The organism is Saccharothrix luteola, from assembly GCF_020859565.1.
GTDB lineage: Bacteria > Actinomycetota > Actinomycetes > Mycobacteriales > Pseudonocardiaceae > Actinosynnema > Actinosynnema luteola.
The window spans coordinates 146,533-202,869 of record NZ_JAJHUO010000003.1; the positions used below are offsets into that span (position 1 = coordinate 146,533).

Annotated in this window: 54 protein-coding genes (2 of these 54 cut by a window edge); 34 read left to right on the top strand and 20 right to left on the bottom strand. The window is 71.1% G+C overall.

Going from position 1 to position 56,337, the window contains the following annotated elements; genetic code table 11:
* On the top strand, positions 1–1,622 hold the 3' portion of the coding sequence (locus tag LNK82_RS04050; RefSeq protein ID WP_230565557.1) for a polynucleotide kinase-phosphatase. Its footprint begins 868 nt before the window's first position; only the last 1,622 of its 2,490 coding nucleotides appear in the window; its start codon lies off the left edge, out of view; the stop codon is at positions 1,620–1,622.
* A gap of 4 nt (positions 1,623–1,626) precedes the next feature.
* Here the strand turns inward: LNK82_RS04050 and LNK82_RS04055 are convergent, their stop codons facing one another.
* On the bottom strand, positions 1,627–2,256 hold the full coding sequence (locus LNK82_RS04055) for a hypothetical protein (RefSeq protein WP_230565558.1): 630 nt from the start codon (positions 2,254–2,256) through the stop codon (positions 1,627–1,629).
* 58 nt (positions 2,257–2,314) lie between these two features.
* A complete protein-coding gene (locus tag LNK82_RS04060) occupies positions 2,315–4,564 on the bottom strand; it encodes an NHL repeat-containing protein (protein ID WP_230565559.1) in 2,250 nt (749 codons plus the stop codon).
* 423 nt (positions 4,565–4,987) lie between these two features.
* On the opposite strand from LNK82_RS04060, the gene LNK82_RS04065 reads away from it, so the two are divergent.
* Genes LNK82_RS04065 through LNK82_RS04080 form a run of 4 tightly spaced genes read left to right on the top strand, consistent with a single transcriptional unit; the run spans position 4,988 to position 8,852 of the window.
* Positions 4,988–6,118: an ABC transporter substrate-binding protein gene (locus LNK82_RS04065; RefSeq protein ID WP_230565560.1), complete on the top strand. Its 1,131-nt coding sequence runs from the start codon at positions 4,988–4,990 to the stop codon at positions 6,116–6,118.
* A 3-nt stretch (positions 6,119–6,121) separates the two neighbouring features.
* The gene (locus LNK82_RS04070; RefSeq protein ID WP_230565561.1) at positions 6,122–7,033 is read left to right on the top strand and encodes an ABC transporter permease; all 912 of its coding nucleotides are present in this window, start codon (positions 6,122–6,124) and stop codon (positions 7,031–7,033) included.
* Positions 7,021–7,806, top strand: coding sequence for an ABC transporter permease (locus tag LNK82_RS04075; RefSeq protein ID WP_230565562.1), 786 nt, complete (start codon positions 7,021–7,023; stop codon positions 7,804–7,806). The genes LNK82_RS04070 and LNK82_RS04075 overlap by 13 nt, the downstream gene beginning before the upstream one ends.
* A gap of 2 nt (positions 7,807–7,808) precedes the next feature.
* On the top strand, positions 7,809–8,852 hold the full coding sequence (locus tag LNK82_RS04080) for an ABC transporter ATP-binding protein (protein WP_230565563.1): 1,044 nt from the start codon (positions 7,809–7,811) through the stop codon (positions 8,850–8,852).
* Positions 8,853–8,858: 6 nt separating this feature from the next.
* On the opposite strand, the gene LNK82_RS04085 is transcribed toward LNK82_RS04080, so the two are convergent.
* Together LNK82_RS04085 and LNK82_RS04090 are read right to left on the bottom strand one after the other, a co-directional pair.
* Entirely contained in the window at positions 8,859–9,473 is a 615-nt protein-coding gene (locus tag LNK82_RS04085; RefSeq protein WP_230565564.1) for a hypothetical protein, read from the bottom strand.
* Between the two features lie 221 nt (positions 9,474–9,694).
* Entirely contained in the window at positions 9,695–11,125 is a 1,431-nt protein-coding gene (locus tag LNK82_RS04090) for an LVIVD repeat-containing protein (protein ID WP_268995782.1), read from the bottom strand.
* 223 nt (positions 11,126–11,348) lie between these two features.
* Here LNK82_RS04090 and LNK82_RS04095 point away from each other — a divergent pair, with 223 nt between their 5' ends.
* Positions 11,349–11,972: a DUF305 domain-containing protein gene (locus LNK82_RS04095; protein ID WP_230565566.1), complete on the top strand. Its 624-nt coding sequence runs from the start codon at positions 11,349–11,351 to the stop codon at positions 11,970–11,972.
* Positions 11,973–11,978: 6 nt separating this feature from the next.
* On the opposite strand, the gene LNK82_RS04100 is transcribed toward LNK82_RS04095, so the two are convergent.
* Entirely contained in the window at positions 11,979–12,293 is a 315-nt protein-coding gene (locus tag LNK82_RS04100) for an antibiotic biosynthesis monooxygenase family protein (protein WP_230565567.1), read from the bottom strand.
* Between the two features lie 81 nt (positions 12,294–12,374).
* On the opposite strand from LNK82_RS04100, the gene LNK82_RS04105 reads away from it, so the two are divergent.
* From LNK82_RS04105 to LNK82_RS04125, 5 genes are all read left to right on the top strand, one after another.
* A complete protein-coding gene (locus LNK82_RS04105) occupies positions 12,375–12,956 on the top strand; it encodes a TetR/AcrR family transcriptional regulator (protein ID WP_230565568.1) in 582 nt (193 codons plus the stop codon).
* A 202-nt stretch (positions 12,957–13,158) separates the two neighbouring features.
* Entirely contained in the window at positions 13,159–14,067 is a 909-nt protein-coding gene (locus LNK82_RS04110; protein WP_230565569.1) for an ABC transporter ATP-binding protein, read from the top strand.
* 4 nt (positions 14,068–14,071) lie between these two features.
* On the top strand, positions 14,072–14,797 hold the full coding sequence (locus tag LNK82_RS04115; RefSeq protein ID WP_230565570.1) for an ABC transporter permease: 726 nt from the start codon (positions 14,072–14,074) through the stop codon (positions 14,795–14,797).
* A gap of 11 nt (positions 14,798–14,808) precedes the next feature.
* The gene (locus LNK82_RS04120) at positions 14,809–16,005 is read left to right on the top strand and encodes a sensor histidine kinase (protein ID WP_230565571.1); all 1,197 of its coding nucleotides are present in this window, start codon (positions 14,809–14,811) and stop codon (positions 16,003–16,005) included.
* Positions 16,002–16,619, top strand: coding sequence for a response regulator (locus tag LNK82_RS04125; protein WP_230565572.1), 618 nt, complete (start codon positions 16,002–16,004; stop codon positions 16,617–16,619). Before LNK82_RS04120 ends, LNK82_RS04125 begins: the two co-directional genes overlap by 4 nt.
* Here LNK82_RS04125 and LNK82_RS04130 read toward each other — a convergent pair.
* The 7 genes from LNK82_RS04130 to LNK82_RS04160 all read right to left on the bottom strand — a co-directional run bounded on the left by LNK82_RS04130 (position 16,592) and on the right by LNK82_RS04160 (position 24,439).
* A complete protein-coding gene (locus LNK82_RS04130) occupies positions 16,592–16,987 on the bottom strand; it encodes an allophanate hydrolase-related protein (RefSeq protein ID WP_230565573.1) in 396 nt (131 codons plus the stop codon). The genes LNK82_RS04125 and LNK82_RS04130 overlap by 28 nt on opposite strands.
* A gap of 363 nt (positions 16,988–17,350) precedes the next feature.
* The gene (locus LNK82_RS04135; RefSeq protein WP_230565574.1) at positions 17,351–18,775 is read right to left on the bottom strand and encodes an NCS2 family permease; all 1,425 of its coding nucleotides are present in this window, start codon (positions 18,773–18,775) and stop codon (positions 17,351–17,353) included.
* A 150-nt stretch (positions 18,776–18,925) separates the two neighbouring features.
* A complete protein-coding gene (locus LNK82_RS04140) occupies positions 18,926–19,408 on the bottom strand; it encodes a nucleoside deaminase (protein WP_230565575.1) in 483 nt (160 codons plus the stop codon).
* 81 nt (positions 19,409–19,489) lie between these two features.
* Complete coding sequence (locus LNK82_RS04145) at positions 19,490–21,715, bottom strand: molybdopterin cofactor-binding domain-containing protein (protein WP_230565576.1); 2,226 nt, start codon at positions 21,713–21,715, stop codon at positions 19,490–19,492.
* Positions 21,712–23,067: an 8-oxoguanine deaminase gene (locus LNK82_RS04150; RefSeq protein WP_230565577.1), complete on the bottom strand. Its 1,356-nt coding sequence runs from the start codon at positions 23,065–23,067 to the stop codon at positions 21,712–21,714. The genes LNK82_RS04145 and LNK82_RS04150 overlap by 4 nt, the downstream gene beginning before the upstream one ends.
* Positions 23,064–23,549, bottom strand: coding sequence for a (2Fe-2S)-binding protein (locus LNK82_RS04155; protein WP_230565578.1), 486 nt, complete (start codon positions 23,547–23,549; stop codon positions 23,064–23,066). The genes LNK82_RS04150 and LNK82_RS04155 overlap by 4 nt, the downstream gene beginning before the upstream one ends.
* Positions 23,550–23,551: 2 nt before the next feature.
* Positions 23,552–24,439 (bottom strand): FAD binding domain-containing protein, encoded by an 888-nt coding sequence (locus LNK82_RS04160; RefSeq protein WP_230565579.1) that lies wholly within the window; start codon positions 24,437–24,439, stop codon positions 23,552–23,554.
* 175 nt (positions 24,440–24,614) lie between these two features.
* Here LNK82_RS04160 and LNK82_RS04165 point away from each other — a divergent pair, with 175 nt between their 5' ends.
* Positions 24,615–26,093 (top strand): PucR family transcriptional regulator, encoded by a 1,479-nt coding sequence (locus tag LNK82_RS04165; protein WP_230565580.1) that lies wholly within the window; start codon positions 24,615–24,617, stop codon positions 26,091–26,093.
* 64 nt (positions 26,094–26,157) lie between these two features.
* Here the strand turns inward: LNK82_RS04165 and LNK82_RS04170 are convergent, their stop codons facing one another.
* Both LNK82_RS04170 and LNK82_RS04175 read right to left on the bottom strand, forming a co-directional pair.
* Entirely contained in the window at positions 26,158–26,511 is a 354-nt protein-coding gene (locus tag LNK82_RS04170; protein WP_230565581.1) for an Imm1 family immunity protein, read from the bottom strand.
* Positions 26,512–26,513: 2 nt separating this feature from the next.
* Entirely contained in the window at positions 26,514–27,926 is a 1,413-nt protein-coding gene (locus LNK82_RS04175) for a DUF1996 domain-containing protein (RefSeq protein ID WP_230565582.1), read from the bottom strand.
* Between the two features lie 282 nt (positions 27,927–28,208).
* Here LNK82_RS04175 and LNK82_RS04180 point away from each other — a divergent pair, with 282 nt between their 5' ends.
* From LNK82_RS04180 to LNK82_RS04200, 5 genes are all read left to right on the top strand, one after another.
* Complete coding sequence (locus LNK82_RS04180; protein WP_230565583.1) at positions 28,209–29,138, top strand: SMP-30/gluconolactonase/LRE family protein; 930 nt, start codon at positions 28,209–28,211, stop codon at positions 29,136–29,138.
* A 211-nt stretch (positions 29,139–29,349) separates the two neighbouring features.
* Positions 29,350–31,770 (top strand): sensor histidine kinase, encoded by a 2,421-nt coding sequence (locus LNK82_RS04185; RefSeq protein ID WP_230565584.1) that lies wholly within the window; start codon positions 29,350–29,352, stop codon positions 31,768–31,770.
* A gap of 41 nt (positions 31,771–31,811) precedes the next feature.
* On the top strand, positions 31,812–32,249 hold the full coding sequence (locus tag LNK82_RS04190) for a roadblock/LC7 domain-containing protein (protein WP_230565585.1): 438 nt from the start codon (positions 31,812–31,814) through the stop codon (positions 32,247–32,249).
* Positions 32,249–32,620 (top strand): DUF742 domain-containing protein, encoded by a 372-nt coding sequence (locus LNK82_RS04195; RefSeq protein ID WP_230565586.1) that lies wholly within the window; start codon positions 32,249–32,251, stop codon positions 32,618–32,620. The genes LNK82_RS04190 and LNK82_RS04195 overlap by 1 nt, the downstream gene beginning before the upstream one ends.
* On the top strand, positions 32,601–33,194 hold the full coding sequence (locus tag LNK82_RS04200; RefSeq protein ID WP_123747241.1) for a GTP-binding protein: 594 nt from the start codon (positions 32,601–32,603) through the stop codon (positions 33,192–33,194). Before LNK82_RS04195 ends, LNK82_RS04200 begins: the two co-directional genes overlap by 20 nt.
* Before the next feature lie 42 nt (positions 33,195–33,236).
* Here the strand turns inward: LNK82_RS04200 and LNK82_RS04205 are convergent, their stop codons facing one another.
* The 3 genes from LNK82_RS04205 to LNK82_RS04215 form a co-directional block, all read right to left on the bottom strand.
* A complete protein-coding gene (locus tag LNK82_RS04205; RefSeq protein ID WP_230565587.1) occupies positions 33,237–34,604 on the bottom strand; it encodes a tryptophanase in 1,368 nt (455 codons plus the stop codon).
* A 9-nt stretch (positions 34,605–34,613) separates the two neighbouring features.
* Positions 34,614–35,612, bottom strand: coding sequence for a tryptophan dimethylallyltransferase family protein (locus tag LNK82_RS04210; protein WP_230565588.1), 999 nt, complete (start codon positions 35,610–35,612; stop codon positions 34,614–34,616).
* A gap of 537 nt (positions 35,613–36,149) precedes the next feature.
* Entirely contained in the window at positions 36,150–37,013 is an 864-nt protein-coding gene (locus LNK82_RS04215; RefSeq protein ID WP_230565589.1) for a 3-hydroxybutyryl-CoA dehydrogenase, read from the bottom strand.
* A 118-nt stretch (positions 37,014–37,131) separates the two neighbouring features.
* Here LNK82_RS04215 and LNK82_RS04220 point away from each other — a divergent pair, with 118 nt between their 5' ends.
* Complete coding sequence (locus tag LNK82_RS04220) at positions 37,132–38,151, top strand: serine hydrolase domain-containing protein (RefSeq protein WP_230565590.1); 1,020 nt, start codon at positions 37,132–37,134, stop codon at positions 38,149–38,151.
* 188 nt (positions 38,152–38,339) lie between these two features.
* On the opposite strand, the gene LNK82_RS04225 is transcribed toward LNK82_RS04220, so the two are convergent.
* Together LNK82_RS04225 and eat are read right to left on the bottom strand one after the other, a co-directional pair.
* Positions 38,340–38,801 (bottom strand): CAP domain-containing protein, encoded by a 462-nt coding sequence (locus LNK82_RS04225; protein ID WP_230565591.1) that lies wholly within the window; start codon positions 38,799–38,801, stop codon positions 38,340–38,342.
* 94 nt (positions 38,802–38,895) lie between these two features.
* A complete protein-coding gene (gene eat / locus LNK82_RS04230) occupies positions 38,896–40,311 on the bottom strand; it encodes an ethanolamine permease (RefSeq protein WP_230565592.1) in 1,416 nt (471 codons plus the stop codon).
* A 178-nt stretch (positions 40,312–40,489) separates the two neighbouring features.
* On the opposite strand from eat, the gene LNK82_RS04235 reads away from it, so the two are divergent.
* The 5 genes from LNK82_RS04235 to LNK82_RS04255 are packed head-to-tail and all read left to right on the top strand — an operon-like array spanning position 40,490 to position 45,368.
* Positions 40,490–41,830 (top strand): glutamine synthetase family protein, encoded by a 1,341-nt coding sequence (locus LNK82_RS04235; protein WP_230565593.1) that lies wholly within the window; start codon positions 40,490–40,492, stop codon positions 41,828–41,830.
* Positions 41,811–42,536 carry a gamma-glutamyl-gamma-aminobutyrate hydrolase family protein gene (locus LNK82_RS04240; RefSeq protein WP_230565594.1) on the top strand — a complete coding sequence of 242 codons (726 nt, stop codon included), beginning with the start codon at positions 41,811–41,813 and terminating at the stop codon, positions 42,534–42,536. Before LNK82_RS04235 ends, LNK82_RS04240 begins: the two co-directional genes overlap by 20 nt.
* Positions 42,533–43,891: an aldehyde dehydrogenase family protein gene (locus LNK82_RS04245; protein ID WP_230565595.1), complete on the top strand. Its 1,359-nt coding sequence runs from the start codon at positions 42,533–42,535 to the stop codon at positions 43,889–43,891. The genes LNK82_RS04240 and LNK82_RS04245 overlap by 4 nt, the downstream gene beginning before the upstream one ends.
* 11 nt (positions 43,892–43,902) lie before the next feature.
* Positions 43,903–44,670, top strand: a complete 768-nt coding sequence (locus LNK82_RS04250; RefSeq protein ID WP_230565596.1) for a 3-oxoacyl-ACP reductase — start codon at positions 43,903–43,905, stop codon at positions 44,668–44,670.
* Positions 44,670–45,368, top strand: coding sequence for a FadR/GntR family transcriptional regulator (locus LNK82_RS04255; protein WP_230565597.1), 699 nt, complete (start codon positions 44,670–44,672; stop codon positions 45,366–45,368). Before LNK82_RS04250 ends, LNK82_RS04255 begins: the two co-directional genes overlap by 1 nt.
* Positions 45,369–45,383: 15 nt before the next feature.
* On the opposite strand, the gene LNK82_RS04260 is transcribed toward LNK82_RS04255, so the two are convergent.
* Positions 45,384–45,977 carry a hypothetical protein gene (locus LNK82_RS04260; protein ID WP_230565598.1) on the bottom strand — a complete coding sequence of 198 codons (594 nt, stop codon included), beginning with the start codon at positions 45,975–45,977 and terminating at the stop codon, positions 45,384–45,386.
* A 148-nt stretch (positions 45,978–46,125) separates the two neighbouring features.
* On the opposite strand from LNK82_RS04260, the gene LNK82_RS04265 reads away from it, so the two are divergent.
* The 11 genes from LNK82_RS04265 to LNK82_RS04315 form a co-directional block, all read left to right on the top strand.
* Complete coding sequence (locus LNK82_RS04265; protein WP_230565599.1) at positions 46,126–46,338, top strand: helix-turn-helix domain-containing protein; 213 nt, start codon at positions 46,126–46,128, stop codon at positions 46,336–46,338.
* A 3-nt stretch (positions 46,339–46,341) separates the two neighbouring features.
* Complete coding sequence (locus LNK82_RS46580) at positions 46,342–47,154, top strand: Clp protease N-terminal domain-containing protein (protein ID WP_308257156.1); 813 nt, start codon at positions 46,342–46,344, stop codon at positions 47,152–47,154.
* Positions 47,155–47,275: 121 nt separating this feature from the next.
* The gene (thrS, locus tag LNK82_RS04275) at positions 47,276–49,324 is read left to right on the top strand and encodes a threonine--tRNA ligase (RefSeq protein WP_230565600.1); all 2,049 of its coding nucleotides are present in this window, start codon (positions 47,276–47,278) and stop codon (positions 49,322–49,324) included.
* Entirely contained in the window at positions 49,321–49,869 is a 549-nt protein-coding gene (locus LNK82_RS04280) for an HIT family protein (RefSeq protein WP_230565601.1), read from the top strand. The genes thrS and LNK82_RS04280 overlap by 4 nt, the downstream gene beginning before the upstream one ends.
* A gap of 149 nt (positions 49,870–50,018) precedes the next feature.
* Positions 50,019–50,822: an alpha/beta fold hydrolase gene (locus LNK82_RS04285; protein ID WP_230565602.1), complete on the top strand. Its 804-nt coding sequence runs from the start codon at positions 50,019–50,021 to the stop codon at positions 50,820–50,822.
* Positions 50,823–51,051: 229 nt separating this feature from the next.
* Positions 51,052–52,563, top strand: coding sequence for an amino acid adenylation domain-containing protein (locus LNK82_RS04290; protein WP_230565603.1), 1,512 nt, complete (start codon positions 51,052–51,054; stop codon positions 52,561–52,563).
* Positions 52,560–53,777, top strand: coding sequence for an FNR domain-containing protein (locus LNK82_RS04295; protein ID WP_230565604.1), 1,218 nt, complete (start codon positions 52,560–52,562; stop codon positions 53,775–53,777). The genes LNK82_RS04290 and LNK82_RS04295 overlap by 4 nt, the downstream gene beginning before the upstream one ends.
* A 9-nt stretch (positions 53,778–53,786) precedes the next feature.
* The gene (locus LNK82_RS04300) at positions 53,787–54,611 is read left to right on the top strand and encodes an enoyl-CoA hydratase-related protein (protein WP_230565605.1); all 825 of its coding nucleotides are present in this window, start codon (positions 53,787–53,789) and stop codon (positions 54,609–54,611) included.
* Between the two features lie 15 nt (positions 54,612–54,626).
* Positions 54,627–55,136 carry a sigma-70 family RNA polymerase sigma factor gene (locus LNK82_RS04305; RefSeq protein ID WP_230565824.1) on the top strand — a complete coding sequence of 170 codons (510 nt, stop codon included), beginning with the start codon at positions 54,627–54,629 and terminating at the stop codon, positions 55,134–55,136.
* 414 nt (positions 55,137–55,550) lie between these two features.
* On the top strand, positions 55,551–55,856 hold the full coding sequence (locus tag LNK82_RS04310; RefSeq protein ID WP_230565606.1) for a hypothetical protein: 306 nt from the start codon (positions 55,551–55,553) through the stop codon (positions 55,854–55,856).
* A gap of 208 nt (positions 55,857–56,064) precedes the next feature.
* A protein-coding gene (locus LNK82_RS04315; RefSeq protein WP_230565607.1) for a helix-turn-helix domain-containing protein crosses the window boundary here: on the top strand, positions 56,065–56,337 show its start. Its footprint extends 567 nt past the window's final position; only the first 273 of its 840 coding nucleotides appear in the window; it begins with the start codon at positions 56,065–56,067; its stop codon lies beyond the right edge, outside the window.

Sequence of the window (56,337 nt, forward strand, 5' to 3'; positions counted from 1 at the left end):
AGCCGGAGGAGTTCCGCGAGCGTGCCGTGCGGTTCTGCGACGGCCTGATCGCGCACTACGTGCTCGACGGCGGCGACCTGGTGATCGCGCACGCGGGACTGCCGGAGAAGTTCCACGGCCGCGCGTCGGCCCGGGTGCGCAGCTTCGCGCTCTACGGCGACACGACCGGTGAGACCGACGAGTACGGCCTGCCGGTGCGCTACCCGTGGGCGACGGAGTACCGGGGCAAGGCGACCGTGCTCTACGGGCACACGCCGATGCCGGAGGTCGAGTGGGTCAACAACACCATGTGCCTGGACACGGGTGTGGTGTTCGGCGGCAGGCTGACCGCGTTGCGCTACCCGGAGCGCGAAGTCGTGGCGGTCGACGCGCACGAGGTCTGGTACGAGCCGGTGCGACCGCTCGTCGTGCCGGAGGAGGAACGCGAGCCGGACGTGCTCGCGCTGTCCGACGTCACCGGCCGCCGGTTCGTCGAGACGGCCCACCGGGGCCGGATCGGGGTGCGGCCGGAGCAGGCCGCGTCGGCGTTGGAGGTGATGAGCCGGTTCGCGATCGACCCGCGCTCGTTGCTGTACCTGCCGCCGACGATGGCGCCGACGGCCACCTCGCAGCGGCCGGACGTGCTGGAGCACCCCGAGGACGCCTTCGCGGAGTACCGGAGCGCGGGCGTGCGCGAGGTGATCTGCGAGGAGAAGCACATGGGGTCGCGCGCGGTGGTCCTGGTGCGCAGGGACGGCGGCGGCGTGATCCACACGCGGACCGGTCGCGCGTTCTTCGACCCGCCGTTGGGCGACGAACTGCTGGCACGCGTGCGCGAGGAGGTGACGAGGGCCGGGTTGTGGGACGAGTTCGACACCGACTGGCTGCTGCTCGACGCCGAGCTGCTGCCGTGGAACGCCAAGGCGGCAGGGCTGATCAAGGAGCAGTACGCCTCGGTCGGCGCGGCGGCCACGGGTGCTCTCGGCGTGGCGGTGGACGTGCTCGGGCGGACCGCCGCACGGGGCGTCGACGTCGGCGACCTGCTGGCGCGCACGGAGAGCAGGCTGGCGAACGCCACCGGCTACCGCGACGCCTACCTGCGGTACGTGCGGCCGACCGACGGCCTGGCCGGCGTCACCATCGCGCCGTTCCAGCTGCTCGCCGCGCGCGGCCGGACGTTCCACGACCGCGACCACCGGTGGCACCTGGACGTGCTCGGCCGGCTGGCGGGCGAGGTGTTCACCCGCACCCGGCACCTGGTGGTCGACACCGCGGACGAGGAGCAGGTCGCCGCCGGCATCCGCTGGTGGGAGGACCTGACCGCGGCCGGTGGCGAGGGCATGGTCGTCAAGCCGCTGGCGAACCTCGTGCGCGGCGACCGCGGCCTGGTGCAGCCGGGCGTGAAGGTGCGCGGGCGCGAGTACCTGCGGATCATCTACGGCCCGGACTACACCGAGCCGGAGAACCTGGAGCGCCTGCGCAAGCGCGGTCTCGGCGCGAAGCGGTCGCTGGCGATCCGCGAGTACGCGCTCGGCCTGGAGGCGTTGGAGCGCGTCGTCCGCGACGAGCCGCTCTGGCGGGTGCACGAGTGCGTGTTCGCCGTGCTCGCCCTGGAGTCGGAGCCGGTCGACCCCCGGCTCTGAGACGTCACGGGGCGCTGGGCAGCCGTCCGCGGCCGCCCGGCGCCCGGGTCCTCAGCCTCACCGCGCGCACGATCGGGTAGCCGGTCGCGACCAGCAGCGACAGCGCCGGAAGGGGCACGCCGAGCAGGCTCTGGCCGAGGGCGTAGTCGGCCGCGGGCACGGCGAGGCACAGCGCGAAACCCCACGGCGGCGCGGTCTGCGGCTTCTTCGGCGCCGCCCACGGCGTCCGCTTGAACGGCTTGGCCACCGACAGCCACACCTGCACCGCCAAGGCCGACGCCATCAGCAGCGAGCCGACGCGGAGGAGCGGTTCCGAACCGCCAGGGTGCAGGTTCGGGCTGAGCACGAAGATGCCCGCGTACAGCTGGCTGAGCGTGATCGCGAACTTGACGAGCACCCACCAGTGCCGGAAGTAGCCCCACGCCGTGAGGCCGGACAGCATCAGCCCGCTGAACGCCGACGTGGTGGCCATGAACTGGAGCACCTGCACGTCGAGCAGCAGCGCCACCTCGAACGCCGGCCGCCGGTCGGGCACGGCCAACGCGTGGTTCACCACCACGAACAACGCCAGCGCCATCATCATCCAGCCCGTGGACGACACGACGTGCGCCCAGACCAGCAACTTCCTGCTCATGACCAACCCCTACTAGTAGCCGCACTACATATAGTACGGCTACTAGTAGGGTGGTGGCTCAGACCCGGCAGGGGCTGCCGCCGGGCTCGCCCGGCAACGCCTCCACGTTGGCCTTCGCCTCACCGAGCACCACGTCGGTCAGCAGGGTGTCCAGTGCGAACGCCCGCTGCACCACGCTGGTCGACGTGGTCGTGGTGCTGTTGAGCTGCAACGAGCCGATGACCAGCGGGATCGTCAGCGGCGCGCTGCCCACGGCGATCTGGACCCCGTTGATCCGCAGGCTCGCGATCTGCGACGAGCCGGCGAACTGCGGGTTCAGGTTCGCGTCGCACGTCACCGACGCGGTCGCCTGGATCACGCCCACCTCGATGTTCACCAGCAGGCTGCTGATCCGCGTGTACTCGACCCGGGCGTCGGACACCGCGCCGTCACCGGGAGCCGGCGGCAGGGCGAGCAGGTCGTCCGGTGTCTGCTCGGTGCTCGCGGTCAACGCGTTCGCCCGCACGGTGAGGATGCCCGCGGACAGGTTGACGTTGGCCACGTTCTCGTAGTCGTCCACGCACGGCACGTCCGGCGGGTTGGCCCGCGCCACCACGATCCCGGCCAGGTTCAGCGCGGTCGCCTGGCAGGAGAACACGCCGGTCCGCTCGGAGGTCTTGATCCGCAGGTCCGACAGCACCGGCGTGTCGCCGGACGGGCTCGCGGTCAACGTCGCCCGCACCTCGATGTAGCGGCCCACGCGGGCGAACTCGACCCCGTTGGCCACCGGCGTGAACGTCTCGCCGGCGAGTCCTGCCTCGGTGTCGGACGTGCGCGCCTCGACCGTGATCGAGGTGCCCGCCGGCACGCTGCCCTGGGCCTCGGTGTTCCAGGTGACGGTGCCCCAGGTCTGCCCCGCGACGCCGCCGTCCTGCACCACCGACCACGTGCCCACCGGCGCGGTGATCTCGCCGAGCACCGACCCGGTCATGTCGCTGTAGTTGTACGGCCCGGCGCCCGCGCCGAGGTCGACAGTCAGGTCGACCGCGCCGACGGTGAACCCGCCGCCACCGGCCGGACCGGCGTCCGGGTCGATGCGCTGGGCGTTGTTGGAGTTGATGTTGGTGACCCACACCTTGCCGTTGGTGTCGACCGCGACGCCGGTGGGGCCGTTGCCGCCGGGCAGGACCACGTTGCCGACGAACGTGCCGTCGGTGCGCAGGTGGCCGACCGTGTTCGTGCCGTTGTCGAGCGCGTGGGCGACCCAGACGTTGCCGTCCATGTCGACCGCGACGCCCTGCGCGCGGTTGTGGCCGTGCGGGAAGGTGCCGAGGACGTTGCCCGCGGCGTCCATCTTGACCGTGTGGCCGGAGTTGACCCCGGTGTGCCAGATCTCGCCGGTCTGCGGGTCCATGCCGAGGCCGTAGTCGCCGTGCGAGGTGTCCAGGCAGGCGCCCGAGCCGCTGCCCGGCTCGTAGCGCAGCAGGTTGGCGCCGTACCGCGCCGACCACAGCGTGCCCGCCTGGTCGACCAGACCGCCGTAACCGCCGCAGCCGAAGCTGACGGGCGCGGTCAGCGGCGAGCCGTCCACCCCGGAGATCTTCTGGTGCTGCATGTTCGAGCCGCCGGTCCACAGGTTGTTGTCGGCGTCGACGGCCACCGTGCGGGTGTTCGTGCCCGCGACCCGGCTGTAGGTGATCAGGCACTCGTCGGCCGCCGTGGTGACACCGCCGTTGGCGTCCGCGCCACCGGCGTTGGTCCACGGCCGGATGTCGCCGAGACCGCGCGACGTGGCGTAAAGGCCGTCGAGGTCGCGGTCGACGCAGGTGTTGTAGCCGAACGGCCCCTTCAGGTAGTCGCCGGCGGGGTTGGGCGTGCCGTCGGCGTTCGTCCGGGTGCCGCCCCGGATGACGCCGACCCGGGTGACCGACCCGCGGCCACCGCCCTGCTCGTTGCGGTTGGACAGCCAGGTGTTGCCGAGCTTGTCCACGGTGGTGCGGGAGGGGTTGCGCCCCTGGCCGTCCGGCGCCGAGAGCCACTCGCCGACGATCTCGCCGGTGTTGACGTCGATGCGGACCATCGTGCCGCGCGCCGAGGCGGCGACGTTGACGTAGGGGAAGAACACGCTCTGGCGGTTGAGCTGGAGCTGGTTGTTGTTCGGGGCGTCGTGGTTGACGTCCTGGAGCACGCCCTGGTCGAAGTCCGCGTCCAACGTGTAGAGCACGTCTTCGCCGGGGACCGGGGCGGCGGACGCCGACGGCGGGCCGACGAGGGGGAGGAGCAGCGCGCCGACGGCGGCCAGCACCAGGGATCTTCGCGGGTGAAGCATGGATCTGCCCTTCTTCGGGGTTCGGCAGTTGTTCGGGCATTTCCGTCACGTGACAACCGGGTGTCGAGGGTCGATCGGAACGCGTTACCGGACCGGGAAATGTGAGTAGACAATTAGGCAAAAATAGGGGTGGACATTCACACTCTTCCGAGTGCAGAACGTCCGAATGGCCCAAAGAGACGATTCGCACGGTGACTGTTGACGTTGTCCGCTACGCCGTAAGGTTGAACCTTTCGGCTGATCCGGGCCGATCCGGTCGGTGTCGTCGTTAACCGTTCGGACACCCCCGGACCACCCGGAATTCGCTCACCCGGTCGACCGGGTCTCACTCGCTTGACAAGTGCGCGCGAGTTCCCGAATCCTCCGCAGGGCACGTTTTGGTCGTCCGCGAAAAAACCCTTGTCACCCGAGGAAGGTTCGCCCGTGAACCACACCCGAGTCCTGCGGTCGGTAGGCGTCGGCGTCACCGCGCTGGCGTTGGTCGCGGCCTGCGGCACGCCGCCGCCCAAGGACGGCGCCGCGAGCGGCACCCCCGCGGCGACCGCGAAGTCCGCCGCCGAGTTCGGCGGGTTCGACAAGCTCGTCGAGGCCGCCAAGGAGGAGGGCAGGCTCAACGTCATCGCGCTGCCGCCGGACTGGGCCAACTACGGCGAGATGATCAAGGCGTTCGAGGCGGAGTACGGCATCGAGGTCGACTCGGCGCAGCCCGACGCGTCCAGCCAGGACGAGATCAACGCCGCCAAGCAGCTCAAGGGCGGCGACCGCGCGCCGGACGTGTTCGACCTCGGCCTGACCGTGGCGCTCGCCAACAAGGACTTGTTCGCGCCCTACCAGGTGCGGACGTGGGCCGACATCGCCGACGAGCTGAAGGAGCCGTCCGGGCTCTACTACGGCGACTACGGCGGCTTCATGTCCATCGGCTACGACGCCGCCAAGGTGCCCGCGCCGACCTCGGTCAAGGACCTGCTCAAGCCCGAGTACCAGGGCAAGGTCGCGCTCAACGGCGACCCGACGCAGGCGGGCGCCGCGTTCTCCGGCGTGGTGATGGCCGCGCTGGGCAACGGCGGCTCGGCCGACGACATCGCGCCCGGCGTGGAGTTCTTCGCCCAGCTCAAGGCCGCGGGCAACTTCCTGCCGGTCGACCCGTCGCCCGCGACCATCGAGTCCGGGCAGACGCCCGTCGTGATCGACTGGGACTACACCAACGCCGCGCAGACCGCGAAGCTCGCGGGCAAGGTCGACTGGAAGGTCGTCGTCCCGGCGGACGCGCAGGTCGGCGGCTACTACAACCAGGCGATCAACAAAGACGCGCCGCACCCGGCCGCCGCGCGCCTGTGGCAGGAGTTCCTGTACTCCGACAAGGGCCAGAACATCTTCCTCAAGGGCCTGTCGCGGCCCGTGCGGATGGACGCGATGGCCAAGTCCGGCACGGTCGACGCGGACGCGGCGGCGAAGCTGCCGGAGACGTCCGGCGCGCAGGTGTTCCTCACCCAGGAGCAGTCGGACAAGGCCAAGCAGGTGCTGGCCTCGACGTGGGCGCAGGCGGTGGGCTGACCGGTGGTCGCACCCGTCACGACCGGGGCCGGGGGAGCCGATCGGGGCTCTCCCGGCCCCGGACCCGGTCGGAGCCGGCTGGCGTGGCTCGTCGTGGTGCCGTTCCTGGCCTACGTCGGCACGTTCCTGGTGTACCCGACCGCGCTGGTGCTGGCCGGGGCGTTCCAGGACGCGGACGGCGGGTTCACGGTGGCCAACCTGGCCGACCTGACCCGCGGCGTGTACCTGCAGGCGTTCCTGCGCAGCGTGGAGCTGTCCGCGATCACCGCCCTGCTCGGCGCGGTGTTCGGCGCGCTGCTGTCGTGGGCCGTGGCGGTCGGCGAGCCGGAAGGCCCGCTGCGCCGCGTGGTGGTGGCCGGCGCGGGTGTGCTCGCCCAGTTCGGCGGCGTGCCGCTGGCGTTCGCGTTCCTGGCCACGATCGGCTTCCAGGGCTTCGTCACGCGGTTCCTGCGCGAGTCGTTCGGCGTGGACCTGTTCGCCGGCGGCGCGTGGCTGTTCGAGCTGCCCGGCCTGACCCTGGTCTACACGTTCTTCCAGATCCCGCTGATGGTCATCGTGTTCCTGCCCGCGCTGGACGGCCTGCGCCCGCAGTGGCGCGAGGCGGTGGCCGGCCTCGGCGGCTCGTCGTGGACCTACTGGCGGCACGTCGGCGGCCCGATCCTGCTGCCCGCGTTCCTCGGCGCGTTGCTGTTGCTGTTCGCCAACGCGTTCTCCGCCTACGCCACGGCGGCGGCGCTGGTGTCGCAGGGCAGCCCGATCGTGCCGCTGCAGATCCGCGGCTTCCTCACCGGCGAGGTGCTGCTGGGCCAGGAGAACCTGGGCAAGGCGCTGGGCCTGGGCATGGTCGTGGTGGTCGGCGTGGCGATGGGCCTGTACGCGTTGTTGCAGCGGAGGTTCTCGCGATGGCAGCGGTGACCCGGCGCGGTGTCGCGCGGTCCGCGATCCTGGTGGTCCTCGGGGCCTTCCTCCTGCTGCCGCTGGTCGCGATGGCGGAGTTCTCCACCCGCGGCGCGAACGGCACGCGCAGCCTCGCGTCGTGGGCGGCGATCGTGGACGACCCGGACCTGGTCGAGGCGATCGGAGTGTCGGTGCAGCTCGCGGTGGCCAGTTCGCTGGTCGTGCTGGTGCTGCTGGTGCCGACGATGACGTGGATCAGGCTGCGGCTGCCCGCGCTGCGCCGGCTGGTGGAGTTCCTGTGCCTGCTGCCCGTGGCGATCCCGGCGATCGTGCTGGTGGTGGGCATGGCGCCGCTGTACGCGTGGGTGAACTACTTCCTCGGCGACTCGCCGTTGACGCTGACGTTCGCCTACGCGGTGCTGGTGCTGCCGTTCGCCTACCGGGCGATCGACTCGGGCCTGTCCGCGATCGACCTGAAGACGCTGGCGGAAGCGGCACGCGGCCTCGGCGCGTCCTGGGGCACGGTGCTGCTGCGGGTCGTGGTGCCCAACATCCGCACCGCGCTGCTCGGTGCGTCGCTGCTGTCGGTGGCGTTGGTGCTCGGCGAGTTCACCATCGCGTCGCTGCTGAACTTCGACACCTTGCAGGTGCGGGTCAACCTGCTCGGCAAGCGCGACGCGGGTGTGTCGATCGCGGTGTCGCTGCTGAGCCTGCTGTTCGCGTTCGCGCTGTTGTTCCTGCTCTCGTTCGTCGGCAGGCGACGGCGGGGCGCCGCCGTCGAGGAAGGCTGATCATGGGGTACCTGCGACTGGACGGGCTGCGCAAGTCGTTCGGCGGCCAGAGCGCGCTCGACGGGCTCGACCTGGAACTCGCCGAGGGCGAGCTGGTCAGCCTGCTCGGGCCGAGCGGCTGCGGCAAGACGACCGCGCTGCGCATCGTCGCCGGGTTCGAGACGGCCGACTCGGGCACGGTCCTGGTGGACGGCCGCGACATCACCCGCGTGCCCGCGAACAAGCGGGACATGGGCATGGTGTTCCAGTCCTACAGCCTGTTCCCGAACATGACCGTGACGCAGAACGTGGCGTTCGGCCCGCGGCTGCGCAAGGCGCCGGACCGGGCGGGACGGGTCGCCGAGCTGCTGGAGCTGGTCGGGCTCGCCCACCTGGGCGGGCGGTACCCGCACCAGCTGTCCGGTGGCCAGCAGCAACGCGTGGCGCTGGCCCGTGCGCTGGCGATCCGGCCGAGGGTGCTGCTGCTGGACGAGCCGCTGTCCGCGCTGGACGCCAAGGTGCGGGTGAACCTGCGTGACGAGATCCGGCGCATCCAGACCGAGCTGGGCACGACCACCTTGTTCGTCACGCACGACCAGGAGGAGGCGTTGGCCGTCTCCGACCGGGTGGGCGTGATGTCGGAGGGCAGGCTGGAGCAGCTCGACACGCCGGCGGTCGTGTACCGGGAGCCCGCGTCGGCGTTCGTGGCGCGGTTCGTCGGCGTGACCAACGCGGTGCACGGCGTCGCCGAGGCGGGTGGCGTGCGGCTGGGCGCGTTCCGGCTGGCCACCGAGGCGGTCGGCGGGCTGACCGGCGAGGTCGAGGTGATCGTGCGGCCGGAGGACATCGGCATCGCGCCCCACGGCGGCCAGGCCGACGGCGCGTTGACCGGCAGCGTGCTCACGCAGAGCTTCCTCGGGCCGGTGACGAGGCTGTCCGTGCGGCTCGACGGCGGCGACCAGGTCGTGCGGGTCGACCAGCCGTCCAGCCGCGCGGCCGACTTCCCGCCCGGCACGACCGTCGCGCTCGACCTCGGGGCCGGCAGGCTGATGGTGGTCGCGGCGTGACGGGCGCTACGGGCGGCGCAATTTCGTCAACCTGAGCCGTTCGTCGTCGGACAAGGCCGAATCGGTCAGGACGCGCACCCCGCGGGCGCCGATCGGCTGACCGTTCACGGAAGTCACCCAATTGGTCGGTACGTCGGTGAACAAGGTGACTTCCGGCGTGTCGGTGAAATGGCCGTAACCCAGCACCGTCGACCGGCTCACGCTCGGACCGTTGAGCACCACGTAATCCTGGTCCGCCAGGGTCGGGTCGGCGGCCCACGGCACCTCGTCGCCGAGCGTCCAGCCGCCGACGCCGCCGTAGCGCAGCAGGAACGTGCGGGCGTGGTGGATGGTGACCACGTAGTGGTGCTCGCGGTCCGGGTCGACGGGCACCGGCGTCCGCGTGAAGTTGAGGCCGTAGGGCACGCCGGTCGCGCGCACGGTGCGGGAGAACGCCGCCAGGTCGCCGCCGCCGGTGCTGATCGCCCGCGACAGCGCCGACCACGCGCCGGTGGCCGTCTGGTTCGGCAGGCGAGCACCCGGCCACGGGTCGCGAATGGTCATGCCGCCCCAGATGAGGCGCACGGCAGGGGCCGGCCAGACATTGTCGCGCTCACCCCGGTAGAGGGTCATGTCCGGCATGGGAAATACTCCTCGCGAGGAATTCGTGAAGAGGAATCGGTTTCGATCCTACGCGGAGCGGGGCCGAACGCGGACGAATTCACCGGCAAGGAGTATCGGGCCTCGGGAATGAGGTGTGTTAAAAGGGCGTATATGCAGGGTGCGCATCACCGGGTGAGCGAAGGGCCCGCCGCGGGTGCGCGGCGGGCCCTCCTGGTGTCACGACGGTCGGACCGTCCGGGCTAGCGCGGGAACAGGTCCCGGTACGCCCCCTGCGTCTGCACGTTCAACTCGCCGACCCGGACGAGCTTCGCCGTCGCCGTCCGCGGGTCGCGGATGTCGAGCACGTCGAGGCCCTTGGCCATGTCGTTCGAGAAGATGTAGCCGTTGTAGTAGTACGCCGACCACGAGCCGCCGCCCGCGCCGTTGGGCAGCGGACCGCGCTCGAACCAGCCGATCTCCTTGGGGTTGCGGGAGTCGGTGAAGTCCCAGACCGAGATGCCGCCCTGGTACCACGCCTGGACCATGATGTCGCGGCCCTGGACGGGGATCAGCGAACCGTTGTGCGCCACGCAGTTCTCCGTGTCGCCCTGGGTCCGGGAGATCTTGTAGTACGAGCGGAACTCCAGCTCGCGACCGTCACCACGACCGGTGATGTCGTAGATGCCGTCCGCGCCGCGGGTCGGGCCGATCTTCTCGTTGCAGGTCGGCGCGCCGCCGCCACCGAGCTCGTCGGTGAAGACGACCTTGGTGCCCTCGTTGTTGAAGGTGGCCGAGTGCCAGAACGCGAAGTTCACGTTGTCCTGGACGCGGCTGATCTCGCGGGGCTTCTCCCGGTCGGAGATGTCCCACAGCACGCCGTCACCCATGCAGGCGCCGGCCGCGAGGTCCTTCGACGGGTAGACGGTGATGTCGTGGCAGCCCGAGGTGGCGCGGACGTAGCCCTCCTCGATCGTGCCGTCACGGCCGGGGTTGCCGCCGTCCGGGAACAGCACGGTCTCCGACAGCACGGAGGCCGACGCCGGGTCCTTCAGCGGCACCTTGACGATGCTGATCAGGTCGTGCGGCGTCTTGCAGTCGGGGAAGGTGTCGTTGGGGCCGTACGACGAGACGTACAGGTAGGCGTTCTTGCCCTTCTTGTCCGGCACCAGCGTGTGCGTGTGCGAACCGCACTTGGTCTCGACCGCGGCGACGTACTTCGGGTTCTTCTTGTCGCTGATGTCGAAGATCTTGATGCCCTCCCACGCGTCCTTGTTGGTCGCGGAGAGCGGCGTGCTGGCGCAGGAGTTGTCGCTGCGCGACGAGTCGGTGGACAGGAAGAGCAGGTTGTCCTTGACCGAGATGTCGTTCTGCGAGCCCGGGCACCACACCGTGCTCGTGATGGACGGCTTGCGCGGGTTGCGCACGTCGTAGATCACGAAGCCGTCGTAGTTGCCGCTGAACGCGTAGCCGTTCTGGAACGCCAGGTCGGACCACGTGGACGAGGCGGTGAACGGCGCCGGCTTCGGCAGGTTCGCCAGGTGCTTGAAGTTGCGGCTGTTGCGGATCTCGTCGACGCCGGGGATGCCGGCGGCCGGCTGCTCCTGGCTCGACAGCTGGGTCTCGGACAGTCCGGCCAGGTCGGCGTCGTCCGGCGCGGCGGTCGCCTGAGGCGCCCAGGCCACGACCGACAGGCTCAGCGCGAACGCCCCCAAGACCGCGGCCGGCGTTCTGCGTCGGCGGGCCAAATCGCGTACTTCCACTTCAGGTTCCCCTTCCAACCCACTGCAGGGCCCGCAGTATCACCCCTTCGCATGGCTAAGGACCAGACCCGATCGTCGGAAAGTTTCTCCGCTTCCGACCGGTGGAACGGCCGGGTACGTTGACGGCCGACCGGAGGTTCTAGGGGGTAGCGGGATGCGGATGGTGTTCGTCGCGGTGTTGGTGGCCGTCCTCGCGGGCTGTACGTCCCAGGCGGACGACCAGCCTCCGATCATTGCGCCGCAGGGGCCGGGCGAGCAAGCGAAAACCCTGGCGCCGGAGGATTTCGGCACGGATCGGTGGGTCGCGCCGAGCGAGGCGGACCTGAAGTACGTCGCCGGCATGATCGTCCACCACAGGCAGGCGCTGGAGATGACCGCGCTGGCGCCGGAACGCGCGCAGCACGAGACGGTGCGCGGCTTGGCGTCGCGGATCCACGACACGCAGGGCCCGGAGATCGCGGCGATGGAGCAGTGGCAGCGGCAGTACGCGGAGAACGCGCCCGCGCACGGCCACCGCGCCGAGCTGCCGGAGGTCGACCACGGCTCGATGCCCGGCATGGCCACCGACGAGCAGATGGCCGCCCTGAAGGCCGCCCGCGGCGCGGACTTCGACCGGCTCTTCCTCCAGCTGATGATCGCCCACCACGAGGGCGCCGTGCGGATGGCGGTCGAGGTGCTGTCCTCGGGCAGCGACGTGCGGGTCGAGGAGATGGCCAACGACGTCTCGGTCTCCCAGACCGACGAGATCGAGCGGATGAAGGCGATCACGATCCCGTGACCGCGATCAGGGGCTGAGCAGCAGGTCTTCCGACGGTTGGAAGGTCTCCACCGCGTTGCCCGTCACGTGGCGGGCGATGCCGGCGTTGCGCCGGTGGGCTGCCTTGAAGGAGTCCGACGCGACCCAGGCGTGGAAGTCGTCCTCGGTGTCGAACTCGTTGACCGACACGTACGGCTGGTCGGGGCGGGTGGGGCGCAGCAGCGTGCTGCGACGCAGGCCGGGCACACCGGGCAGGTGCTCGCGCATGGTGCTCCGGAAGTGCGACTCGAACTCCTCGGCGCGTTCGGCGGGGACGAACAAGCGGTTGGTCGCGATGAACACCCGACACCTCCGTGGTTCCCGACGCAGTGTAGGGAACTATTCCAACGGCGCGTAGGTAAGGCAAGGGCTAGGATCGGGCGAGTGCCCAGGATCAGCGCCGACACGCTCGCGGAGCACCGCGCGAACCGGCTGCGGGACCTGCTGGACGCGGGGCGCGACATCGTGGCCTCGGAGGGCGCGGACGCGCTGACCCTCGCGTCGCTGGCCCGTCGCGTCGGTCTGTCGCGGCCGAGCCTGTACGAGTACTTCCGCTCCCGCGAGGAGCTGGTCGCCGCGATCGTGTCCGACGAGCTGCCCGAGTGGGGCCGCAGGCTGGCCGAGGCGGTGCGCTCGGTCGACGGCGTCGAGGCCAAGGTCGAGGCCTACCTCCGCACCGAGCTGGAGATCATCGCCGACGGCAGCCACAGCGCCGTCGTCGCCCTCTCCGCGCACGCGCTGCCCGACGCCGCCCGCACCGCGATCCGCGCCGAGCACGACAAGCTCCTCGCCCCGTTGGTGGACGTCCTCACCGACGCCGGCGTCCCCTCACCGGCCCTGCGCGCCGTCCTGATCCACGGCGCGGCCGAGGCCGCCGCCCGCACCCTCCGCCCGGGCGACACCCCGCACAACACCACCGTCGTCACCGCCCTGACCACTCAAATCCTCCACGGCCTCCACCCCTGACCTCGCGCGTGTCCTACCTCCAGACCGCGCGAGTCCTACGTTCCGACCGCGAGAGTCCTACGTTCGGAACCCCTGAGTTCAACGCTCAGGTCCACCCCGAGGGCGGATCAGGGTGGTCTACGGGAAGATCAACCGATCGGTTGATGCCAGGTGTGGCCCGCCGTGTGATCCGGCCGAACGCCCGGTCGACGACGCTCGTGGCATGGCAATCATCGAGGTGGTCGACCTCGTCAAGACCTACGACCGGAAGGTCGCGGTGGACGGTGTCTCGTTCTCCGTCGACGAGGGGGAGATCTTCGGGATCCTCGGCCCGAACGGGGCCGGGAAGACCACGACCGTCGAGTGCGTGGAGGGCCTGCGCTCGCCGGACGGCGGCACGATCCGGGTCGACGGGCTTGACCCGCGACGTGACTGGGCGGAGCTGCGCACCCGGCTCGGCGTCCAGCTCCAGCAGAGCGAGCTGCCCGACCGCATCCGGGTCGGCGAGGCCCTGGACCTGTACGCGTCGTTCTACCGCGACCCGGCCGACTGGCGCGAGCTGCTGGCACGCCTGGGCCTGGCCGATCGCGCCAAGACCGAGTACCGCAAGCTCTCCGGCGGCCAGAAGCAGCGCGTCTCCATCGCGTTGGCGCTGATCGGCAAGCCCAAGGTCGCCGTGCTGGACGAGCTCACCACGGGCCTCGACCCGCAGGCGCGCCGCGACACGTGGAGCCTGGTCGAGCAGGTCCGCGACGCCGGCGTCACGGTCGTCCTGGTCACCCATTTCATGGAAGAGGCCGAGCGGCTGTGCGACCGGATCGCCGTGATCGACGCGGGCAAGCTGGTCGCGGTCGACAGCCCCGCCGGCCTCGTGTCCCGCGTGGACGGTGAGCAGCGGGTCCGGTTCCGGCCGACCGCGCCGCTGGACGTGGCGCTGCTCGAAGAGCTGCCCGAGGTCTCGAACGTCGAGCAGCGCGGTCCGCAGCTCGTCGTGACCGGCACGGGCAACCTGCTGCACGCCGTCACGTCCGTCCTCGCCCGCAACCAGATCGTCGCCGCCGACCTGCGCATCGAGCAGGCCGGCCTGGACGACGCCTTCATCCGCCTCACCGGCCGCGCGCTCACGGAGTAGCACAATGCTGAAGATCGTCAACACCGAGTGGAAGCTGTTCCTGCGCGAGTCGAGCATGGTCGTGTTCGCCGTCCTCTTCCCGACCATCCTGCTGCTGGTGCTCGGCGCGATCCCCGCGTTGCGCACCCCCGACCCGTACTTCGGCGACCAGCGGTTCATCGACGCCTTCATGTCGTCGCTGGTCGTGACCACGCTGGCGTTCCTGGGCCTCAACAAGCTGCCCGCCACGGTCGCCACCTACCGCGAGAAGGGCGTGCTGCGCCGCTTCTCCACCACCCCGGTCCACCCCGCGCGCCTGCTGGTGGCGCAGGTGCTCGTCAACCTGATCGCGGGCGTGATCTCGGTCGTGCTGCTCATGGCCGTGTCCCGGGTGGTGTTCGACATCGACCTGCCGCACCACCCGCTCTGGTTCCTGGTGACGTTCCTGCTGGGCATGCTGTCGCTGTCGGCCATCGGTCTGCTGGTCGCGGCCTGGGCGCCGAACGCGAGGTCCGCCGGCGGGTGGGCGACCGTCGTGTTCATGCTGGTCATGTTCTTCGGCGGGGTGTACCTGCCCCGGTTCCTGCTGCCGGACTTCCTCAACGCCATCGGCGCGTACCTGCCGCCGGGCGTCGAGGCGTTGCAGCAGTCGTGGCTGGGCGTCGCACCTGACCCGGTCCACCTCGGCGTGCTGGCGCTGGTCACGGTGGCAGCGGGTACCGTCGCCGCGAAGTCGTTCCGCTGGGAGTAGGGGTGCGCGCGATGGACGTGCTGGACACGTGGGAACGGCGGCTGAACGTCGCCGGGCACGCCATCCCGTACTTCGTGCTGGTGCTGACGACCGTCATGTACCTGGTGGTCGGGACGGACACCGGACCGACCACGGCGGTCAACGTGGGCATCGCGGCGGCGACCGGCCTGTGGATGCTGTGGTGGTACACCCTGCACCCGGGCTGGCGCTCCCGGACCGGCCTGATGGCGCTGTTCTTCGTCGGGATCCTGGTCTCGTACGCGTTGCTGGGGCTGCGCGACCCGATGTTCGGGTTCTTCTCCTTCGCCGGGTACATCTACGCCATCGACGTGCTGCCCGGCCGGTGGAAGCTCGTCGGGGTGTCGGCCACCGGTGTCCTCGCGGCGACGTCGCTGTACGGGGGCTTGCCGCCGGCGGAGCTCGGGGCCATCGTGGTGTACCTGATCATCGTCGTGTTCATCGTGATCATCGCCTGCACGTTCACCACGTTCGGCCACATCACCTCTGAGCAGTCCCGGCGCCGCAAGGAGATGGTCGCCGAGATGGCGGCGATGATGAAGGAGAACGCCGGCCTGCACGCCCAGTTGCTGATCCAGGCGCACGAGGCCGGCGTGCTGGACGAGCGGCAGCGGCTGGCGCGGGAGATCCACGACACGCTCGCCCAGGGCTTCGCCGGCATCATCACGCAGCTCCAGGCGGACGAGGACCCGCCGCGGCACGTCGAGACGGCGTTGCGGCTGGCGCGGGAGAACCTGGCCGAGGCCCGTCGCTCGGTGCACGCCCTGCGCCCGCCCGCGCTGGTGGACGCGAACCTGCCGGACGCGCTGGCCGAGGTCGCGGCGGGGTGGACGGACCAGACCGGTGTGGCGGCGTCGATCAGCACGACGGGCGCGGCGCGGCCCCTGCACCCCGAGGTGGAGGTGACGTTGCTGCGTGCCGCGCAGGAGGCGTTGTCGAACGTCGCCAAGCACGCGCGCGCGTCACGGGTCGGGTTGACGTTGTCGTACATGGAGGACGTGGTGACGTTGGACGTGCGGGACGACGGCGCGGGGTTCGACCCGGAGGTGAAGACCGACGGGTTCGGGCTGGTCGGCATGCGCCAGCGGGTGTCACGCCTGGCCGGCGCGCTGGTCGTGGAGTCCGAGCCGGGCGGCGGCACGGCGGTGTCCGCGTCGGTGCCCGCGATCCCCGCCGAGGTGGCGCCGTGATCCGCGTGGTGATCGTGGACGACCACCCCGTCGTGCGCGACGGGCTGCGCGGGATGCTCGCGAGCGCCGGTGACGTGGACGTGGTGGGCGAGGCGGCGGACGGCGCGGAGGCGGTCACCGTCGTGCGCGCGCTGCGGCCGGACGTCGTGCTGATGGACCTGCGGATGCCCGGGGTGGACGGCGTCACGGCCATCGAGCGGCTGCGCGGCTGCCCGACCAGGGTGTTGGTGCTGACGACGTACGACACGGACAGCGACGTGCTGCCCGCGATCAAGGCCGGTGCCACGGGGTACCTCCTGAAGGACACCCCACGTGACGAGCTGTTCCGGGCGGTGCGCTCGGCGGCCAGGGGAGAAGCGGTGCTGTCGCCGTCCGTGGCCACCCGGCTCGTGGGTCAGGTGCGGCAGCCGATGGCGGAGCCGTTGAGCGAGCGCGAGGTGGAGGTGCTCGGACTGATCGCCCAAGGGTGCACGAACCGCGAGGCGGCGGCGAAGCTCTTCATCAGCGAGGCGACCGTGAAGACCCACTTGGTGCACGTCTACACCAAGCTGGGCGTGAAGGACCGCGCCGCCGCCGTCGCGGTGGCCTACGAGCGGGGCCTGCTGGGCGCCTGAACCGTCGCCAGGTACGCACGCCAGTCACCGATCCGGGTGATGTCCGTCAGTTCCGGGCTGTCGAGGCATGCGTCCCGCAGCACGGTGGCCAACGCGGCGCCGCCGTCCGCCAACTCGATCACGCCGATCTCCAACTCCGGCGGCTCGGCGGGCAGCAGGTGGTCGCGCAGCACGGTCAGCGGCACGTCGTACACCTCGCCCACCACGTGGCCCGAACCGGAGGCGTGCATCGCGGGGAACCGGTCGCCCACGGAGAAGTAGCGGTAGCGGGGCGCACTGCGCGCCACGCACAGCAGCGGCGTCCCCTGCAACTGGTGGTGTAGCGGGCCGCCGCGCATGCCGCCGCCGTTGAGGAAGATCAACGCCATCGTGGGCCTCCTTGTGGATCGGGACTTGGGTCCGGTCGCCGGGAACTTGTCCACAGTCGCGAAGACAGGTCGGGCATCGCGCACCGTGACGTGATACTCCAGGAACTTCCTTGTAGAACCGCGGCCGAGGCGTAGGCGACGGCGCCGGACACCAGCCCTCCCGCAGCCGTTCCCCGGGACTCCACAAGGGAGTTGTCCACAACCGAGGAAGAAGTTGCTGCGAAGGTCGGGGATTCCACCGAACCTGTGCCCATGGCCAACGACCACGACAACACCACCGGACGCCCTTCGACCGTGAGACCGGCCGCGCACGGCGCGGTCCACTCCGGCACCGAAGCGGCCGACACGCGCACGACACCCTCCCTAGCGCAGGACGGCGGTGAACCCCTCGACCCCGAAGTACAGGACGAACAGCAGCGCGATCACGGTCATCAGCCAGCCGACCGAGCGCCACTGGCCCTTGCAGGTCTTGATCACCACGTAGGACACGAGACCCGCGCCGATGCCGTTGGTGATCGAGTAGGTGAACGGGATCACGGCCGCGGTGAGGAACACCGGGATCGTGTAATCCGCGTCGTCCCAGGGGATCCGCCGGCACTGCGCCATCATCAGACCGCCGATCACCACGAGTGCCGGTGCGGCGGCCTGCGCGGGCACCACCGCCGCGAGCGGGGTGAAGAGCAGGGTGGCGGCGAGCATCGCACCGGTCACCACGCTCGCCAGACCGGTCCGGGCGCCTTCGCCGACGCCCGCGGCCGATTCGAGGAACACCGTGTTGGGCGACGACCCGGTGACACCGCCCGCGACCGCGCCGAACCCGTCGACCAGCAGGATCCGGCCCATGCCCGGCACCTTGCCGTCCCGGGTGAGCCCGGCCTCGTCGGAGACGGACGTGATGGTGCCCATGGCGTCGAAGAACCCGGACAGCACCAGCGTGAACAGGAACACCGTCGCGGTGATCGCACCCGCCGAGGTGAACCCGCCGAACAGGTCCACCTCGCCGAACAGCCCGAAGTCCGGCGCGGCCACCACCGAGCCCGGCAGGTCGGGCGTCACCAGACCCCACCCGGGCACGTCGAACACCGCGTTCACGACCACGGCCAGCACGGTGGCCGCCGCGATGCCGATCAGCACCGCGCCGGGCACGCCGCGTGCCAGCAGCACGATCATCAGCAGCAGGCCGAGGCAGAACACCGCGATCGGCCAGCCGACCAGGTGGCCGTCCAGCCCCATCCGGACCGGCACGGTGGAGCCGGCCGCGTCCGGCGTCCGGGTCACGAACCCGGCGCTGACCAGGCCGACCAGCGCGATGTAGAGGCCGATGCCGATGGTGATGGCGGTCTTCAGCGGCGCGGGGATGGCGTTGATGATGCGTTCGCGCACCCCGGACGCGGCCAGCACGACGATGCACAGGCCCTCCAGGACCACGAGCCCGAACGCCTGCGCCCAGGTCATGGTCGGCGCGAGCTGGAAGGCCACGACACCGTTCACCCCGAGGCCCGCGGCGAGCGCGAGCGGCGCGTTGCCGACCACACCCATGAGGACGGTCATCACGCCCGCGGCGAGCGCGGTCGCCGTGGTGACCTGTTCGACGGTGAGGCGGGCGCCGGTGATGTCGGCCGAGGCGCCCAGGATCAGCGGGTTGAGCAGCACGATGTACGACATCGCCACGAAGGTGGTGACACCGCCGCGCACTTCGCGGCCGATGGTGCTGCCGCGCGCGCTGACGCTGAAGAACCGGTCGAGTCGGGTGGTCCGCGTAGGGATGTCATCGCTGAGCCGGGTCATGCCGCCCTTCCCATGCCGGTGGGCGCGTTCGGCGGGGCGAAGCCGAACGCGTTCGAGTCGGTGTTCTCGGTGCTCCGGTCAGCACCAGCGGCTCGTGGCCGCGCCGAGGTCCGTCGCCTGCTCCGGTTCCGCCTCCGGGGTCTGCTCCGGCTAGTAGTCGACGCGGTCGGTCCGGGACAGCCACGCGGCGAACGGCGCGGTGTCCACGCCCGTGGAGCTCTGGTGCACCGGCAGGCTCCACGTCTCGCGCGGCCGGCCGAACAGCTCGTAGAACTCGCGGTCGTCGAACCCGGCCGCGGCGGCGTCGTGCCGGTCCGCGGCGTAGACGACCCGGTCCACCCGCGCCCACAGCGCCGCGGACAGGCACAGCGGGCACGGTTCGCAGGAGGACACGAGCACGCAGCCGGTGAGCCGGAAGTCGCCGACGACCTGGCACGCCGCCCGGATGGCGACCACCTCGGCGTGCGCGGTCGGGTCGAGGGTCGTGGTGACCTGGTTGGTGCCGGTCGCGATCACCTCGCCGGCCCGGATGATCACCGCGCCGAACGGGCCGCCGCCGGCGGCGACGTTGCGGGTGGCGAGGTCGATCGACTCGCGCAGCCAGGCGTGGTCGGGGGAGACGGACGTGGTCATGGGGTGCTCCTCGGGGCGTGCGCGAGCGCGCCACGGCGGCCGTGGCGACTGCGTCGTTCGGTGCGGGGGTCTGCGCGGGGGTCAGGTGCCGGTGATGTGCTCCGGTCGCACGGGCACGCGGCTCAGGGCCAGGCCGGTGGCGGCGCGGATGGCCGCGACGATGGCCGGGGTGGACGAGATGGTGGGCGGCTCACCGACGCCCCGCACGCCGTAGGGCGCGTTCGGGTCGGCGAGTTCCAGCACGTCGATGCTCATCGGCGGCATGTCGAGCACGGTCGGGATGAGGTAGTCGGTGAACGACGGGTTGCGCAGCTTGCCGCCCCGGGTCTGGATCTCCTCCATCACCGCGAGGCCGAGGCCCTGCGCCGAGCCGCCCTGGATCTGGCCGAGCACGGCCTGCGGGTTGAGCGCCTTGCCGACGTCCTGCGCGCAGTCGAGCTCGACCACCTTCACCAGGCCGAGTTCCACGTCCACGTCCACCACGGCTCGGTGCGCGGCGAACCCGTACTGCACGTGGGCGTTGCCCTGCCCGGTCTCGGGGTCGATGGGCTCGGTGGCGCGGTGCCGCCACTCCACCGTCTCGTCGATCACGTCGTCGCCCAGCAGCCCGGCCAGGTCCACGGTGGACAGGTCGCGGCCACCGGCGAGCTTGGTCAGCTTCTCCCGCACGGCCGCGCACGCGGCCTTCACCGCGCCGCCGGTCACGTAGGTCTGGCGGGACGCGGAGGTGGAGCCGCCGTTGCCGATGCTGGTGTCCATCGGCAGGATCGTCACCCGCTCCACGCCCAGCTCGGTGCGCACGATCTGCTGCATGATCGTCACCAGGCCCTGGCCGACCTCGGCCGCCGCCGTGTGCGCCAGCGCGGCCGGTTCGCCGTTGATGACCTGCAGCCGGACCCGGGCGGTGGAGTAGTCGTCGTAGCCCTCGGAGAAGCAGATGTTCTTGATGCCCACGGCGTACCCCACACCGCGCACCACGCCTTCGCCGTGGGTGGTGTTGGAGACGCCTCCGGGCATGTCGCGCAGGTCGACCGCGGTCGCCTGCGGCGGCATGGGCTTGTCCTTCACCAGCTTCAGCAACTGGGCGACGGGCGCGGCCGAGTCGACCACCTGCCCGGTCGGCATGACCGAGCCCTCGCTCATGGCGTTGACGATCCGCACGTCGACCGGATCCATGCCGAGCGCCTCGGCGAGCTTGTCCATCTGGGACTCGTAGGCGAAGGCGGACTGCACCGCGCCGAACCCGCGCATCGCGCCGCACGGCGGGTTGTTCGTGTAGACACCCCAGCAGTCGACGGTGACGTTGTCCACGTCGTAGGGGCCGACGCCGAGCGTGGCGGCGTTCGCCACCACGGCGGAGGTGCTGGAGGCGTACGCGCCGCCGTCGAGGTGGATCCGGGCCTTGACGTACACGAGCTTGCCGGTGCGGTCGGCACCGTGCTCGTAGTGCAGCACCGCCGGGTGCCGGTGCACGTGACCGTAGAACGACTCCTTGCGGTTGTAGACCATCTTGGTCGGCTTGCCGGTGCGCAGCGCCAGCAGGCACGCGTGCACCTGCATGGACAGGTCCTCGCGCCCGCCGAACGCGCCGCCGACGCCCGACAGCGTCAGCCGCACCCGCTCCAGTGGCAGGCCGAGGGCCGCCGCGACTTGGCCCTGGTCGACGTGCAGCCACTGGGTGGCGATGTAGAGGTCGACGCCGCCCTCCTCGTCGGGCACGGCGAGGCCGGACTCGGGTCCCAGGAACGCCTGGTCCTGCATGCCGACCTCGTACCGGCCGGTGACCACGACGTCGGCCCGCGCGTGCTGGTCGCCCCGCCGCACGGGCACGTGCCGCACGAGGTTGCCGCCGGGGTGCAGCGGGGTGTCGTCGGCCGCCGTCTCCATGTCCACGACGGGCGTGAGCACCTCGTACTCCACCTTGATGCGCTTCATGGCGCGCTGCGCGGTCTCTGGGTGGTCCGCGCCGACGAGGGCGACCGGTTCGCCCTGGTAGCGGACGACGTCCTCGGCGAGCACTGGCTGGTCCTTGTGCTCCAACCCGTACCGGTTCCGGCCCGGCACGTCCTCGTGGGTGAGCACGGCGTGCACGCCGGGCACCTGGAGCGCCTCGGTCAGGTCGATCGAGAGGATCCGCGCGTACGGGTGCGGGCTGCGCAGGGTCGCGCCCCAGATCATGTCCTCGTGCCACAGGTCCGAGGCGTAGGCGAACTCGCCCCGCACCTTGAGGTTCCCGTCGGGCCGCTGCGGGCTGGAGCCGATGCCACCGGCCACGGCGGAGGTCAGTTCGGCGGGGGTGAGGCTCATCGCGTCCCCTTCAGTCGCTCGGCGGCGGCGCGCAGGTCGCGCGCGAGATCGGTTTCGGAGGTGGTGCGCAGCTCGCCGTCGTCCACCACGGTCCGGCCGCCCACCAGCAGGAGCTTCAGCTTCGGCAGCGGTCCGAGCACCAGGGCGGCCACCGGGTCGTCGATCCCCGCGTGGTCGAGACCGTCGAGGCGCCACACGGCCAGGTCGGCGAGCTTGCCCGGTTCGATCGAGCCGATCTCCCGGTCGCGCCCGAGGCAGCGCGCGCCGCCCATGGTGCCCAGCCACAGCGCCTGGCGGACGTCCAACGCCTTGGGACCGCCGCGCTGCCTGGCCTGCAACAGGGCCTGGTGCAGCTCCTCGACCATCCCGCCGGACTCGTTGGACGCCGCGCCGTCCACGCCGAGGCCGACCGAGGCGCCGGCGTCGAGCAGGTCGCGGACGGGGGCGATGCCCGTGCCGAGCCGGCCGTTGGAGGTGGGGCAGTGGGCGCTGCCGGTGCCGGTGGAGCCCAGCCGCTTCACCGCGTCGGGCGACAGGTGCACGGTGTGCGCGAGCCACACGTCGTCACCGAGCCAGCCGAGGCGTTCGGCGTACTCGGTGGGCGTGCAGCCGTACTCGGCCTGGCACTGGTCCTCCTCGTCGACCGTCTCGGCGAGGTGGGTGTGCAGCCGGACGCCCTTGGCGCGGGCCAGCTCCGCCGCGCCGGTCATCAGCTCGGCGCTGACCGAGAACGGCGAGCACGGCCCGACGGCCACCCGGATCAGCGCGTCCGGGGTCGTGTCGTGGTGGTCGTTCACGGCCTGTTCGGTGGCGACGAGCGCGGCCTCGGTGTCCTCGACCAGGTTGTCCGGCGGCAGCCCGCCGTGCGACCGACCGCGGTCCATCGAGCCGCGGATGGCGTGCAGGCGGAGACCGACGCGCTTGCCCGCCTCGACCAGGGCGGCGAACTGGTCGCCACCGTCGCGCGGGTAGACGTAGTGGTGGTCGGCGGCGGTCGTGCACCCGGTGGTCGCGAGCCTCGCCAGCCCGGCGGAGGCCGCCGCGTGCGTGATCTCGGCGTCCAGGCCGCGCCACACCGGGTACAGCGTGGTCAGCCACTCGAACAGCGTGGCGTCCTGGGCGAGGCCCCGGGTGGCCCATTGGTAGAGGTGGTGGTGGGTGTTGACCAGACCGGGCGTGACCAGGCAGCCGCTGCCGTCGACCCACGTGTGAGGGCCGGTCGGTTTGGGCGCCTGGCCCGCGCCCACCGCCGTGATCCGGCCGTTCTCGATGACGACGTGGCCGAAGGCGTGCTCGGTGCCGGCGGCGTCCACCGTGGCCACCGCGACACCGTCGAGGATGGTCGGCGTCATCGGGTCGCGGCCTCCGGGTCCGCCTTGCGGGTCGCGGCCAGGCGCACGGCGTCCAGGATCTTCTCGTACCCGGTGCAGCGGCACAGGTTCCCGGCGAGGGCCTCCCGGATCTCCGGGTCGCTCGGCTTCGGCACCCGGTCGAGCAGGTCGTGCGCGGCGACCACGAGACCGGGCGTGCAGAACCCGCACTGCACCGCGCCCGCCTCCACGAACGCCTCCTGGACCGGGTCGAGCCGATCGCCGTCGGCCAGGCCTTCCACGGTCCGAACCTCGCGGTCCTGCACCTGGCCCGCGGCCACCAGGCAGGAGCACACCGGCGTGTTGTCCAGGTACACCGTGCACGAGCCGCACTCGCCCTGCTCGCACGCGTTCTTCGAACCGGGCAGACCCAGCCGCTCGCGCAGCAGGAACAGCAGGCTCTCGCCTTCCCAGACGTCGTCGGCCTGCCTCGGCTCGCCGTTCACCGTCACGTTCACGCGCATGGTCAGGCCACCTTCTCGGAGTAGTCGCGCCAAGCCCAGTCGAGCGTGCGGCGGGCCAGCACGGAGAGGGCGTGCTTGCGGTACGCGGCCGAGCCGCGCACGTCGTCGATGGGGCTCGCGGCCTCCGCCACGAGGTCGCCGAACCGCCGTTTCACCGAGTCCAGCAGCGGTTTCGGCGAGTCCCACTGGTTGGTGGCGGTGAGCTCGGCGGACAGGAACTCCTCGGCCGTCGACGCGCGCCGCGGTGTGGGCGCGGCGCTGCCGACCGCGGCGCCGACCCGCTGCCGCGCCGGGTGCAGGGCGACGGCGAACGAGCACACGGCGATCACCATGGCGTTGCGCGTGCCGACCTTGGCGAACTGCTGCGGCGCCCGCGTGACCGGCACGTGGACCGCCGTGATCAGCTCGTCCGGCGCCAAGGCGTTGCGCTTCACGCCCAGGTAGAACGCCGTGGCCGGGATCAGCCGGGTGCCCTTGGTCGAGGCGGCCTCCACGGTGGCGTCCCCGGCGAGCAGCACGGGGTGTGTGTCACCGGCGGGTGAGGCCGCGCCGAGGTTGCCGCCGACCGTGCCCCGGTTGCGGATCTGCGGCGAGCCGACCGTGCGGGACGCCATCGCCAGCCCGGGCAGGCGGTCGCCCAGCTCGTCGATGATCCGCGTGTACGGGACGCCGGAGCCGATGCGCACCGTGCCGCCGTCGCCGTTGCCGCCGTCGGAGTCCCAGGAGCGGAGTTCGGCGATCCGGGTCAGGTCGAGCAGGGCGGTCGGACGGCGGTGGTCGAAGTTCAGCTCCACCATCACGTCCGTGCCGCCGGCGATCGGCACGGCGTCCGGGCGCTGCGCCTTGAGGGCCAGCGCCTCGGCCAGGGTGTCGGGGCGGAGGAAATCCATCAGCAACCTCGGTGGGGTGGAGTGCGCGGTGTGTGAGCCAGTACACAGACCCAGGGCGGTGATCGGCTAGGGCGGTGTGGATGAATCCCAGACTCCTACGACGAGTGGATTTGTGCTTTCCTACAAACACGATCGGACGAAGGTAATCCGGCGGGATGACGGGGAGGAGGCGCCTGTGTTGCTGGTTCGGAGCCTGCTCGCGATGCCGGAACTCCGACTTCGCCTCGTCGGCGGCGCCGAGTCGTTGGACAGGCCTGTGACCAGGCTCTACGGCACCGAATTGCCCGATCCGGCCCGCTACCTGTCCGGTGGCGAGCTGGTGCTTTCCGGACTGTTGTGGCACCGGACGGCCGCCGATTGTGAAAAGTTTGTCGCTTCTCTGGCGGCGGCGGGAGTCGCCGCGTTGGCGGCCAGCTCACCCGACGCGGCCGACTTGCCCGAAGCGCTCGTGCGGGAGTGCGAACGGTACGGGGTGCCGCTGCTGGAGGTGCCGGTCGACCTGTCGTTCGCGGCCATCACCGAACGGGTGGTCTCGGAGCTGGCGGCCGAACGGGTCGGCGACGCGGGCGCGTTGCTCGGCAGGCACCGGCGGCTGCTGACCGTGGTCGCCGACGGCGGCGGGCTGTCGGAGCTGGTGGCGGCCGGCGCGGCGGAGCTGGACGCGCCGTGCTGGGTGCTGTCGTGCACCGGTCACGTCGTCGCCGGGCCCGAGCTGCCGGAGGCGGCGGCGCTCGTGCGGGAGTTCCTGCTGGCCGACCGGCTGCCCCGCGTCGTGCGAGGCACGACGTTGCTGCCGGTGTCCGCGCGCGGGGGTTCGCGGCTGACGTCGTGGATCCTCGTGGTCGCCGGCGACCGCACGCAGGACGAGGTGGCCGCCGAGCTGGCCAGCCTGGTCGGCGTGGAGCGGGCGCGGGTCGTGCAGGGGCGGGAGATCGAGAACCGCGCGGCCGGGCCGCTGCTGCGGCAGATGTTCGCGGGCGGGGACCTCGCGGCCCGGATCGCGGCGGTCGGGTGGGATCCGGACGCGCCGCTGCGGGTGCTGGCGGCGTCAACCTCGGACGGGCACGCGGAGCAGGCCGTCGCGCTGGTGGAGGAGGTGCTGGCGTCGGTCACGTCGGCGTTCCTGGTGTCCGCCGTCGGCTCGGAGGTGTACGCGCTCGCGCCGTCCGGGGCGTGGACGGAAGGTGTGCGGTCGGCGTTGCGGGCGGTGGAACCGGGCCTGCGCTCGACCAGGGTGCTGGTCGGGATCTCGTCACCGGTCGGGCACTCGGGGCTGCGCGGCGCGGCGGAAGAGGCGTCGCACGCCCGGCGGCTGGGCGAACGGCGGACCGGGCGGACGTGCGTGGTGGCGGGGGAGGAGATCGCCCTGCACCAACTCCTGCTGGCCGGTGTGCCGGAGGAACTGCGCCGCTCGCTGCGCCGCCGGCTCCTGGGCCCGGTGCTGGACTACGACGCCGAGCACGGCTCGGACCTCGTCGGCACGCTCCGGGTGTTCCTGGACTGCTCCGGCTCGTGGACCACCGCCGCCGCACGCCTGCACGTCCACGTGAACACCCTGAGGTACCGGGTGGGCCGGGTGGAGGACCTGCTGGGCGTGGATCTGTCGGACTTCACCGAACGGGTGGACCTGTACCTGGCGCTGCAAGCCGGCTGAACCCGGTCCGCGGACGAGCGCCATCCCCGACCCGCCGCCGCGCGGGTCGGGGATGACGTCCTCCTCACCTCACCTGCTGCCACGGGACGAGCGTGGGGCGCTGTCCGGTGGCGAGGAACTCCTCGATCGCGACCGCGAGGTCGGCGACCGGGATCTCGCAGTGGGTGGGGAAGCGGACCCCGGCGTACCGGGGGCGTCGGCGGGGGCCCTCGCCGAGGCTGGCCCACGAGCCGGTGATCACGTCGGTGAACAGCATCGCGCCGCGGTCACCGCGCACGCCGACCCACACCCGGTGGTCCGGGCAGTCGCCGTGCACGAGGGTGGCTTCCCGGGCCACCGCGAGGCGGTCGAGCAGGCGGCGCACGTCGTCCGTGGCGCGCAGTTCGTCCACACCGGACGCGAAGTTGGCCTGGATCATCGTCACTCCTTGCACCGGCGACCGGAGTTCACGCACTGCACCAGTCGGTTCATGATCTCCTCGGACATCACGTTCGCGAAGTCGTCGTGGTCGGAGAACGGGTTGTGCTCCTCCTGCGGGAAGGCGTCGACCGCGTACTGCCCGGCGACCTGGACGTCGCGGGGGATGTTGTAGGTCAGGCTGATCCGCAGCTGCGGCACGGCCTTGAACCCCTTGGGGCACTTGCCGTCCTGGTTCGGCGCGACGATGTGGTCGCGGTGGTTGGCGCTGTCGGTGTTCTTGCCGTCCCAGCAGCTGTTGAAGTCGTGGATCCGCTTGACCTTGCTGCCCTCGGGGCAGATCGGGTACTTGTTGATCAGCACCTTGTCCTCGAACCCGGTGCAGGTCCACGAGTTGCGCGCGTTCTTCGGACCGTTCGTGGAGACCTTCGCGTCGCCGTAGAGGATCCGGAGGAACTGCGGCATCGGCTCGACCTTGCCGACGGGGCTGCCGCGGAAGGTGATGTCCACGACCTCGGGGCGCTGGATCTCGCCCTCGTTGCCGGGCAGCTCGTTCTCGTCGCTGGCGCTCTTGCCGTCACCCTTCTCCGGCGCGTCGGCCTCGGCTTCCTGCGCCGCCTCGGCGACCTGCGCGTCGTTGGCGTCGCCGTCCTTCACCGTGCACGGCGCGAGCCTCTTGAGCCCTCGCGGTCGTTCGGCGACCCGGTCGACGGCCTGCACGATGCGGTCGATCGTCGCGGTCCGCTTGTCCCGCAGCGGTCGCAGGACGGTGTTGTTGACGAAGTTCGGGTCGTCGACGTTCGCCGCGGCCTTCAGCTTGGTGTTGGCCTCCGCGATCTGGTCCTTCAAGCCCTGGAGGTTGCGGTCCACCTCGGCCTTGGCCTGGCGCGGCACGTTGCGCAGCTTGCGCTGCACGTCCGGGCACTCGACCTCCGCGCCGGCCGGCTCGCCCGGCTCCTCGTCCTCGTTCTCGCGGTCGATCCGGACCACCGGCCAGAAGTAGGCCGACTTGTCGCCGTTCTTGCAGGTGGTGTCGGCTTCCAGCAGGCTCTCGTCGGTCGAGTCGGCGTCGGTCGAGACGTTGCCCACGTAGTCGTGCAGGTGCTCGGCGCCGTTGCGGACGCCCGGCTGCGCGATGAAGTTGTCCGGGTTGAAGTGGCCGTTCTCGTTGCGGCCGCAGTCCACGGTGAACGTGCCGGTGCTCGCGCCCCGTCGCGGCTGGGGCGCCTTCACGTTGCGCTGCTGCTTCGTGATGTCGACGAACAGGGAGATGTCGGCCCCGTCCGCCTGGGCGGTGCCTTGATCGCCGGTGGTGCTGATCGCGACGGCCAGGCCGATCGTGAGCGCCAACCCGGTCACGCCGGCAGTCAGCTTCGTGCGCCGGGAGAAGCGGTGCCGCCCCTGGTTTCGCGTCATGGATGTGTCACCTCGTCGTAGGTACGCGCATGTGTGCGTTGAACCCCGACCGCCGGTGGGCGGTGGACACAGTGGCATACGTACCGAACCCAGTCCGCGACCTCACCGTTATCTGTTCGTTATCTCAACCGACCCCTAACCTTCCGCTCCGCCGGCCGAGGGTGGTTCCCGTCGTCCTGTCGGTTTGCTGTAGATGCACGCACCACGCGCGCGATGGGCTTCACCGCGTGACGAGGGCTGCGAAACACTCCCGGGGCCGCCGCAAAGCGAGAAGGAGTGTTCATGCAACGCACACTCGGTGCGCTGGCCGCCGTGGTGCTGGGGGTCTCCCTCGTCACCGCCGCGCCCGCCACCGCAGCGCAAGCACACCCGTTCCCCGCCGAGTTCGGACTGCCCGACGGGTTCCTGCCGGAAGGCATCGCGATCGGGGACGCGCCGACCGCCTACTTCGGGTCGCGGGCCGACGGGGACCTGTTCCGCGTCGACCTCCGCACCGGGCGCGGCGAGGTGTTCAGCCAAGGACCCGGCACGGCCTCGGTCGGGGTGAAGGTCGATTGGCGCAAGCGGCTGTTCGTGGCCGGTGGCGCGGGTGGTGACGGACGGGTCGTCGACGCTCGAACGGGAGCGATCCTCAAGTCTTACCGGTTCACCTCCGACGCGAATACTTTCGTCAACGACGTCGTGATCACCGACGCCGCCGCCTACTTCACCGACTCGCGCAACGCGGTGCTCTATCGCGTCCCGTTCGGGCGGCGCGGCTCGTTGCCGGAGTCGCACACCGCGATTCCGCTGACCGGCGACTTCGTCCTGACCCCCGGCGTGAACAACGCCAACGGGATCGCGGAGACGCCCGACGGCAAAGCGCTGTTGATCGTCCAGAGCAACACCGGTCAACTGCACCGGGTCGACCCGCGCACGGGTGTGACGACCGCCGTCGACCTGGGCGGCGAGGTCCTGACCAACGGCGACGGGCTGCTCGTCGAGGGCCGCACGCTGTACGTCGTGCAGAACCGGTTGAACGCGATCGCGGTGTTTTCCCTGGCCAAGGACGGGTCGAGCGGCGCGCTCGTGACCAAGATCACCGACACGCGGTTCGACGTGCCGACCACCGTCGCGTCGTTCGCCGGCCGCCTCTACCTGCCCAACGCCCGCTTCACCACACCGCCCACGCCCACGACGACGTACAACGCCGTCTCGGTGCCGAAGCCGTGAAACACAGGGGGCCGGTGTCGAGAAGTTCACATCGGCCCCCTGTTCGGGGCATCACTCGACTGGGTAACCTCATCGTCGCGTCGCGCAAGTGATCGCTGCCTCTTCGTAATGATGATCTTGAGTGTTACCGTTCCGTCGCCGATCAGGTGAAGAAGAGTCAGCGTTCCTAGTGCTGCGCCTGACCTGGCAACGGACGAGGCTGCGGAGCGCTGTGAAGCAGAAGAGCACCACGGAGACGAACTACAAGACGATCCGATCACGACTCACCGGCGTCGTAGTCGTCCCCAGCATCGTCCTGCTCATCATGTGGGCGCTGTTCTCGTCGTACACCCTGTTCGACGGCTTCTACCTCCGCGCGGTCGCCTCCGGCGTGAAGGACGCGTCGATCCCGGCGGTCCAGACGTTCGCCGCGCTGCAGAAGGAGCGCGAGCTCAGCATGACCGCGCTGAGCCAGCCGTCCCTCGGCACCAGCAACCTCGAGGTGCAGCAGGCCGAGACCGACCGCGCGGTCGAGGGGATGCGCAAGGCGTTCGACGAGCTGGCGTCCCAGGCTCCGCAGGAGATCGTCGACAAGATCAACGCGCTCACCGTGCTGCTGGACCAGCTGCCGCAGCGCCGCTCCGCCCTCGACGTCGGCCGCGCCTCGAAGTCCGAGATCTACACGTACTACAACAGCCTCCTCGACGCCGGTGACGCGCTGTTCAGCGTGCAGGCGCGCGTGGTGCCCGACCACGAGTCCGTGAAGGGCGCCATCACCGCCGAGGAGTACTTCAAGGCGGCCGACTGGATGTCCCGCGCCACGTCGCTCGCGTCGAGCGCCCTGGCCGCCGGGCAGTTCACGCCCGAGGAGCACATCGAGTTCGCCAACCTCGTCGGCGCCTACCACTCCTCCTACGACTCGATCGCGCCCTACGCCCAGCCCGAGGTGCGCGAGCACTACCAGTTCATGATCGAGGGCGACCAGTGGAAGCGGCTGGTCGAGTTCGAGGGCAGGCTGATCCAGAACGGCCCGAAGCCGGGCAACGCCGGGTCGCTGCAGGAGTGGCAGAGCGTCAGCGGCCCCATCTCCGACGAGCTGGTCGCGCTGGTCAGCGAGCAGGCGTCGAGCGCGGTGAACGTGACCATGGGCCGCGGCGAGAGCAAGTTCCGCACCGTGCTCATCGGCAGCCTGGTCGCGCTGCTCGCCGTGATCATCGGCATCCTGATCGCGATCCGCACGTCGAACCGCCTGGTCAACCGGGCCCTGATCACGCGCCTCACGGCGTTGAAGAAGGACTCGCTGACCCTGGCGCACGAACGGCTGCCCGACATCGTCGACCGGCTCCGCGAGGGCAAGCACGTCGACGTCGAGGTCGAGGTGCCGCCGCTGGACTACGGCAGCGACGAGATCGGCCAGGTGGCGGACGCGTTCAATGCCGCCCAGTACACCGCCGTCGCCGCGGCCGTCAAGGAGAGCCAGGCCCGCGAAGGCGTGAACCGGGTCTTCCTCGACATCGCGCACCGCAACCAGGGCCTGGTGCACCGCCAGCTGAAGATCCTGGACAAGCTGGAGCGCGAGGAGGAGAACCCCGAGCAGCTCGACGCGCTGTTCCAGCTCGACCACCTCGCCACCCGCGCCCGCCGCAACGCGGAGAACCTGATCATCCTCGCCGGCGAGCAGCCCGGCAGGCAGTGGCGCAAGCCCGTGCGCCTGCTCGACGTGCTGCGCGCCGCGGTCGCCGAGACCGAGCAGTACGTGCGGGTCAAGGTGAACCCCGTGCCGGACACCGCGCTGGTCGGCGCGGCCGTCGCCGACACCATCCACCTGATCGCCGAGCTCGTCGACAACGCCACCGCGTTCTCCTCGCCGCGCTCGCAGGTGCAGGTGCACGCCAGTGAAGTGCCGCAGGGCATCGTCGTCGAGATCGAGGACCACGGCCTCGGCATCAACCCCGAGGACCGCGAGCAGCACAACGCGATGCTGGCCGACCCGCCGGAGTTCGACGCCATGCGCCTGCGCGGCGAGTCCCGGCTCGGCCTGTTCGTGGTCGCCCGGCTGGCCGCCCGCCGCGGCATCCACGTCGAACTGCGCGACTCGCCCTACGGCGGCACGCTGGCGCTGGTGCTGATCCCGTCCGCGATCGTCGCGGGCCCCACCACGGCGACGGAGCCCGCCGAGACCCGGCAGTTGCCCCGCCGCTCCTTCCACGACATCCCGGAGCAGGGCGACGACTCAGTGCGAGACGCCAGGTTTCCCGACAGTTCCCGAGACCTCGAGGGGTTCTGGGCCCAGGCCGAGGCCGCGGCCAACGAGCATCCCCTTCCAGAGGTCGAACGACTGAGCGGCGGGCTGGACCTGTCGCAGCGCAGCGGCGAGCTCGACCTGCCGCAGCGGAAGCGGGCCACGTCCGAGTGGCCCGCGGACGAGCCGGAGTCGGCCGCCGCCGTCGCCGACCGACCCGAACTGCCACGCAGGCGCCGTCAGCAGAACCTGGCGCCGCAGCTGGTGCGCAACGATTTCCACCCTTCGCCCGAACCGCTCCCCGAGGTCGACCCGGAGAAGTCCGCCGAGAGGGTCCGCAAGGGCCTGTCGGCGTTCCAACGGGGCACACGCGACGCCCGTCGGACACCCGCCGACGACCTCGAACCCTGACCAGCAGTGGCCGGACGACTGGAAACCGGAAAGGCAACCCGATGAACGACATGACCAGCCAGCACAACGAACTGAACTGGTTGTTGGAGGACTTGGTCAACCGGGTGGTCGGAGCTCGGCACGCGGTGGTCCTCTCGGCCGACGGCCTGCTGCTGGGCCGTTCGCCCGGGCTGTCGAAGGACGACTCGGACCACCTGTCCGCGATGGCGTCGGCGTTCCAGAGCCTGGCCCGCGGCACGGGACGGCACTTCGGCGGCGGCGCGGTGCGGCAGACCATCGTCGAGATGGAGCACGCCTACCTCTTCGTCACCGCGGCCGGCCACGGCGCCTGCCTGGCCGTCCTTGGCGAAGAGGACTCCGACATGGGCATGATCGCCTACGAGATGAACATGCTCGTCAAGCGCGTCGGCACGTACCTGTCGTCGGCGCCGCGCGGCACGGCCGCGGCGAGCCTGCCCGCCGCTCGAAGGTCCTCCTGATGGCGGGCCGCGAGGACTGGTGGTACGACGAGGCCGCGGGCCCGCTCGTCCGCCCGTACGCGATGGTGCGAGGTCGGACCCGCCCGCTGCGGCCGGAGCTGCACCTGGTGACGCAGGTGCGCGCGATGCCGTCGGCGTCGGACCCGGACGCGTTGTCGGTCGAGCACATGGAGATCATGGAGCTGTGCCGGCGCCCGTTGTCCGTGGCGGAGGTCGCCGCGTACCTCGACGTGCCGCTCGTCGTCGTCAAGGTGTTGTTGAGCGATCTCATCCAGCGCGGTGACGTCGTGATCCGAGACCCCTCCCGAGTCCCGCAAGTGCCGGACCGGAACCTGCTCCAGGCGGTGTTGGATGGTGTCCGTGGAATCTGAGCGGCCGGGTGGGGAACTGCTCGTACCCACCCCAGTGAAGATCGTCATCGCCGGTGGCTTCGGCACGGGGAAGACGACGATGGTCAACTCGGTGAGCGAGATACCCCCGCTGCACACCGAGGAGCTGCTCACCGAGGCCGGTGTCGGCGTCGACGACGTGCTGGGCCTGGAGTCCAAGGAGACCACGACGGTCGCCCTCGACTTCGGCCGCATCACCATCAACCCGGAGGTGGTGCTGTACCTGTTCGGCACCCCGGGCCAGAACCGGTTCTGGTTCATGTGGGACGAGCTGGCCTACGGGGCGATCGGCGCGGTGATCCTGGTCGACACGCGGCGACTGGACAGCAGCTTCCCGTCGATCGACTTCTTCGAGCGGCGCGGCATCCCGTTCATCATCGCGGTGAACTGCTTCGAGGGCGCGCACAACTACGAGGTGGACGAGGTGCGCCGGGCCCTGGACGTGGACGCCGCCATCCCGCTCGTGCTGTGCGACGCGCGGGACCGCGAGTCGGCCAAGACCGTGCTGGTGAGCCTGATCCAGCACACCATGGACCGGCTCGACGCCATGGCCTGACCGGCCGGAGGAGGGTGACCGGGCCACCGGTCACCCGTCCGCCTACACCACCGGTTCGAGCCTGCAGTTGAAGTGCCGCAACAGCTTCGGCACGTGCGTCAACCGGTAGCCGGGCACCCGCTCGGGGTCCTTCGCGATCTCCGCCAGCGTCTCGCCGACGTACTCCAGGTGGCTCTGCGTGTAGACCCGGCGCGGGATGGCCAGGCGGACCAGCTCGTACGGCGCGGGCTTGACCAGCTCACCCGCGTCGTCCAGCTCGCCGAGGTAGAGCGAGCCGAGCTCCGCGCACCGGATCCCGCCCGCCAGGTACAGCTCGGTGGCCAGGGCGAACCCCGGGAACCGGCTCGCCGGCAGGTGCCGCAGCAGGCGACCGGCGTTGAGGTACACCGCGTGCACGCCGGTCGGCCGCACGCTGTCCACCCCCGCCGCCCGGGCCAGTTCCGCCACGTACGCCGTGGCGTCCGCGCGGGCCCGCAGGTACTCCGGGTCGGTCACCTCGAGCAGGCCTTGCGCCAGCATCTCCAGGTCACGGCCGGAGAGGCCGCCGTAGGTGCGGAAGCCCTCGGTCGCGATCAGCAGCAGCTCGCACTTGGCGGCCAGCTCGGGGTCGCGGACGGCGAGCAACCCTCCCATGTGGACGATGGCGTCCTTCTTCAGGCTCGCCACGCACCCGTCGGCCAGCCGGAACGCCTCCTCCGCGACCTGCCGCGGCGTGTGGTGCTCGTAGCCGGGCTCCCGCTGGGTGACCAGCCAGGCGTTCTCCGCGAAGCGCGCCGCGTCGAGGAAGAACGGCACGCCGTGGCGGCGGGCGATGCCGGCCGCCGCCTTGAGGTTGGCCATCGACACCGGCTGCCCACCACCACCGTTGTTGGTGATGGTGAGCAGCACGATCGCGACGTCCCGCGGTCCGGACAGGATGGCTTCCAGCGCGTCGAGGTCGATGTCGCCCTTGAACGGCGCGTCGTCGTCGAGGTCCTTCGCCGCCTGGCACGGCAGGTCGACGGCGTGGCCACCGAGGATCTCGACGTTCGCCCGCGTGGTGTCGAAGTGCGTGTTGCTGACGCTGACCTGGCCCGGCTTGAGCAGGGCGGTGAACAGGATCCGCTCGGCCGCGCGCCCCTGGTGGACGGGGAAGGCGTGCGGGTAGCCGGTCAGGTCGTGCACCACGTCGTGGAAGCGGTAGTAGGAGCGCGCACCGGCGTAGGTCTCGTCACCACGCAGTCCCGCCGCCTGCTGCTCGGCCGACAGGGCGCCGGTGCCCGAGTCGCTGAGCAGGTCGATCGTCACATCGGTGGCGGCGAGGTTGAACGGGTTGTACCCGGCGGCGGCCAGCGCCCGCTCGCGGTGCGCGCGCGTGGTGATCGGGATGGGCTCCACGACCTTGATGCGGTACGGCTCCATCGTGGGCATGGGTGACTCCTAGCCTGCCAGGCTGACCGAACGGGGCGAGGCCACGTCGTAGGCCTCGGACGAGAGGTAGACGGTGATCCCGGGACGCGGCCTGCCCATGCGCAGCGACACGTGCGCGATCAGGCCGACGCCTTCGTCCAGCGGACGTCGGGCGATGGTGCGCAGCGCGCTGTCGAACTGCGTGGGGTCCAGGTCGTACTTGGCCATCACCGCGAGCACCCGGCGCCGGGCCTCTTCGTCGTCGGCCACGTAGTCCCGGATCGGCACGTAGAGGGAATAGCCGCTCGGCGCGTGCGCGTCGCCGTCCAGGAACGTGTAGCTGGAAATGAGCGGACGCTTGTCGAACGTTCCGGTGCTGCCGCCGGTGAGCAAGCAGAAATCGGGCACCCTGTCCACATCGACACCCCGGGCGGCGCTCGCGGCGCGCGTGACGTCCGTTACATCGGCGGCGTGGTGGGAGATGTAGACCTTCACCCGTGCCCGCCGTTGTTCGACCAGGTCGAGTGCGAAGAAGGAATACTTGTCAAGGCCGGGCCTGGTGACCGCGTGGGAGCGCAGGGTCGGGAAACCGGCGGCGAAACCGGTTCGTTCGAGGCCTGCTCGCACCAGCTCTTCGGAAGCGGCCTCGCCGCGCACTTCAGGGTTGAAGTACACCTTCACCGCAGGTGCTTCGTCGCGCCGGAAAACCAGTGAGTACCAGAACGTGAAATCACTTTCCGGGTGCTCCGGCAGGAACAGGTTCCTGACCGCCTCGAAACGACGGGTGTCCAGGTCGCCGCGGCGCTTCATCCGGTCGAGCGCGGCGAGCGCCGCCGACGTGTTGGCCGCACGGGAAGGCCTGGTCGCAGTGGGTTCGACGATGGTGCGCAGCGTCGGGGGCTCCCCTGCGGCGAACGCCGTCGAGAACTCGACCGGGGTGTGGTCGTCGGCGACGTCGGAAGGCCAGGCCGGGCTGGTGGAAACCGGCCAGAGGCCGCCGGGTCCGAGGGCGTCCGCGAGCAGTCCCACGGAGCTGACGCTATTTTCGGTGATACCCAGCGAATGCAACAGGGCGCTGAGCTGTCGGCCCGTGAAATCGCGTATGGATACTTTTTGAGGGTCCAAGGCGGGGTTCTCCTCGTGGGGGGCGAGTCGAAAGTTACGCTAGGCGAAGCAATCTTGTCCACCAGGCGGCCGTAGCGTGACGTAGGGCACTCTAAAGGCACGTCACAGGTCCTGTCGATCAGTAACCCCGAGGAAGAGGACGGTAATCAAGGATACTCCGAACGGCCTATTGACGGGGTGTGCGTCAGTCTTTCGCACTAATCACCCCGCACGGCCCGATGACGGATCGTGTTATTTTGTGCCGACCGTGACCCGAAGCGTGTCCGATCGTTTGCCGGCTAATATTGTTCCGCCATTCAAGACACTGCTGTTAATTGTTCGCGGCACGTTCGGCGTGACGGCGGCCACCGCGGTGTGGTAAGCGACCCAGATACGCGGACGGGGCCGCCGATCACCGGATCGACGGCCCCGCGGACGCCCGGCCCCGGGCGGTGGGTCGGCTCAGGACGCGTAGTTGTGGAACCCGCGCCCGCTCTTCTTGCCCAGCAGCCCCGCGTCCACCATGCGCAGCAGCAACGGCGGCGGCGAGTACAGCGGCTCCTTGAACTCCTCGTACATCGACTCGGCGATCGCCTTGGTGGTGTCCAGGCCGATCAGGTCGGTCAGGCGCAGCGGACCCATCGGGTGCGCGCAGCCGAGCACCATGCCGTTGTCGATGTCCTCGGCGCTGGCGAACCCGGACTCCAGCATCCGGATCGACGACAGCAGGTAGGGGATGAGCAGGGCGTTGACGACGAACCCGGCCCGGTCCTGCGAGCGGATGACCTCCTTGTGCAGCACCCCGGTCACGAACGCCTCGGCCCTGGCCCTGGTCTTGTCGCCGGTCAGCAGCGACGGCACCAGCTCCACCAGCTTCAACACCGGCACCGGGTTGAAGAAGTGCACGCCGATGACCTGCTCGGGACGGCCGGTGGCCATGCCCAGCTTCATGATCGGGATCGAGGAGGTGTTGGACGCGAAGATCGCGTCCGGGTCCACGACGATCTTGTCCACCGCCGCGAACACCTCGGTCTTGACCTGCTCGTTCTCCGCGACGGCTTCCACGACCAGGTTCCGGTCGGCGAAGTCGGCGAGGTCGGTGGTGAACCGCAGGCGCTCCAGTGCGGCGTCGCGGTCCTCAGCGGACAGCTTGCCGCTGCGCACACCCCGGCCGAGCGAAGAGGCGATCCGCCCCCGCGCGGCCTCCGTGGCGTCCGGGCTGACCTCGGCCACCAGCACGTCCAGCCCGGCCCGCGCGCAGACCTCGGCGATGCCGGAGCCCATCAGGCCCGATCCCACCACTCCAACACGTTGAATGTCACTCACGCCCCGATCCTGCCAGGGGCGACGGTCGGGGGCACATCACCACTGGGGATTTCCACAGCCGACCGGGTGGCGCTCCTCATGGGCGGTCGCCGCGCCGCCGGCTAGCGTGGCCGATGTGATGATCAACACTGCGATTGCCGGTGTGCTGCTGGCGGTGACCAGCACGTTCCCCGTGCTGGACGGGTGGGTGGAGCAGGACTGGGCGTCCGGTGCCCTGCTGACCGTCGAGGACTCGACCGGCGTGCGCGCCGACGCGGCGGGTGAGGCCGTGGTCGGCGGGCACTTCCGCATCGGCAGCGCGACCAAGACGTTCGTGGCCACCGTCGTGCTGCAGCTCGTGGACGAAGGTCGGGTCGGGCTGGACGACCCGGTGGACCGGTACGTGGCCGGTGTGCCGAAGGGCGACCTGATCACCGTGCGCCAGGTGCTCAACCACACCAGCGGCCTGTACGACTACGCCCACGAGGCGGGCTACTCGACCAACCGGTGGCGCGGCGCGGACCGGTTCCGGACCTACCGGCCGCAGGAGCTGCTGGACGTGGCGTTCGCCGGCACGCCCTACTTCCACCCGGGACAGGGATGGCATTACTCGAACACCAACTACGTCGTCGCCGGGATGCTGATCGAACGCGTGACCGGTCGCACGTACGGCGACGAGGTGCGCGCGCGGATCCTGCGCCCGCTCGGCCTGACGCGCACCACCGTGCCGGGACGGTGGCCCGCCCTGCCCCACCCGCACGCCCGCGGCTACACCGAGGTCGACGGCCGACTGGTCGACGCGACCCTGATGAACCCGACCCTGGACTGGGCGGCGGGCGAGATGATCTCCACCGCCGACGACCTCAACCGGTTCTTCGACGCGCTCCTGGGCGGCAGGTTGACCAGCGCGGCGTCCCTCGCGGAGATGCGGCGGACCGTGGACGACACCGGCACGATCTTCGCCTACGGCCTGGGGTTGCAGCGGTTCGACCTGCCGTGCGGCCGTTCGGTGTGGGGTCACGGCGGCGAGCTGATCGGCTACCTCACCTACGCCACCCGCGCGGACGACGGCACGCGGGCCACGTTGTCCTACAACCCGTTGCCGGCCGAGGTGCCGGGCGAAGCCGTCATCGGACTGTTCGGCTCGATCTACTGCTAGTTGTCGCCGGGTACGGCACCCGTCGGCGACGCCGGGACGTGCGGGCCGGTGGTGGAGGTCCAGAACCTGCTGACGAAGGTGCTCGGCGCCGAGCTCCTGGCGAGGGCAGTGCCGTCGAAGTGGTCTCGACGGTGTCCCAGAAGGCCGGCCCGTGACGTGCCGGCCGTGACGTGCGGGCGCGTGACCTGTCAGCCCGTGACGCCGAAGTCCTGCGTCCAGTAGACCTTGTTGTTGCCGTCCACGGCGTGGGCGACGCCCAGGTCGCGCAGTTCGCAGTTCACGATGTTGGCCCGGTGGCCCTCGCTGTTCATCCAGGACCGCACGACCTCCTCGGCCGTACCCTGACCAGCGGCGATGTTCTCGGCCATCAGTCGGAAGTGGTACCCCGCATCGGTGACGCGCTGCCCCGCTGTGCTGCCGTCCGTGCCGGTGTGGCTGAAGTTGCCGGTGCGCGCCATGTCGTCGGAGTGCCGGCGCGCCGCGGCGGCGAGCTGGGCGTTCGAGGCGAGGGCCGGGCACCCCACAGCGGAGCGTTCCCCGTTGGTCAGGGCCAAAACCTGCTCTTCGAAGGTTGGCGCGGCGATCGCGGGCGTGGTGGCGAAGAGCAGTGCCGCGACCGCCGAGCCGACCGTCACCGTGCGGTATTTCATGATCGTCCTTCCGTCGTGGGTGAACCCCTTGTCGTCAAGGGGTTCCCACGACCGGAAGGACTTGCTGTACACGATCGGTTGAACGTGCTTACGGTTAGTCCTTCAGCTCCTCCTCGGCCTGCGCGATGGCGGCGAACTCCTCCTCCGGCGCGGCGGCCACGAGGTGGTGGCGGCTGTAGAACCAGAAGTACGCCAACGCCACCACGACGATGCCCGCGGTGATCCCGGCGGCCAGCTCGTCCACGAAGAACGTCGCCACGACCGCCGCCACCGCGAGCACCAGCGCCACCCCGGTGGTCACGACGCCGCCCGGTGTCCGGTACGGCCGCGCCAACCCCGGCTCGCGCACCCGCAGCACGATGTGCGACACCATCATCAGCACGTACGACAGCGCCGCCCCGAACACCGCGATGTTGATCAGCGTCGCGCCGCTCTTCATGATCGCCGCGAGTGCGAACCCGATGGTGCCGGGCACGATCAGCGCCAGGTACGGCGTCTTGCGCTTGCCCGTCTTCGACAGCCAGCGCGGCAGGTAGCCGGCCCGGGACAGCGCGAACAGCTGCCGCGAGTACGCGAAGATGATCGAGAAGAACGATGCCACGAGCCCGGCCAGGCCCACGTAGTTCACGATCTGCGCCAGCACGTTGTCGCCGCCGTAAGCCGCGCGCACCGCCTCGGGCAACGGGTTGCCGGACGACATCAACGCCGCCGAACCCGCACCGCCCGGCGCGAACACGAGGATCGCCGCCGCGAACACCAGCAGCGCCACCAACGCGCCGATGATCCCGCGCGGCATGTCCTTCTTCGGGTCGCGTGCCTCCTCGGCCGCCAACGGCACGCCCTCGACCGCGAGGAAGAACCAGATCGCGTACACCAACGCGCCCAGCGCGCCCGTGACGCCGAACGGCAGGAAGCTCCCGTCCCCGATGTCGAACAGCTTGGCCGAGTCGAACTTCGGGATCATCCCGGCCACGAACGCGATCAGCGCGACCACCGCGACACCGGTGATCACGAACATCAGCCGCAACGCCTCGCCGACGCCGTACAGGTGCACGCCGACGAAGATCGCGTAGCAGACCAGGTACACCGGCCACGAGCTGGTGAGCCCGAACAGCCCGAGCGCCTGCACGTAGTCGCCGATGAACACGACGATCGCGGCGGGCGCGATGGCGTACTCGACCAGGATCGCGACGCCCGTCGCGAAACCGCCGAGCGGTCCGAGCGCGCGTCGCGCGAAGCCGTACCCGGCGCCGGCCACCGGCAGCGCGGCGGCCAGCTCCGCGAGGCCGAACACCATGCACGTGTACATGGCGCCCATCAGGATCGTCGCGACCAGCAGGCCGCCCCAACCGCCTTGGGCGAGCCCGAAGTTCCACCCGGCGAAGTCGCCGGAGATGACGTACGAGACCCCCAGACCCGCCAACAGCACCCAGCCCGCGGCGCCCCGCTTGAGCTGCCGGTGCTCCAGGTAGTCGCTGCCCACCTTCTCGTACTCGACGTGTTTGGCCATCTGCGCTCCCTAATGGGTCAGTCGCGCTCCTTTGCAGGGAGAGTGGCTCGCGTCACCGGATCGTGTCAACAGCCGTTCTGCCGGAAGCGCTGCCCGAGGAGGGTGTGGCGGCCTTCACCCGAAGGTGTCAAGATGAGGCGTCCAATGGCTCGCTGACATACCTTTGGAGGTACTGCGGATGCTCGCCGTGGAGGAGTTGCGCGTGCTCGTGGACGCCGGGGAGATCGACACGGTGCTGGTCGCCGTGGTCGACATGCAGGGCCGCCTCCAGGGCAAGCGCTGCGCCGCCCGCTACTTCGTGGACGAGGTCCTGCCGAACTCCGCCGAGGGCTGCAACTACCTGCTGGCCGTCGACGTGGAGATGAACACCGTCGGCGGCTACGCCATGTCGTCGTGGGACAGCGGCTACGGCGACTTCGTGATGAAGCCCGACCTGTCCACGCTGCGCCGCGTGCCGTGGCACGAGGGCACCGCGCTGGTCATGTGCGACCTCGTGTGGGAGGACGGCGCGCCGGTGGTCGCCTCGCCTCGCCAGATCCTCAAGCGGCAGCTCGACCGGCTCGCCGAACGGGGGCTGCGCGCGTTCGTCGGCACGGAGCTGGAGTTCATGGTCTTCGACAACACCTACGAGGACGCCTGGGACCGCGGTTACCGCGGCCTCACCCCGGCGAACCAGTACAACGTGGACTACTCGCTGCTGGGCACCGCGCGCGTCGAGCCGCTGCTGCGCGCCATCCGCAACCACATGGCGGGCGCGGGCATGGTGGTCGAGTCGGCCAAGGGCGAGTGCAACCCCGGCCAGCACGAGATCGCGTTCCGCTACACCGAGGCCCTGGCGACCTGCGACAACCACAGCCTCTACAAGACCGGCGCCAAGGAGATCGCGGCGCAGCAGGGCAAGGCGCTGACGTTCATGGCGAAGTACAACGAGCGCGAGGGCAGCTCCTGCCACATCCACCTCAGCCTGCGCTCGGCCGACGGCGAGCCGGTGTTCGCCGAGGGCCGCGGCATGTCCGGGCTCATGGAGCACTTCATGGCGGGCCAGTTGGCCGCGCTGCGCGAGCTGACGTACTTCCTGGCGCCGAACATCAACTCCTACAAGCGGTACGCGCAGGGCAGCTTCGCGCCGACCGCGGTGGCGTGGGGGAGGGACAACCGGACGTGCGCGCTGCGCGTGGTCGGGCACGGCCAGTCGCTGCGGTTCGAGAACCGGGTGCCGGGCGCGGACGTGAACCCGTACCTGGCCGTCGCCGCGCTGATCGCGGCCGGCCTGCACGGCGTGGAGAACGAGCTGCCGCTGGAGGAGGAGTTCACCGGCAACGCCTACACCTCCGACAAGCCGACCGTGCCCGCCACGCTGCGCGACGCCGCCTCGCTGCTGGCCAAGAGCGAGCTCGCGCGGGAGGCGTTCGGGGCGGACGTCGTCGAGCACTACCTCAACGCGGCCCGGGTGGAGCTGGCCGCGTTCGACTCGTCGGTGACGGACTGGGAGCGGATCCGTGGTTTCGAACGGCTCTAGGGCGCGGCCGTTGATCGGCGTCACGACGTACCTGGAACGCGCGAAGTTCGGCGTCTGGGACGTGGAAGCGGCGGTGCTGCACCGCGACTACCTCGACTCGGTGGTGCGCGCGGGCGGCAACCCGGTGCTGCTGCCGCCGGTCGGCACGTGGGACGCCGACAGCGCCGCCTTCCTCGACGGCTTGGTGCTGGCGGGCGGCGCGGACGTCGACCCGTCGTTGTACGGGCGGCCACGCGACCCGCGCACCGGACCGGCGCGGCCCGAGCGCGACGAGGTCGAGCTGGCCCTGGCCCGCGCGGCGTTGAAGCTCGACCTGCCGTTGCTCGCGGTGTGCCGCGGCATGCAGGTGCTCAACGTGGCGCTGGGCGGCACGCTGGTCCAGCACGTCGACGGGCACAACCCGGCGCCCGGCGTGTTCGAGCACACCGGGATCGCGGTCGCGCCCGGTTCGGCGCTCGCCGGGATCGTCGGCCTCGCCACCACCGTGTTCTGCCACCACCACCAGGCGTTGGACGTCCTCGGGGACGGCCTGCGGGTGGTCGCGAGCGCGCCCGACGGCACGGTGGAGGCGGTGGAGCTGCCGGGCGCGCGGTTCGTGCTCGGCGTGCAGTCGCACCCGGAGGCCGACACCGAGGACGACCGCTTGTTCGCCGCGCTCGTGGGCGCGGGTCGGGACCGGGCAGCACGGGACAGGGGAGCGAAGTGACCACGTTCGACGTCATCAACCCGGCCACCGAGGAGGTGGTCCGCTCGGTGCCGCTGGCGACGCTGGAGGAGACCGACGCGGCGATCGCCCGCGCGTCGGCGGCGCTGCCCGCGTGGCGCGCGGTCGCGCCGGGTGACCGGGCCCGGCTGCTGCGGCGGTTCGCCGAGGCGGTCGACGGCGCGGTGGAGGAGCTGGCGGCGCTGGAGGTGCTCAACGCCGGGCACACCGTCGGCAACGCGCGGTGGGAGGCCGGGAACGTCCGTGATGTGCTGCACTACTACTCGGCCGCGCCGGAGCGGATGTTCGGCAAGCAGATCCCGGTGCCCGGCGGTCTGGACGTGACGTTCCACGAGCCGATCGGCGTGGTCGGCGTGATCGTGCCGTGGAACTTCCCGATGCCGATCGCCGTGTGGGGCTTCGCGCCCGCGTTGGCGGCGGGGAACACGGTGGTGCTCAAGCCCGCCGAGCTGACGCCGCTGACCGCACTGCGGTTGGCCTCCCTGGCGTTGGAGGCCGGCCTGCCGCCGGACGTGTTCCAGGTGTTGCCGGGCGCGGGGCCGGTGGTGGGGCAGCGGTTCGTCACGCACCCCGACGTGCGCAAGGTGGTGTTCACCGGCTCCACGCGGGTCGGCAAGCAGGTCATGGCCGGCTGCGCGGAGCAGGTGAAGCGGGTGACGCTGGAGCTGGGCGGCAAGTCGGCCAACATCGTCTTCGCCGACGCGGACCTGGAACGCGCCGCGGCCACCGCGCCGTACGGGGTGTTCGACAACGCGGGCCAGGACTGCTGCGCCCGGTCCCGGATCCTGGTGCAGGCGTCGGTCTACGACCGGTTCATGGAGCTGCTGGAGCCCGCGGTCAAGGGCGTCGTGGTCGGTGAGCCGGGCGACGAGGCCACCGAGATGGGTCCGCTGATCTCGGCCGCGCACCGGGAGAAGGTCGCGTCCTACGTGCCCTCCGACGCGCCGGTGGCGTTCCGCGGCTCGGCTCCGTCGGGTGCGGGTTTCTGGTTCCCGCCGACGGTCCTGGCGCCCGTCGCGCCCGGTGACCGCGCCGCCGTCGAGGAGATCTTCGGCCCGGTGGTGGCCGTGCTGCCGTTCACCGACGAGGAGGACGCGGTGCGGTTGGCCAACGACAGCGCCTACGGCCTGTCCGGGTCGATCTGGACGCGGGACGTGGGGCGGGCGCTGCGCGTGTCGCGGGCCGTCGAGGCGGGGAACCTGTCGGTCAACTCGCACTCGTCGGTGCGGTACTGGACCCCGTTCGGCGGGTTCAAGCAGTCCGGGCTGGGACGCGAGCTGGGGCCGGACGCCCTCGACTCGTTCACCGAGACCAAGAACGTCTTCATCGCTCACTGATTGGGAGAGACATGGTTCAGCGACTTGAGGGCCGGGTTGCCGTGGTCACCGGCGGTGGCAGCGGCATCGGCCTGGCCTCGGTGCGGCGGCTCGCGTCCGAAGGCGCGCGGGTGGTCGTCGCGGACGTCGACGCGGAGTCCGGCAAGGCGGCGGCCGACGAGGTCGACGGGCTGTTCGTCGAGGTCGACGTGACCGACGAGGAGCAGGTGTCGGCGCTGTACCAGACCACTGTGGACACTTACGGCTCGGTGGACGTCGCGTTCAACAACGCGGGCATCTCGCCGCCGGACGACGACTCGATCCTGACCACGGGCATCGAGGCGTGGGACCGGGTGCAGAAGGTCAACCTGACGTCGGTGTACCTGTGCTGCAAGCACGCGATCCCGCACATGCTCGAACGCGGTCGCGGCTCGGTGATCAACACGGCGTCGTTCGTGGCGACGATGGGCGCGGCGACGTCCCAGATCTCGTACACGGCGTCCAAGGGCGGTGTGCTGGCGATGAGCCGCGAGCTGGGCGTGCAATTCGCCCGGCAGGGGGTGCGGGTGAACGCCCTGTCACCCGGACCGGTGAACACGCCGTTGCTGCGGGAGCTGTTCGCGAAGGACCCGGAGCGGGCCGCGCGGCGGTTGGTGCACGTGCCGCTGGGGCGGTTCGCCGAGCCGGAGGAGATCGCGGCGGCGGTGGCGTTCCTGGCCAGTGACGACTCGTCGTTCATGACCGCGTCGAACTTTTTGGTGGACGGCGGTATCGCCGGTGCCTACGTGACACCGCTGTGATGCCGTTGCGGGACGCGTTGTTCCGCCCCGTGCGGGCGGGCAACGCGTTCGAGGAGACCGTGGAGCGGCTCGTGCAGGCGATCCGGCTCGGCGTGGTGGGTCCGGGGGAGAAGCTGCCCGCGGAGCGTGACCTGGCGGCCCGGTTGGGTGTCAGCCGGGTGACGTTACGTGAGGCGATCCGGTCACTGCAGGACGCCGGGTACGTCGAGTCGCGGCGTGGCCGGTACGGCGGGACGTTCGTGAACTCGCCGCTGCCGGTGGCCGCGCCGGACCGCCGGGTCGACCCCGGTGAGCTGGCGGACGCGTTGACGTTGCGCGCGGCGGTGGAGACGGGTGCGGCGGAGTGCGCGGCGGGTCGTGCGCTGGGCCCGGTGGAGCGGCGCAACCTGCTGGCGCGGCTGGCCGAGTGCCGTGACGCGTCGGTGGACGAGTACCGGCGCAAGGACTCGCGGCTGCACCTGGCCATCGCCGAGGCGACCGGGTCGCCGTCGCTCACCGCGGCCGTCGCCGACGCCCGGACCAGGGTGAACGCGCTGCTGGACCGGATTCCGCTGCTGCCGCCGAACCTGGCGCACTCGAACGACCAGCACGAGGTGATCGTGAACGCCATCGTGGCGGGCGACCCGGAGGCCGCGCGGCGGGCGATGGCCGAGCACCTGGACGGCACGGCCCTGCTGCTGCGCGGCTTCCTGTCCTGACTTCGGCGCCGGACCTCAGCGTTCGAAGTCGCGTTGCGGCACCCGGTCCGGCCCGCGTTCGCCCCGTTCGCCGCGGTCTGGTCGTTCGCCGCGGTCGCCGCGCTCGTCGAACCGCGAGTGCCCGGGTCGGTCGGAGCCGACGCCGTAGCGCGGGTGGTGGTCGCGGTCGGCCAACGCCACGATCCCGCCGCCGAGGACGAGTCCGAGCAGGCCGACGGCGACGAGCTGGGTGGCCCGGTGCCTGACCACGCGGCCGACCGCCGCGCCCTTGCCGGGCGGTGGTGGGTAGTGGCCGGGGTGGGGCGGACCAGGTGCCTCGTGGGCGGCGGCGGCCGGTTGGTCGACGAAGGTGGGCTGGGCGGCGGCTTGCTCGCCCGCGGCGGGCTGCGCGGCCGGTTCGGCGGATGCGCCGGGGGTGCTGGGCGCGGTCGGACCAGCGGCCGGTGTGCCCGGGTCGGGGGCGCTGGTCGGGCTCTGGTGGGCGGGGTCGGGCGTCGGGGAGGCCATGGGTGTGGTGGCGTCGGCGGGCTGGTCCGCGGCGGGCGGTGCGATGGGAGTCCGGTCCGCCGGGTCGGGGTTGGCGCGTGGTGGCTGGTTCGGGTCTGACATGGCGGAACTCCTGCTCTCCCGTGCTGTTGTCCGCCATGGTGCGTGATCGACCTGAGGAGATCCTGATGGCCGGCTGTCCGCCGGCTGTGAGAACCGGGGCCGTCAGCATGTGTTGACGCCTGGCCGAGCGTCAGCATATGTTGACGACATGGCTGCGATCGCCGATCTCGACCAGGCCGCGCACGGCTCCGACCCGGACGCCGGGCTGCGCGCCGTGGCCCGCCTGCGCCGGCTGGTCGACCAACTGGAGGCCGAGCACGTCGCCGCCGCCCGCCGGGCGGGCTGGTCGTGGCGGGACATAGCCACCCGCCTCGGCGTGACCAAGCAGACCGTCCACCGCAAGTACGGCCGAGAGGACTGACCGGTGTTCCGAGGCGACCACCCCGACCTGAACCGCACCATCGGCCGCGCGCTCCGGCTGGCACTGGAACTCGGCCACCCGCGCACCGGCAGCGAGCACCTCCTGGCAGCCCTGGCCGCAGGACCCCTCGCCGCGGATCCTGTCGCCGGCAGCTCTTCCGCCCACAACCCACCCAGCGCCGGCCCGCTCGCCGACCGCGCTGCCGCAGGGAGCCCCTCCTCAGACGCTCCGGCCGGCGGAACCGTCGCGGCCGCCCTGCTCCGCCACGGCGCGACCCCCTCCGCCATCCGCCACGCCGCCCACCTCGCGGCCCCGCTCGGCGCGGGCGGTGCGGCGGACCGGGCCGTCCTGGCGCCGCTGGGCGTCGACCTCGACCAACTGCTGGGCGGCACACCCGCCCTGGACCGGCCGCCCGGCCGTGAGCCGCTGCTCCCGCTCGGCGCGGCGAAGGCACGCCGGCGCTGCGCCGACCTCACCCCGCCGCTCGGCCTGGACGCCCAGGCGGCCTACTCGGCCTCGCTGCGCCTCGCCCTGGCCCGCCGCGAACGCGAGCACCGCCCCGAACACCTGGCCCTCGCCCTCACCGCCCTGGACCCCGGCGTCGCGTGGGTGCTCAAGACCGCCGGCGTCGACCGCGAGGCCCTGCTCGCCGACCTCGCCGCGACCTTCCCGCCGCCACGCCGCAACCCGCTGCTCACCGTCGAACGCCGGCTCGGCCATCGCGTGCGCCACCGCGACCTCGTCCGCCGCTACCAGCGCACCACCGGACGTGCCGTGACCTCGGCCGACGCGCTGCCCGCCCTGATCCGCGGCTGAGCACCCACCCGACCGGGTGATCCGCGGAACACCGGACCGGCCGACCCGGTGCGCCGGAAATCGACTCGGTGAGCACCGATAACATCTCGGGCAAAGGACCGACGCACACCGAGGAGTCACCGTGTCCGAACCGCGCCCCGCAGCCGCCCCGATCCCACCTCGCGTGGTGGTGACGGCGGGGACCACCGCGGGGACGGCGGTGCGTGAAGCGGGACTCCCGGGCAAGGGGCCGGACGCCGTCGTGGTCGTGCGCGACCCCGAGGGCCACCTGCGCGACTTGTCGTGGGTCCCGCAGGTCGACGTCGAGGTCGAGGCGGTCGCCGCCGACACCGCCGACGGCCGCAGCGTGATCCGGCACTCCGCCGCGCACGTGCTGGCGCAGGCCGTGCAGCAGCAGTTCCCCGAGGCCAAGCTGGGCATCGGCCCGCCGGTCAAGGACGGCTTCTACTACGACTTCCAGGTCGAGAAGCCGTTCACGCCCGAGGACCTCCAGGCGCTGGAGAAGCGCATGAAGTCGATCATCAAGGGCGCGCAGCGGTTCAACCGCCGCGTGGTCGAGTCGGTCGACGCCGCCAAGTCCGAGCTGGCCGCCGAGCCGTTCAAGCTCGAACTGGTGGACATCAAGAGCGACGTGGACACCGCCGAGGTGATGGAGGTCGGCGGCGGCGAGCTGACGATCTACGACAACCTCGACCCGCGGTCCGGCGACCGCGTGTGGGGCGACCTGTGCCGCGGCCCGCACGTGCCGACGACCAAGCACATCCCGGCGTTCAAGCTGACCCGCGTCGCCGCCGCGTACTGGCGCGGCAACGAGAAGAACCCGCAGCTGCAGCGCATCTACGGCACGGCGTGGGAGTCGCAGGAGGCGCTGGACGCGCACCTGGAGCTGCTGGCCGAGGCCGAGCGGCGCGACCACCGCAAGCTGGGCGTCGAGCTGGACCTGTTCAGCTTCCCCGACGAGATCGGCTCGGGCCTCGCGGTGTTCCACCCCAAGGGCGGCGTCATCCGCAAGGCCATGGAGGACTACTCGCGCGCCCGGCACACCGAAGAGGGCTACGAGTTCGTCTACTCGCCGCACATCACCAAGGGCAACCTGTTCGAGACCTCCGGTCACCTCGACTGGTACCGCGACGGCATGTACCCGGCGATGCACCTCGACGCCGAGCTCAACGACGACGGCACGGTCCGCAAGCCGGGCCAGGACTACTACCTCAAGCCGATGAACTGCCCGTTCCACGACCTGATCTTCAAGTCGCGCGGCCGGTCCTACCGCGAGCTGCCGCTGCGCATGTTCGAGTTCGGCGGCGTCTACCGGTACGAGAAGTCCGGCGTGATCCATGGCCTGACCCGCGTGCGCGGCATGACGCAGGACGACGCGCACATCTTCTGCACCCCCGACCAGGTGCAGGACGAGCTGAAGTCGCTGCTGTCCTTCGTGCTCGGGCTGCTGCGCGACTACGGCCTGGACGACTTCTACCTGGAGCTGTCGACCCGCAACCCGGAGAAGTCCGTCGGCTCCGACGAGGTCTGGGAGAAGGCCACGGAGGCGTTGCGCGTCGCGGCCGAGGACTCCGGCCTGGAGCTGGTGCCCGACCCGGGCGGCGCGGCGTTCTACGGGCCGAAGATCTCCGTGCAGGCCAAGGACGCCCTGGGTCGCACCTGGCAGATGTCCACCATCCAGGTCGACTTCAACCTGCCCGAGCGGTTCGAGCTGGAGTACACCGGCTCGGACGGCGCCCGGCAGCGCCCGGTCATGATCCACCGGGCGTTGTTCGGCTCGGTCGAGCGGTTCTTCGGCGTGCTGACCGAGCACTACGCGGGCGCGTTCCCGGCGTGGTTGGCGCCGGTGCAGGTGGTGGGCATCCCGATCGCGGACGAGCACGTCGACCACCTGCTCGCGGTGGCGAAGCAGCTCAAGGCGAAGGGCATCCGGGTCGAGGTGGACGCCTCCGACGACCGGATGCAGAAGAAGATCCGCAACCACACCACGCAGAAGGTGCCGTTCATGCTGCTCGCGGGCGGCAAGGACGTGGAGCAGGGCGCGGTGTCGTTCCGGTTCCGCGACGGCACGCAGGTCAACGGCGTGCCGGTCGAGCGCGCCGTCGAGACGGTCGTGGACTGGGTGGCGCGGCGGGAGAACGCCTCGCCCACGGCGGACCTCGTCCAGTGACGAACCAGTACGAGGAGCAGGACGGGGTCGGGGTCGACGACGCGTTGCAGCGGTTGTGGACCCCGCACCGCCTCTCGTACGTGCGCGGCGAGGGCAAGGCCGTGGGCGACGAGCCGGAGGGGTGCCCGTTCTGCCGGGTGATCGGCCTGGACGACGCCGAGGGCCTGATCCTGGCGCGCGGCGAGCTGGTGTTCGCGGTGCTCAACCTGTACCCGTACAACCCCGGCCACCTGATGGTGCTGCCGTACCGGCACGTGCCCGACTACACCGACCTGACCGCGGCCGAGACTGCGGAGTTCGCCGCGTTCACCCAGAAGGCGATGCGGGTGATCCGGTCCGCCGCCTCGCCGCACGGGTTCAACGTCGGCATGAACCAGGGCGTGGTGGCGGGCGCGGGCATCGCGGCCCACCTGCACCAGCACGTCGTGCCGCGCTGGGGCGGCGACGCGAACTTCATGCCGGTGATCGGGCACACGAAGGTCCTGCCGCAACTGCTCGGCGAGACCAGGCAACTCCTGGCCGACGCCTGGGCCACCGCGGACTGAGCCGGGCGGGGTGAGGTTTACCCCGGACCGCCCCGTGCAACGGGACAAGGGTGACTTCACCGAACACTCCCGCCCCGGTAGCCCATCGGACGATCGAGGTCGACGGGACCACCATCTTCTACCGCGAAGCAGGGCCACCGGACGCTCCGGTGGTCCTGCTTCCCCACGGCTACCCGTGCTCGTCGTTCCAGTACCGCCACTTCATGGCCGCCCTCGGCGACCGGTGGCGCCTGATCGCGCCGGACTACCCCGGCTTCGGGTACAGCGGCACGCCGGACCGCTCGCGCTTCTCCTACACCTTCGACGGCTACGCCGAGTTCCTCCAGCGGTTCACCGAGGCGGTCGGCCTCACCCGGTACGCCATCTACCTGCACGACTACGGGTCCCAGTTCGGACTGCGGCTGGCCATGCACGCGCCCGACCGGGTCGCCGCGCTGATCATCCAGAACGGTGACATCTACGAGGACCAGCACGGCCCGAAGTACCGCCCGCTCAAGGAGTACTGGGCCGACCCGACCGAGGAGGGGACGTCCAGGCTCTACGCCGCGGTCAGCGCGGAGGGCTTCCGCGACGAGTTCGTCGGCGAGATCCCCGATCGGCTGGTCGAGCGGGTCTGCCCGGACCTGTGGACGTTGTGCTGGGCGCTGCTGGGCACGCCCGAGCGACGGCGGAACCTGGTCCACCTGCTGGCCGACCAGGTGAGCACGCTCGACTGGTTCGACCGGCAGCAGGCGTACCTGCGCGAGCACCGGCCGCCGACGCTCATCGCGTGGGGCCGGCACGACGGCTACATGCCCGAGGGGGCGGCACGGGCCTACCTCCGAGACCTGCCGGACGCCGAGCTGCACCTGCTCGACGGCGGTCACTGGGCGTTGGAGACCAACCTCGACGAGGTCGTCGCCCTGGTGCGGGACTTCCTGGACCGGGTCCACCCGTCCCGTCTCGACTGGTGAGGTCGGGGACCGGTCCGTTCGACTGTCGTTGCCCGGGCGTTCGACTCGGAGGTCCTGAGTGTTCGACATGCCGGTCCTGAGCGTTCGACACGCGGGCGCCGGGTGTTCGACACGCGGATGGGAGAAAGTTCAACCTTTTTTGGGTTCGGCTTGAACGGACGATGGGGCTGTCTCGTTCAGACCGGGTGTCCACGCCCGGCTGACGAGAGGTGCACACCCTGTGACGGCCATGACCGAGCCCGACGCTGTGCTGGCGCTGCCCCCGGACGACCGCCCCCTGTTCCGCCGATTCGGCCGCGGCCCGAGCGCGACACCGCCGTTCCACCGGATCCACCACGCGTTCGAGTCGCACGCGGCACGATCGCCGCACGCGCGGGCGGTCGAGCACGAGGGCGTCTGCCTGACCTACGGTGAGCTCGACCACCGCGCGAACGTCGTCGCCGCCGAACTCCTCGACGCGGGCGTGCGCCCCGGTGATCACGTCGGCGTCTTCTTAACGCGTTCGGTCCACCTCGTCGTCGGCATCCTGGCTGTGCTGAAGGTCGGCGCGGCGTACGTGCCGCAGGACGTCCGGATCACCCCGAAGGCCCACCTCGACCACGTCATCCGCACCGCCGAGATCGACGTCGTCCTGACCACCGGCGAGCACGCCCCGCACGTCCGCGGCCTCGCCGCGCCGAAGGTCCTCGCCCTCGACGCCCTCCCGGACCGCCGCGTCGGCCCGCCGCGCACGGAGCCCGGCGACACGGCCGTCGTCATCTTCACCTCCGGCACGACCGGTGTGCCCAACGGCGTCCGCGTCACCCACGCGAACCTGTGCAACGTCCTGCTCACCGCACCGGGAGACCTCGGCATCCGACCGGGCGACCGGGTCGCGCAACTGCTCAACATCGCGTTCGACATGGCGGTCTGGGAGCTGTTCGGCGCACTCGCCCACGGCGCCACGTCCGTCATCCGCGGCCGGGACATCGGCGAGACGGCGAAAACCGCCACCGTCCTCATCGCGACACCCGGCGTGCTGTCCACAGTGGACCCTGACGCGTGCCCCGACGTCCGAACCGTCGCCGTGGCCGGCGAACGCTGCCCCAAGCCCCTCGCCGACGCCTGGAGCGCCCGCGCCGCGTTCCACAACGCCTGCGGCCCCACGGAAGTCACGATCGTCAACACCGTGCAGCGCTACGACCCGGCGAAGGGCCGCCTGACCATCGGCCGCCCCGTCCCGAACAGCACGGTCTACGTGCTCGACCAGGACCTGCGGCCGTGCCGGATCGGCGAGGTCGGCGAGATGTGGGCGGGCGGCGCGTGCGTCACGGCGGGCTACCTCGGCAACGACGTGCTGACCGCCCAGCGCTACCGCCCCGACCCGTTCCTCGGCGGCGACCACCTGATGTTCCGCACCCGCGACCTCGGCCGGTGGACGCCGGACGGCGAGCTGGAGCACCACGGCCGCACCGACGACCAGGTCAAGGTCCGGGGCTTCCGGGTCGAGCTCGACGCGGTCACCTCCGCCCTGGAGACGACGCCCGGCTGCGCCCGCGCGACCACGGTCCTGCACGACGGCAGGCTCGTCGGGTTCGTCAGCCCCGCCTCCGTCGACCCCCGAGCGGCCACCGACGCGGTGGCGGGCTCGCTGCCCTACTACTGCGTGCCGTCGCTGGTCGTCGCGGTGGACGACCTGCCGCTGACCGCTCGCGGCAAAGTGGACCGGGCCGCGCTGTCGTCGCTGGTGACGGTCGCATGACCACCACGCGCACCGACACCCCGTCCGCGCTGGCCCTGAGGCTGCGCAGGCGCCCGTTCACCCACCACAACCGGCTCGCCGCCGCCGTCGTCCTGGTCAACGTGATCGCGGCGTTCGGTGTGGACGACGCGCGGGCGCTCGCCGACCTGGTCGTCGCCAACGTCGCCCTGGCCGTCCTGATCCGCCAGCAGCACGTGATCAACCTGCTGTTCCGGCTCGCCACGAGCGCGCCGACGACGTGGCCGCTGCGGGTCCGCTGGACGCTGGGCAAGGTCTACCACTTGTTCGGCGGCCTGCACGTCGGCGCCGCCCTCAGCGCCACCGCGTGGTTCGCCGCGCTCGCCGTGGTCCGAGCCGACCCGCTCACGTGGACGATCCTCGCCCTGATGGTCGCGATGGTGGTCTTCGCCCTGCCCGCCCTGCGCGCACGCCGGCACGACGTGTTCGAGCGCGTGCACCGCTTCGCCGGCTGGACCGTGCTCGCCCTGTTCGCCGCGGACTCGTCCCGGCAGCCCGGTTTCCTGGGCTCGACCCAGTTCTGGCTGCTCCTGCTCGTCGTGGCGAGCGTCGTGCTGCCGTGGACGCGGCTGCGTCGCGTGCCGGTGCGGATCGTCAGCCCGTCGCGGCACGTCGCGCTGGTGTCGTTCGACTACGGCGTGACGCCGTTCGCGGGCTCCTCGACCGCGGTGAGCCGCAACCCGCTGCTGGAGTGGCACTCGTTCGCCAACGTGCCCACGCCCGGCCGCACGGGTTTCCGCCTCACGATCTCGCGCGCGGGCGACTGGACCGGCTCGCTCATCGACGACCTGCCGACCCACCTGTGGGTCAAGGGCGTGCCCACCGCGGGCGTCGGCAACATCGACAAGCTGTTCACCAGGGTGGTGTGGGTGGCCACCGGCAGCGGCATCGGGCCGTGCCTGCCCCACCTGCTGTCGCAGGAGACGCCGTCGCGCCTGGTGTGGTCCACCCGCACGCCCCGCGACACCTACGGCGACGAGCTGGTCGACGAGATCGAGGCCGTGCAGCCCGACGCGCTGGTCTGGGACACCGTCCGCGACGGCAAGCCCGACCTGGTCGAGCTGGCGCTGCGCGCGCACCGGGAGTTCGACGCCGAAGCGGTCATCTGCATCTCCAACAAGAAGACGACCTGGCACGTCGTCGAGGAGCTCGAAGCGCGGGGCGTCCCCGCGTTCGGCGCCATCTGGGACTCGTGAGGAGACTTCGTGGACTACTCGACCTTGATCGTCGAAGAGCAGGACGGCGTCACGACGGTCACCGTGTCCCGGCCGCGGGCGCGCAACGCGCTGTCCGGCCGCGTCCTGGCCGAACTCGACCACTTCCTGTCCGGCGTCCTCACCGGACCCGCGCCGCGCGGGATCATCCTCAGCGGAGCGCCCGGTCCGGCGTTCATCGCGGGCGCGGACATCCGCGAGATGGCCGCGATGACGCCGGACGAGGGCGAGCGGTTCGGGATGCTCGGCCAGCGCGTCACCCGGCTGCTGGAGGAGGCCCCGTGCCCGGTCGTCGCGTGCGTGGACGGCTACGCGCTCGGCGGCGGGTGCGAGGTGGTGCTGGCCTGCGACTTCGCCTACGCGACCCGGCGCGCCGTGTTCGGCCAGCCGGAGGTCGTGCTCGGCCTCATCCCGGGCTTCGGCGGCTGCGTGCGGCTCCAACGCCTGGTCGGGCCCGCCGTCGCCCGTGAGCTGATCTACACCGGCAGGCACGTCGACGCGCCGGAGGCGCTGCGGCTCGGGCTCGTCAACGCGGTGTTCGACGACCGCCATGAGATGCTGGCCGCCGCACGCGCGGTGCTCGGTCGGGTCGCGGGCAACTCGGCCACGGCGGTGTCGTTGGCCAAGGCCGCGGTGAACGCCACCAACGGCACGACCGTCGCCGCCGGACTGGCGCTCGAGCTCGACGCGTTCCGGGAGGCGTTCACCACCGACGACATGCGCGAGGGCACGGCGGCCTTCCTCGCGAAGCGCCGGCCCGCCTTCCGGGGTTCCACCCCGCTGGGCGCGACCAGGGAACCGCTGCTCCACGACTAGCCGAGGAGGTGCGCGATCAACGACAGTCACATCGCCCTGCTGCGCTCCCTCCACGACGAGCACGCGCCCGCCCTGTGGCGGTACGTGCGCCGGCTGACCGGGGACGACGAGCTGTCCCGCGACGTGGTGCAGGAGGCGCTGCTGCGGGCGTGGCGCAACCCCAAGGTGCTCGAACAGGGCGCGGCGGCGGCTCGGGCGTGGCTCTACACGGTGGCGCGCAACGTGGTGATCGACGAGCGCCGCAGCGCCCGCGCGCGCTGGGAGATCGGGTCGGAGCGGCTGCCCGAACGGGCGCGCGACGACCACAGCGACTCCGCGCTGGACGCCTGGTTGGTGGCCGACGTGCTCACCCAGTTGACGCCGGAGCACCGCGCGGTGATCGTGCGTGCGTACTACATGGGCCAGTCGGTCGCCGAGCTGGCCGTGGCGCTGGACCTGCCGGAGGGCACCGTGAAGTCGCGGCTGCACTACGGTCTGCGGGCGCTGAGGGTGGCGCTGGAGGAGAAGGGGGTCACCGGACGTTGAGCTCGCCAGTCGATCCGTACCGGGACTGGGGTGCCGCGTACGTCCTCGGTTCGCTGTCGCCCGGCGAACGGCGGGAGTTCGAGGGGCACCTGCCAGGGTGCCTGGAGTGCTCGGGTGACGTCGCGTCCTTCGCGGGCGTGCCCGGCATCCTCTCGGCGGTGCCCCGTGACCGGGCGCTCGACCTGCTGGAGCCCGACGCGGCAGCCGACGAGCCGCCGGTCGCGGTGCTCACCGGCCTGCTGGCGGCGGAGCGGTCGCGACGGTGGCGCGCCCGGGTCCTGGTGGCCGCCGCGCTGGTCGTGGCGGCGTTGGCGGGGGCGGCGGGGGGGGGGGGGGCGCCCCCCGCCGGCCCCCCCCCCCCCCCCCCCCCCCCCCCCCCCCCCCCACACCGCGCCGACCCCCACGTCCGACGTCGTGCTGCACCAGACCGTGCCGAGCCCCGTGACGGCCAGCGTGCGGCTGGTGGACGAGCCGTGGGGCACCCGGATCGACGTGCTGTGCTCCTACGCCGTGCCGGACGGGCCGCCGACGCCCGAGTTCGCCTACTCCCTGCACGTGGTCGCGGCCGACGGCACCCCGGTGCTGGTCGCTACCTGGACCGCCGGTCCCGGCTCGACCACCCGGCCGACCGCGACGACCCGGCTGGCCCGGTCCGACATCACCGGCGTCGAGATCAGATTGGTGCCGAACGACCTGGTCCTGCTCCGCGTCTCGTTCTGACGCACTCCCCGCGGCGGCCCGCCGGCCGCCCCGACGATCACCGCAGGCCCGGGACCTGCTGCAAGCGCACCTGCACGGCTGGATGCACGTGCGCTTCGCCGGAACGGCCGCCGACGTGTCCCAGATCACCCCGGGCGACGGCCGGCGCAACCTCAGACACCTTCCTGGCCGATCGTCAAGAGGGGTGAGCGTCGATACGGTGCGTTGCATGACCGCACCTGAGCGTTCGCGGCTGGCCCGAGAACGGCTCTCGCGCGAGTTACGAAGGCTGCGCACCGAGGCCAAGATGACCGGAACGGCCACGGCGCGCGCTACCGGGATGAGCCAGTCCAAGCTGTCGAAGATCGAGAACGGCATGCTCCTCCCGTCCGTGACCGACGTGGAGCGCCTGGTCGCCGAGCTGTCCGCGACCAGGGAGACCAGGGTCGAGCTGGTGGAGTTGGCCCGTCAGTTGCACGCCGAGGCGGAGACCCGCCGCGTG

Coding starts and splice junctions, on each gene's coding strand:
- LNK82_RS04170 (WP_230565581.1), bottom strand. CDS start 26,511: ATGATCCAGGCCAACTTCGCGTCCGGTGTGGACGAACTGCGCGCCACG.
- LNK82_RS04195 (WP_230565586.1), top strand. CDS start 32,249: ATGGCGGGCCGCGAGGACTGGTGGTACGACGAGGCCGCGGGCCCGCTC.
- LNK82_RS04155 (WP_230565578.1), bottom strand. CDS start 23,549: ATGCGCGTGAACGTGACGGTGAACGGCGAGCCGAGGCAGGCCGACGAC.
- eat (WP_230565592.1), bottom strand. CDS start 40,311: ATGGCCAAACACGTCGAGTACGAGAAGGTGGGCAGCGACTACCTGGAG.
- LNK82_RS04075 (WP_230565562.1), top strand. CDS start 7,021: ATGGCAGCGGTGACCCGGCGCGGTGTCGCGCGGTCCGCGATCCTGGTG.
- LNK82_RS04295 (WP_230565604.1), top strand. CDS start 52,560: ATGACCACCACGCGCACCGACACCCCGTCCGCGCTGGCCCTGAGGCTG.
- LNK82_RS04055 (WP_230565558.1), bottom strand. CDS start 2,256: ATGAGCAGGAAGTTGCTGGTCTGGGCGCACGTCGTGTCGTCCACGGGC.
- LNK82_RS04060 (WP_230565559.1), bottom strand. CDS start 4,564: ATGCTTCACCCGCGAAGATCCCTGGTGCTGGCCGCCGTCGGCGCGCTG.
- LNK82_RS04220 (WP_230565590.1), top strand. CDS start 37,132: ATGATCAACACTGCGATTGCCGGTGTGCTGCTGGCGGTGACCAGCACG.
- LNK82_RS04265 (WP_230565599.1), top strand. CDS start 46,126: ATGGCTGCGATCGCCGATCTCGACCAGGCCGCGCACGGCTCCGACCCG.
- LNK82_RS04180 (WP_230565583.1), top strand. CDS start 28,209: ATGCAACGCACACTCGGTGCGCTGGCCGCCGTGGTGCTGGGGGTCTCC.
- LNK82_RS04200 (WP_123747241.1), top strand. CDS start 32,601: ATGGTGTCCGTGGAATCTGAGCGGCCGGGTGGGGAACTGCTCGTACCC.
- LNK82_RS04110 (WP_230565569.1), top strand. CDS start 13,159: ATGGCAATCATCGAGGTGGTCGACCTCGTCAAGACCTACGACCGGAAG.
- LNK82_RS04225 (WP_230565591.1), bottom strand. CDS start 38,801: ATGAAATACCGCACGGTGACGGTCGGCTCGGCGGTCGCGGCACTGCTC.
- LNK82_RS04260 (WP_230565598.1), bottom strand. CDS start 45,977: ATGTCAGACCCGAACCAGCCACCACGCGCCAACCCCGACCCGGCGGAC.
- LNK82_RS04160 (WP_230565579.1), bottom strand. CDS start 24,439: ATGGATTTCCTCCGCCCCGACACCCTGGCCGAGGCGCTGGCCCTCAAG.
- LNK82_RS04235 (WP_230565593.1), top strand. CDS start 40,490: ATGCTCGCCGTGGAGGAGTTGCGCGTGCTCGTGGACGCCGGGGAGATC.
- LNK82_RS04140 (WP_230565575.1), bottom strand. CDS start 19,408: ATGACCACGTCCGTCTCCCCCGACCACGCCTGGCTGCGCGAGTCGATC.
- LNK82_RS04145 (WP_230565576.1), bottom strand. CDS start 21,715: ATGAGCCTCACCCCCGCCGAACTGACCTCCGCCGTGGCCGGTGGCATC.
- LNK82_RS04120 (WP_230565571.1), top strand. CDS start 14,809: ATGGACGTGCTGGACACGTGGGAACGGCGGCTGAACGTCGCCGGGCAC.
- LNK82_RS04085 (WP_230565564.1), bottom strand. CDS start 9,473: ATGCCGGACATGACCCTCTACCGGGGTGAGCGCGACAATGTCTGGCCG.
- LNK82_RS04250 (WP_230565596.1), top strand. CDS start 43,903: ATGGTTCAGCGACTTGAGGGCCGGGTTGCCGTGGTCACCGGCGGTGGC.
- LNK82_RS04115 (WP_230565570.1), top strand. CDS start 14,072: ATGCTGAAGATCGTCAACACCGAGTGGAAGCTGTTCCTGCGCGAGTCG.
- LNK82_RS04095 (WP_230565566.1), top strand. CDS start 11,349: ATGCGGATGGTGTTCGTCGCGGTGTTGGTGGCCGTCCTCGCGGGCTGT.
- LNK82_RS04080 (WP_230565563.1), top strand. CDS start 7,809: ATGGGGTACCTGCGACTGGACGGGCTGCGCAAGTCGTTCGGCGGCCAG.
- LNK82_RS04190 (WP_230565585.1), top strand. CDS start 31,812: ATGAACGACATGACCAGCCAGCACAACGAACTGAACTGGTTGTTGGAG.
- LNK82_RS04290 (WP_230565603.1), top strand. CDS start 51,052: ATGACCGAGCCCGACGCTGTGCTGGCGCTGCCCCCGGACGACCGCCCC.
- LNK82_RS04175 (WP_230565582.1), bottom strand. CDS start 27,926: ATGACGCGAAACCAGGGGCGGCACCGCTTCTCCCGGCGCACGAAGCTG.
- LNK82_RS04135 (WP_230565574.1), bottom strand. CDS start 18,775: ATGACCCGGCTCAGCGATGACATCCCTACGCGGACCACCCGACTCGAC.
- LNK82_RS04205 (WP_230565587.1), bottom strand. CDS start 34,604: ATGCCCACGATGGAGCCGTACCGCATCAAGGTCGTGGAGCCCATCCCG.
- LNK82_RS04130 (WP_230565573.1), bottom strand. CDS start 16,987: ATGGCGTTGATCTTCCTCAACGGCGGCGGCATGCGCGGCGGCCCGCTA.
- LNK82_RS04150 (WP_230565577.1), bottom strand. CDS start 23,067: ATGACGCCGACCATCCTCGACGGTGTCGCGGTGGCCACGGTGGACGCC.
- LNK82_RS04255 (WP_230565597.1), top strand. CDS start 44,670: ATGCCGTTGCGGGACGCGTTGTTCCGCCCCGTGCGGGCGGGCAACGCG.